Below are 56,765 nucleotides of genomic sequence, written 5' to 3' on the forward strand. Positions count from 1 at the left end.
GGCGTCTATGCGGACACCAGCGGCTGGACGGACGTGACCAAGCTGACCGTCACCGACAAGGAGTCGACGCAGATCACGGCCGGCGCGGCCCAGGACGTCACGATCACCAACACCGACCAGGGCGGCTTCACCTTCATCGCCGACGGCGGCCACGACGTGACCGTATCGATCGCCAACAGCGGCGGCACGGTCCGCGTCGGCACGAACGCCGCCCCGACCGGCGCCCTGGTCTTCACGCGAGCCAGCACCGGCCCGGGCGTGCTCAACATCGTCGCCGGGACCTCGGCCGACATCACCCTGACCGCCACCAATGCGGTGAACAGCACCCTGTCGGGCGGCACGGCGGTCATCGACGGCACGGCCCTGACCACGGCGATCAAGGTCAAGGGCTCGCAAGCCATCACCGCCGACGCCAACACGGCCGGGCATACCGGCGACAATTTCACCATCAACAGCAATGCGGGCGCGATCACGACGCTGGAGGCCGACGGCTTCAACAGCGTCAACTTCTTCGGCAGCGCGGTGACCACGCTGAAGATCGCGCACGGCGCGCTCTTCAGCATCAACAACAGCGCCGGGCCGTCGGCCGCCACGACCCTGACCGCGACGGTCGACGCCTTCATCGGCGACTTCTCGGACCAGGCCGTCTACCAGACTCTGAACATCAACCGGGAAGGCGGCGCCTCGACCCTGGATATGCGCATGAACGCCCTGAAGACGCTGACGATCGGCGGCTCCAGCGCGCTGACGCTGTATATCGAGACGAACGCCACAAACCTGGAGACGATCACCGTGACCGGCGCGGGCGCCTTCGACGCCGGCGATCTCACCAGCTTCTCCAACCTGACCACGCTGAGCGCCGGGACGGCCACCGGCGCGATCACCGCCAAGGTCGATGGCGGCGTCACGGCTGTCAGCACGGGTTCGGCCGCCGACGTGCTCACCGTAACCGGCGCATCGATCAGCAAGTCCATCGCGACCGGCGACGGCGACGACACGGTGACCCTGAGCAACGCCGCCACGATCGGCGCGACGATCGACGGCGGGGCCGGCAGCCACGACGTCCTGAAGCTCTCCGCCGCCGCCGCCGCGTCGGCCTTCGCGACCACCTACGTCACGGGCTTCGAGGTGCTGGATATCGGCTCTCTGGGCAGCCGCGTCATCGACGTTTCGGCCCTGGGCGGCGCCAGCCTGATCAAGGCCAAGGACAGCGGGACCATCACCGGCCTGGCCAGCGGCGCCACTGTGGAGATCGACGGCGAGGCGAACTTCACGCTGGGCGGCGACTTCACCAGCGTGAACGACAGCCTGACCCTGAACTACACCGGCCCCGCGCCCAGCACCGGCGTGTTCCTGGGCGCCGTCTACAGCACAGCCGTCGAGACCATGAACATCCACATGGACCAGACCGGCTGGGTTCCCGGCGCCTATGCGGCGATGGAGTGGCGCGACGCCTCCGCGACCGTGGTGAACCTGACGGGCGCCGGCTACATGTACGTTGAAGCCTTGGTCAGCGACAACCTGAGCAAGGTCGACGCCAGCAGCTTCGACGGCGATGTCTTCTTCTACCAGTGGGGCAATCTGGCCACCACCGCCAACGTCACGGTCACGGGCGCGGCGCACCACGACAACATCTTCTATTTCCGCGGGCGGGGCGCCGTCACCTATACCGGCGGCGACGCCACGGACGTGGTCGCCGTCGGCGGCGGCGCGAACGTGATCGATGTCGGGACGGGCGACGACGTCGTGTTCCTCAGAGCGGTCAACAGCGCCACCCGCTTCACCACGGTCACGGGGCTGGGCGACCCGGGCGATCGCCTAGGCTTGGAGTTCAGCGGCTTCACCGGCGCCGTCACCCAAGTGACCGGCCACACGACCCTGATCGACTATCTGAACGCGAGCTCGGCCAGCACGACCGCCGGGGGGGCGGACGTCGTGCACTGGTTCGAGCTAGGCGCAGACGCCTATGTCGTCTGGGATTTCAGCAACAGCGCCACGTACGACGAAAACAACGGCGCCGTGGTCAAGCTGGTGGGCATGGCCGGCCACTTCAGCGGCCCCCTGAACACGGTCGCGACCTACGAAACCTTTGGCTTACGCAACTACATCGGCCGCATGATCGAGTTCTAACGCCGCGCCCCATCCCCAAAGCACACGAAAGTCGACTACCGAACTTTTCGCCGATTCAGCTACAAGGGCCTCAGTGATGATTCGACACTAGGAGTGTCATAATAGCCTATACGCTGAAGCAGCTCGTCATGGCCTGGACGGCGGCGCACGGCGGGGTCGAACCCGACGCCCAGACCCTCTCCACCTTGCAGATCATGACCAATGCGTCGTTCAGCGACCAGGATCGGATCGGCTTCATCCTGAACAGCGTCGACGGCGGCACGTCGCTGGCGGTGCTCAGCTACCAGTTCTTCACCGGCAAGAGCCCGACCCAGGACGGCCTGGCGTACCTGCTGGGCTCGACCGCCAATCCCAACGGCCTGAACGACGCCTACTACGCCCAGTTCAACACCGAGAACCGCTACATCAACTTCTCCGCCAACCTCGGCGTGGAGGGCGAAGGCGCGGCGGCCTTCGCGGGCAAGTACGGCGCGCTGAGCTTTTCCGACTACGTGGCGTCGATCTACGAGACCATCATCGGCCACGCCTACGCCACGGCCGCCGGCATCGACGCGGCCAAGGCCATCGCCGACATCGTCTCCCGCCAGGACGCCCTGCTGGCCACGGCCAAGAGCGCCGGCATGATCACCGACGGCATGAGCCAGGCCCAGATCGACCTGGCCCTGAAGGCGGCCGCCGCAGGCTACCTGCTGGGCGAGGCCATCAAGGCCGATGTCGGCCTGTACGCCGCCGCGGCCAACAACTTCCTGCTGGGGGTCATCAAGGGCGACGCGGTCTACAACACCGACATCACCACGACCTACAAGCCGGTGGAGGGCTCGGGCTCCAGCGGAACGGGCCAGCCCGTGATCACCCCGCCGCCGCCCGACACCGTCGTCGGCTACGAGCCCCCGCCGCCGCCTCCGCCCGAACCGGAGCCCGAGCCGGATCCCGCCCCGGTCTCCCAGGCCTTCAGCCTGACCACGGGAACGGACGACTTCACCGGCCAGGGCGCGGACGACACCTTCACCGGCACGGTCGGCGCTTCCGGAACGCTGAACGCTGGCGACAAGCTGGACGGCGCGGGCGGCGTCGATACCCTGAGGGCCGTCAGCGGCGCGACGGCGACCTTCGCGATGTCGGGGCCCACGATCAGCAACATCGAGCGCCTGCAGGCGATCGTCGGCTCCGGCACGTTCACCCTGAACATGGCCGGCGCCGCGGCCTTCACCGAGGTCGTCAACAGCGACTCGGCCGGCAACATCGTGTTCCAGAACCTGGAGCACATTGCCAAGATGGCCGTCGCCAATGTCGGGTCCGGCCGGGTCACGACCTTTAACTACGCCGCCGGCGCCCTGACCGGGACGGCCGACGTCGCCGAACTGAGCCTGACCAATGTCACCAGCAACGCCACGATCTTCCTGACCGCCGCGTCGCCCGCCACAAATATGTTCGAGACGCTGAACATCGCCTCGAACGGAACGGCCAACGCCTTTGTCCTGTCGACCGACAGCGCCCAGACCAGCCTGGCGACGATCAACATCACCGGCGCCGCGCCACTGACCCTGAGCGTCGCCAGCTCGACGGAAAAGGTAAGGACCGTCGCCACCATAGACGCCAGCGCGACCACCGGCGGCGTCACGATCGGCAGCACGTCGTTTACGCTCGGCGCGGCCGACCAGACGATCAAGCTGGGGTCAGGCGACGACGTCGTCTATTTCGGCGCCAACCTGACCAGCGCCGACACCGTCGACGGCGGTGCGGGCTACGACGTGCTGAGCGTGTCCGGCTCCGTGACCTCCCGCACCGCCCTGACCAATGTCAGCAACATCGAGGCCCTCCGTTTCAACATGGGCGCCGGCAGCGCCTTGACCCAGAACGCCAGCCTGCTGGCCGGGCACGGGCTGACCGAGTTGCAGATCGACGGCTCCAGCCTGACATCCGTCAGCCTCACCGGTATCGAAATCGGCGAGACGATCACGCTGACGAGCAGCACGACGAAGACCACACTGTCGCTAGGCCTAGTCGGCGGCGGCAGCGGCGCATCCGATAGCCTGACTCTGAACTTCGCCAGCACGAGCGCGACGGCCTCGGTGGTGAACAAGCTCAACGGCATCGCGGGCCTGGAAACCCTCAACATCGTCACGGGCGGCGCCGCGGCCGGATACACGATCAGCACGAACGCCGTCACCGCCAAACAGGTGATCACAGGCGCCAAGCCCCTAGCCATGACCATGGACGCCAGCGCCGCCGCCGATATCGACGCCGGCGCCTTCACCGGCGCGCTGACGGTCACCATGGCCAGCAGCCAGTCCGACACGATCATCCTGGGCGCCGGGAGCGACACTGTGAACGCCAACAATGGGACGGACACCATCTATCTGGGACCGGCGAACGACACCTCCCATGCCTATCGCGGCGCGGACAAGATCTACACCGGCTCGACGAACGCCCGCGCCACGATCGTCTTCACCGACAACACCGAGACCGTCGGCGGCGGCGCCAGCACGTCCCTGGCTGGCGTCGTCGCCATCGCCTCCACCCCGACCGGCAATGGGAATATTGGCGTCACCCCCCTGCGGTTCAGCGCTGGCGACGATCATTTCTCGATCAACGGTGTCCACGGCCTGTCGAAGGGCTCGACCCTGGCGGGCCTGAACAGCGGCGACAGCATGGTGTTGCAGTCGATCAGCTCGACCGACGTCGCCACGGCCGCCACCACCAACGTCTCGTTCATCGGGCTCTCGACCGCCGCGGCCTTCCACACCGATATCAAGACCACCTTCGCCGACGCCATCGGCACGTCCAGCATCACCGGTCTGGCCGCCGGCGGCGCCTATCTGGTCGCGATGTACGACAGCACCAACCTCAGGACACTGGTGGGCCTGGTCCATGTCGGCGACGGCGACACCACGCTGTCGGCCGCCGACTTCACGGACACGGGCGTCGTGCTGATCGGGGTGTTCAACACGGCGTCGCTGATGACCGGCTTCTCCCTCCAGACCGCCATCTGATCCTCGATCAAGACCGGCAGAACACCGGTTGACAAACGCGCGCCTTCAATTTAACGATCTTGTTAATTAGCAAACTTGTTAAATAAATGACCGATCCCCTCTCCGTCACCTTCCAGGCCCTGGCCGACCCGACCCGCCGGGCGATCCTCGCCCGGCTGGCCAGCGGCGAGGCCACGGTCAACCAGCTGGCCGAGCCGTTCGACATCAGCCTGCCCGCCGTCTCGCGCCACTTGAAGGTGCTGGAGGGCGCGGGGCTGATCAGCCGCTCGCGCGAGGCGCAAGCTCGCCCCTGCAAGCTGGAACCGGAGGCCCTGCAACGGGCCTATGGCTGGATCGACTACTACCGCCGCTTCTGGGACCAGAGCTTCGACCGCATGGCCGACTATCTGGCGGAGCTGCAGGCCGAGGAAGCCAACTCAAAGGACACTTCCGAATGACCGACACTGTCGTGATCCAGGACGACGAGCTCCTGATCGAACGCATCTTCGACGCCCCGCGCGAGCTGGTGTTCCGCGTCTGGACCAAGCCCGAACACCTGATGAAATGGTGGGGCCCCAAGAGCTTCACCCCGCTGGCCATCGAGCAGGATTTCCGCGTCGGCGGGACCTATCACTACGGCATGCTCAGCGAGGAGGGCCGCGAGGTCTGGAAGTCGGGGGTCTACAAGGAGATCGTCCCGAACGAGCGCATCGTCATGACCTTCCGCTGGGACGATGGGGCCTTCGACGTCGATAACCTGGTCACCGTCACCTTCGTCACCATGGCCAGCGGCCGCACCCTGTTCCGCTTCCACCAGGCGCCGTTCAAGACGCTCGAGGCCCGCGACGCCCACATCGGCGGCTGGAGCAGCCTGTTCGAGAAAATGGCCGCCTATCTGGAGACCGCCCAATGAACGCGCTCGTTTCCGCCTATGCCTGGGTGCCCGGCATTGCCCGGGGCCATGTCCGCGACCTGCGGGTCCGCTGGGCGCTGGAAGAGGCCGACATGCCCTATGAGGCCGAGCTGATCCGCCTGGACGACAAGACCGCCTACCGCGCCAAGCAGCCGTTCGGCCAGGTCCCGGCCTATGTCGACGACGAGGTCGAGATGTTCGAGAGCGGCGCGATCGTGCTGCACCTGGCCGAGCGCCATGAGGCGCTGATGCCGCGCGACGCGGCGGGCCGGGCAAGGGTCCAGACCTGGATCTTCTGCGCGCTCAACACCATGGAGACCCCGATCGCCATGCTGGCCGAGCTGAACATCTTCTGCGCCGGCCAGGCCTGGACCGAGGAGGCTCGTCCGCGCGTCGAGGGCTGGGTGCGCATGCGGCTGGGCGAGCTGGAGACCCGGCTGGGCGACAAGGCCTATCTGGACGGCGACGCCTTCACGGCCGGCGACATCCTGATGGCCGACGTGCTGCGCATGATCCCCGAGCCGATGCTGGCGGAGTATCCCAAGCTGGCAGCCTATCTGGCGCGCTGCCTGGCGCGTCCGGGCTTCAAGAAGGCCCTGGACGCCCAGATGGCCGACTTCACCGGCTCGCCGCCGGCGGGCTGGACGGGGCCGCAATAACCGGCGGAGCCGCTTCGGGGATCGCCGGCTGCGCCCAGGCGATCTCCATCTCGGCCCGGCGCTTGCCAAGGTCGAACAGGGTCCGGCGGTTGTCGGCGCTGAAGTCCAGGCCCGAGGTGTCGACGGCCGCGTCGTCGGGAATGGCCGCATAGACCAGGCTGCCGCCGTTGCGCCGGGCGAAGGCGGCGCTGGCGGTCAGGTGGGTGCGCATCAGCGCCTTGCTCATGGTCAGCCACGAGCGGCCCACCACCGACAGGGTGCCGCCCTTGGTGAAGCCGAACGCCCCGCCGATCTTGCCGTTGACCAGCACCGTGATGTGGCCCGGCCGCGCCTCGCCGGCCTTGGGCGCGGTCCACAGCAACAGCGACTCCGGGGCCACGAAGAACGGGATCGTCACCCCGCCGTCGACATGCATTTCCGACAGCTTGCGTCCGGCGCCCTCGACCTCGATCAGGGTGGGCGGGAAGACGCCGGGGATGCTGGCCGAGGCCACCAGCACGTCCTGGAACAGCTTGCGCGAGGCCTCGTCGCCACGCGCGGCGATGGCGCCCATGTCCCAGATCACCGTCTCCTCGGTGTCGAGATTGGTGGTGGCGATCAGCAGCCGCCGGCCCTTGGCGTGCTCCATGGCGATCGCATACAGCATCGGCGCGTCGACATATTTGTCGACCAGGGCCCGCAGCGCCTTGGTGTCGTAGAAGCCGGGCCGGAACAGCAGGTCGATGCCGCGCTTCTCCAGGATCTTGTCGGCGGCCTTGCTGGTGTAGGCCTCGGTCAGGCGGCGGTCCCAGTCGGGGCCGAGGAAGGCGAAGGGCGCGGTCAGGGCGCCGGTCGAGACGCCCGTGACGATGTCGAACTCGGGTCGCTGGCCGGTCTTGGTCCAGCCCACCAGCACGCCGGCCCCGTAAGCCCCGTTCGAGCCGCCGCCCGAGATGGCCAGCACGTCGAAGGTCTTCTGGTTGGCGCGTCGGGTGCGAGCGGCCTCGGCGAAGCGGATGCCGGCCTCGGCGTCGCTGGCGTTGAAGCGGATATCGTTCAGCCCCTTGGGCGCCTCGGCCGCCAGGTCGCTGGCCGTGAACGCATCGCGCGGCAGGGAACCGCAGGCGGCCAGCGTGAAGGCGGCGAAGAGGATGGCGAGCAGCCGGGACATGGGGAATGGGAAAGCTGGACGGCGGGGCGGCGTCAAGGGTCGAGCGCTACGCCTTCCTAAAACCCTCTCTCATAGAGAGAGGGAGGGGCCCGCCGCGAAGCGGTGGGAGGGTGAGAGGTTACACCCTCACCGGACAGGACAGTGAGACGGATGACGGGAGTCGGCGGAAAGAACTCGGACTTACCGGCCACCGGCGAAACCTCTCACCCTCCCACGCCTACGGCGCGGGTCCCTCCCTCTCTCTATGAGAGAGGGTTTTCGGCTCAGGCCTCGCTCCAAACGAAAACAGGCCAGCGCGAGCGCTGGCCTGTTCGTAGAACCTGTCGGCTCGCCGCGGGTCGCTTAGACCGCTTGCAGCTGGCCGGCCGAGGTCTTGCCGCTGCGGCGGTCGACTTCCGGCTCGAACGAGATCTTTTGACCTTCGTTCAGCGAGCCGAGGCCAGCGCGTTCAACGGCCGAGATGTGGACGAAGATGTCGTTGCCGCCGTTGTCCGGCTGGATGAAGCCGAAGCCCTTGGTGGAATTGAACCACTTCACGGTGCCAGTAGCCATGGGGGAGTATCCTTAGTCACGGGTGTTCGCCGACCGAAAACGTCCCGATCAGCGATCAAATTTCGTTGGAAGTTCGGAAGGCGCGTCCGGCGCTCCACCACGGGAGCAAGGAATAGCAGGCCGAGCGGCAGCGAATTCGATGGGGCAATATCGCTGATTTTATTCCAAAAATCAAGGAAGGAATATTCGATCTACTTGAGGCGCAAGCCGCGCCTGGTATGGCGTTTCGAGCGTTGCCTTGTCTGGGCGAGATTTTTTCCTGTGATGTGAGACGCTTGATCGAAGAGGCTTGCGAGAGTCGCATTTGCAATTCATTCTCAGGATCATCATCGCGAGGAGACGACGATGGTTCTGCGGATGACCGGCGCCAGCTGGCTGGCCACGATGATGCGATCCGAACGCGAGGACGGCGAACGCCCGGCGCAGCCCCCGGCCTGGCTGCTGGACGGCGCGCCGGATCCGGAACTGGTCGAGGCGCTGGAGCGCCTGACGGCGAACGACGCGGTCTGAGAACGGCAAGCCTCAACTCTCCTCCCCCTCTTGGGGGAGGTGGCGCGCCCGCGAAGCGCGGCGTGACGGAGGGGGCTAGTCATGAGTCGGCCAGCGCTGGCCCCTCCACCGGCGTTCGCCGGTCCCCCTCCCCCAAAGGGGGAGGAGAGACAACATCCTGCGGCGGACTTAACGAGCAAACGGCCACACCCAGGCGATCAGCCACGGCGCGATCAGCAGGATCAGCGCGCTGAGCGGCGCGCCCAGCCTCGCGTAGTCGCCGAAGCGATAACCGCCCGGCCCCAGCACCAGCGTGTTGCACTGGTGGCCGACGGGCGTGAGGAAATCACACCCCGCCCCCACCGCCACGGCCATCAGGAACGGATCCGGCGACAGCCCCAGCCGCTGGGCCAGGCCCATGCCGATCGGGGCCGCGATCAGCACCGTGGCGGCGTTGTTCAGGAATGGCGTGGCGGCCATGGCCACGGCCATCATCGCCGTCAGGGTGGCGATCGGCGGCAGGCCATGGAACGCGCCCGACAGCCAGGCCGAGATCAGGTCGGCGCCGCCGGTCTTCTCGATCGTGTCGCTGACCGGGATCAGGGCCGCGACCAGCACCAGCACGGGCGCCTCCAGCGCCGCATAGGCCTCGCGCATGCGCAGCGCGCCCGTCGCCACGACCAGCACCGCCGCCCCGAAGAAGCCGGCCGCCACCGGGATCACCCCGGTCGCCACCAGGGCCATGGCCACGACCAGGATCGCCACCGGCAGGATGGCGTGGCGCACGCCGCCCAGCCGCACCTCGCGCTCGGCCAGCGGCAGCAGGCCTAAAGCTTGTAGAGCGCCCGGCAGCGACTGCTCGGCGCCTTGCAGCACGATGATGTCGCCGGCCTTCAGGCGGATCGTCGCCAGGCGGCCGGCCATGCGGTGGCCGCTGCGGCTGACGCCCAGCAGGTTGACGCCATGGGTGTCGGACAGGGTGACGCTGCGGGCCGACTTGCCGATCAGGTCGCTCTCGCCGCCGATCACCGCCTCGACCACGCGGACCTCCTCGGTCGGCTCGTTCATGACCAGCGGCCGGTCGGCGTCGCGCAGCTTCAGCTTGGCGGTGACGATCAGCTGGTTCAGCGCCTGCTGCTCGCCCTCCAGCAGGAGGACGTCGCCGGGATGGAGCTTGAGATTGGCGTGCGGCGCTTCCATCCGCTCGCGGCCGCGCAGGATGGCCACCAGCGACACGGCGCCCTCGCCGGCCTTCTTCAGGGCCGCGACGCTGCCGGTCTGGAAGGTCCAGCCCTCGGGGACCTCGACCTCGGTGACATAGGCGTTGGCCGCCAGGGCCGCGTCGACATCGATGGCCGCCTGGCGCTCCTTGGGCAGCAGGCGATAGGCGAAGGTCAGGTAGGTGATGGCGATCACCGTCAGAATGCCGCCGACCGGGAAGAAGTCGAACATCCGGAACGGCTGGCCCAGGGCCTCCTGGCGCACCTCCGAGACGATGATGTTGGGCGAGGTGCCGACCAGCACCGCCAGGCCGCCAACCAGCGAGCCGAATGCCATGGGCATCAGGATGCGGCCGGGCGGCACGCCGGTGCGGCGGGCGATCTGCAAGGCGCTGGGCATCATCAGGGCCAGGGCCCCGACGTTCTTGGTGGCCATCGACAGCACCGCCGTCGTCCCGGCCAGCACCGGCACCTGGGTGCGCTCGTCCTTCAATTTGGGCAGCAGCGGGGCCATCAGCAGGTCGACGACGCCCGAACGGGCGACGGCGGCCGACAGCACCAGGGCGCTGGCGATGATGATGACGATGTCGTTGGCGAAGCCGTCGAACGCGGCCTTCACCGGGATCAGCCCCATGGCCATGCCGGCGGCCAGGGCGCCCAGGGCGATCAGGTCATAGCGCCAACGGCCCCAGACGAAGGCGGCGATGGTCGTGGCGATCAGGCCGAAGGCGAGGCCTTGGTGGAGAGTCAAACGGTGGTTCCCCCGGGAAGCTGTGCTTGGGGGAACGGGGGATGACGCCAGAGGTTCAGAAAACTCTCCTCCCCCTCTTGGGGGAGGTGGCGCGCCCGCGTAGCGTGGCGTGACGGAGGGGGCTGGTCATGAGTCGGCCGGCGCAAGCCCCTCCACCGCCGTTCCGGCGGTCCCCCTCCCCCAAAGGGGGAGGAGAGATCACTGCATCGGCGGGCGGAGTTCTAAGTCAGCGCCTTCCGCGCCGCTTCCCAGTACTGCGCGCCCGTGATCAGCGTCACCAGCGTCGCGATCCACAGCAACGCATGCGCCACGACCGTAAACCCGCCCATCACCGCCGGCTCCGGCGGCAGGTTGAACGCGCCCCACGACGCCAAAATCAGCTCCGCCCCGATCGCCACCAGCTGCAGCGTGGTCTTCCACTTGGCCAGCAGGGTCACCGGCAGCTTGACGCCCTTGCCGGCCCCGACCTCGCGCAGGGCGCTGACGGTGAATTCGCGGAACAGGATCAGGCCCGCCGGCAGCACGACCATCGCATTGGGCCCCAGGGCCATCAGGCCCAGCAGGGCGCCGCAGACCAGGATCTTGTCGCCGATGGGATCCAGGATCGCGCCCCAGACGCTGACGGCGTCCAGCTTGCGCGCCAGCCAGCCGTCGAAGAAGTCGGTCACCGAGGCGACGACGAAGGCGTAGAACGCCCAGCGCTCCAGCCGCAGCTGGCTGTCGACCGAGATGCGGTCGCCGATGAACGGCACCGCGCCAGCGGCCACCGCCAGGGCGACGAACATGAACAGCGCCATCACGAGGCGCGAGCCGGTCAGGATGTTGGGCAGGTTCTTCATGACGAGGTTCATAACGCACAAAACCCCGATGCGGCTACGGCCACGCTCGTTAACCGAGCAACGGGTTTTTTAAGACGCCGGACGCGACTCGCTTCGGTATACAAGTCTGGAGGGCGATACCGCGCCCTCGTCGCAGCGGGCGCGCCACCGCATGGAACGGCTGAACGGGGGAGTCTTCGGCGGACGCCGTCGCATCGGCTCGGTGCGTGGCCGGCTCGTCCTCCTGACCGTCAGCCTGCTGGTGCCCGCCCTGCTGTCGATGGGGTTCCTGCTGGCCGGCGCCGACCGCGAGTCGCGCGGGCAGCTGTATCAGCAGCTGGTGACCACCGCCCGCGCCCTGAACGGCGCCGTCGACCGCCAGGCCGCCGTCGGCATCTCGGTGGCCGAGACCCTGGCCACCGACCAGGCCCTGATCAATGGCGACTGGGCCGCCTTCCACGCCCGCGCCCGCCGCGCCATGGAGCGCCGCCCCGGCTGGATCGTCATCGCCGACGCCGACGGCCAGCAGGTGGTCAATACGCTCAAGCCCTGGGGTGAGCCCCTGCCCCGCATCAAGCGCACGCCCGAGGAGACCAACGCCTTCGCGGCCGGCCGCAGCAAGGTCTCCGACCTGCTGAAAGGCCCGGTGGCGGGCAAGCCGGTGATCACCGTGGGCACGCCGATCGTCGTCAAGGGCAAGGCCTATGTGCTGTCCTATGTCGTGGACTCCGCCTCGTTCACCTCGGTGTTCCGCCAGCAGCGCGTGCCCGACCGCTGGGTCGCCACCTTGCTGGACAACCACCGCCGGGTCATCGCCCGCTCGCGCTTCAACGAGAAATTCACCGGCGCCCTGGCGTCCAGGGACATGGAGGAGAACCTCCGCCACTCCACCGAGGGCGTGAACAAGAGCCTGTCGCTGGAAGGCGTGCCAACCATGGTCGCCTATACCCGCTCGCCCCAGACCGGCTGGACCCTGGTGGTGTCGATCCCGCGCGAGGACCTGGCGAGCACGGTCAACCGCTCGGTCTGGCTGGCCGGCGGCGTGTTCCTGGTGCTGCTGGCCCTGGGGATCGCCCTGTCGCTGGTCTATTCGCGCCGGATCAATGACGAGATGCGCCGCCTGGTGGTCGACGCCGACGCCATCGGCCGCGGCGAGACCCTGTCGCCCGCCGATCCTCACGGGCTGGAAGAGATCGCCGCCGTCCACGCCGCCCTGCGCGAGGCCTCCCGCGAGCTGCAGGCCCGCGAAGAGCGCCAAGGGGTGATGATCAACGAACTGAACCACCGCGTGAAGAACACCCTGGCCACCGTCCAGGCCCTGGCGAGGCAGAGCTTCGCCAAGGTCAAGGATGCGCCGCTGGAGGTCTTCACCGACCGCCTGATCGCGCTCTCGGCCGCTCACGACCTCTTGACCCGCACCGGCTGGCGCGAGGCCGACATGGGGGCCCTGGTCGCCGCCAGCGTCGGCGCTCACGTGGACCGCGTCGACCGCGCCGGCCCCGAGGTCGCCCTGGCCCCGCACACGGCGGTGGGCCTGTCGATGGTGTTCCACGAACTGGCCACCAACAGCGTCAAGTACGGCGCGCTGTCGGCGCCCGAGGGTCGCGTTCAGATCGACTGGCGGCTGGACCCGGTAACCGACACCCTGGCCTTCACCTGGCGCGACGTCGGCGGCCCTCCGGTCACCCCGCCCAAGCAGCAGGGCTTTGGCACCCGCCTGATCGAAAGCTCGATCCGCCGCGAGCAGAAGGGCCAGGCGCGGTTCGATTTCAAGCCGGACGGGCTGGTGTTCGAGGCCAGCCTCCCGCTGCCCGAGCAGGTGCGGTGGAGTAACAGCTTCTGAGGCGTCGCTCCCTCTCTCTTAGAGAGAGGGCTGGGGTGAGAGGTTACGAGGTTCGACGGCGTGCCGGCACTCCGGTAACCGCTGTAACCTCTCACCCTCCCACGCTTCGCGTGGGCCCCTCCCTCTCTCTATGAGAGAGGGGTTAAGCGCTCAGATCCACCACCGACCCAGCCCCCTTGGGCATCTGGACCTCGTCGGTCGCGTCCGGCCCCTCCACCGCCTTGGCGGCTTCGGTCAGGACCTTCTTGCCGTCTTCGATATCGGCCGAGCCATCGTCGTCCTTGCCCTTGCCAGTCAGCTTCTTGAGCTTCGCCTCCTGGACAGCGGCGTCGTACATCTGCTTGGCCGCGCCGGCGAAGGTCTTGATCTCTTCCATGTAGATATCGGCGGCGAAGCGCGGCGCGCCCGTGGCGGCCAGCGGGGTCACGACCGGCGCGGCGACTGGAGCGGTGGCGTCCGGCGTGGGCGCGGCGGCCTGCGGGTCGATCGGCTGGCCGTTCTCGTCGAGCTGTTGGCCGGCGTTCTGGGCCGCGTTCTGGGCGCTGGCCGCCTGCGCCGCCTCACGCCCGCCGGCGGTGGCGTCGGCATAGTCCTTGGCCACCTGCGAGTACTGCTTGTAGAGCCGCGCGGCGGCCTTGGCCCGTTCCAGCGGATCCTGGATCAGGGTCAGGGCGACCAGCGCCTTGCTCATGTCCTTGAGCTTCTTGGCGACGTCCTGGCCGGGCGAGGAGCTCTCTTTGGCCGAGCCGTAGGCCGAGGTCGAGCCCGACTCCTTGGCCTCATCCGTCTTCGCGGCCGGATCGTTCGTGACCGGCGTCAGCGACTTGGCCAGGGACGTGACCATGGCCGGGCTGAGAGACGTGACGTTCATCGCTGCAATCCTACGCGCGGGACGACTACGCCCCATACTGGAGTTGGGTTACAGCATGGTTCCATGACACCGTATACCGCACCTGAAGTCGCGGCCCTGGCCGAGCGCCTGCTGGACCGCACCCTGCCGAAGGAGCAGTGGACCCACGCCGCCCACCTGACGGCCACGCTTCGCCTGATCCGCACCCGCGACGCGGGGCTGGAGCGCGACCTGCCGGGCATCATCCGCGCCTATAACGTGGCGGTCGGCGGGGTGAACGACGACAAGAGCGGCTATCACGAGACCATCACCCAGGCCTACCTGGCCGCCATCCGCGCCTTCGAGGCGGCGCTGCCGCCGGGCCTGGACGACGGCGAGGCCGCCAAGCGCCTGCTGGCGACGCCGCTGGGCGACAAGGAGTGGCCGCTGACCCACTGGTCGCGGGAGGTGCTGTTCACGCCGGCGGCGCGGCTGGGCTGGCGGGATCCGGACCTGAAGCCGTTGGACCATCCGCCGGGGGTTTGAGGGCCGCTATGGGCCGTTAGCGGACGTCGCCCCGCCCTTAAGGGCATTTCTTGAACCGGCTGTACAAAAATCGAAAAGACGCCCGCGGGCGGTCGAGCTAAGAGCCCGACCATGAGCACGCTTCACGCCCTGGTTCGCGGCAAGACGCCTATCCGTCCGATCGACGCCTTGCGGGGTGGAGCCGGGGCGTTGCTGGGCCTGCTGTTCGCCGGAATCCTGGGACGCTTCGCCGTCGGCGGCGGCGACTGGCTGCATCCGCTGCTGGTGGCGCCGATCGGGGCGTCGGCGGTGCTGGTGTTCGCCGTGCCGGCCAGTCCCCTGGCCCAGCCGCGCTCGGTGCTGGGCGGCAACATCGTCTCGGCCCTGATCGGTGTCACGGTGGCGATGCTGATCCCCCAGACCCTGATCGCCGCGCCGCTGGCCGTGGGTCTGGCGATCGGCGTGATGATGCTGCTGGGCTGCCTGCATCCGCCGGGCGGGGCCGTGGCGCTGATCTGCGTGATCGGCGGGCCGAAGGTGGCCGAGGCCGGCTACCTGTTCGCCCTGAACCCCGTACTGGTCGACAGCCTGTTGCTGACCGGCGCTGGCATGATCTGGGGCCGGATCACCGGGCACTCCTATCCGCACCGCCCGCCGGTGACGGCGCCGACGCGCACGGCCGGCTACAACACCGCCGACCTGGACGCGGCTCTCGCCCGCTACGGCGAGCTGCTGGACGTCAGCCGCGAGGACCTGGACGCCCTGTTCCGCGAGGTCGAGCTGTCGGCCGCCCAGCGCTTGCACGCCCAGATCCGCTGCGGCGACGTGATGTCCCGCGAGGTCATCAGCCTGCACCACGACCAGTCGGCCGAAAGCGCCCTGGCCTACCTGGCCGAACACGAACTGCGCGCCGCCCCGGTGGTCGACGCCGAAGGCCGCGTCATCGGCATGGCCCGCCGGGCCGAGCTGCAGACCAACCGCCGCCGCAAGGTCGAGGCGGCGCTGGATCCGTTCGTGCACAAGGTCATGGAAACCACGCCGATCGCGGCCCTGCTGCCGATTTTGTCGAGCGGCCATACGCACGAGGCGATGGTGGTGGATGGCGATCGGCGGCTGATCGGGGTGATCACCCAGACGGATTTGATCGCGGTGCTTTATCGGGCGCACGTGGTGGAGAGCGTGGTGGGGGCGTAACTCCCTCTCTCTTAGAGAGAGGGTTGGGGTGAGAGGTTACGAGGTTCGACGGCGTGCCGGCACTTCGGTTGACGCCGTAACCTCTCACCCTCCCACGCTTCGCGCGGGCCCCTCCCTCTCTCTATGAGAGAGGGGTTTTAGATCACGCCGCGCGGCGGGCCGCCGAACGCCCCAGCCGGAACCGCCCCACCAGCTCCATCAACCGCGCCCCCTGCCCGGCCAGCGCTTCATCCGCCACCCGCGCCTGCTCGACCATCGCCAGGTTCTGCTGGGTAAACCGCTCGATCTCGGCCACCTCGCCGTTCACGGCCGAAAGATCCTGGGCCTGTTCGCGCACCGACGAGGCGATCCTTGTCGCCGCCGCGTCGATCCCCGCCATCCGCCCCGCCACGCCGTTCAGCGCCGCGCCCGTGCGTTCGACCTGGGCCACGCCGGCCTCGACGCGGACATTGGACTCCCCGATCAGGGTCTTGATCTGCTTGGCGGAGTCCGCCGAGCGCTGGGCCAGGGCCCGGACTTCCTGCGCCACCACCGCGAAGCCACGGCCGGCTTCACCAGCCCGCGCGGCTTCCACCCCGGCGTTCAGCGCCAAGAGGTTGGTCTGGAAGGCGATCTCGTCGATCAGGCCGACGATGTCGCCGATCTGGCGCGAGGAGGCGTCGATCTCGCCCATGGTGCGAGCGGACTCGGCCACCAGGGTCCCGCCCTGGTCGGCCTCGCCCCGCGCCGAGGCGACCAGGCGGCGGGTCTCGTCGGCGCCGCCGGCGACCTCGCCCATGGCGCTGGTGACGCCGTTCAGCGAGCCGGCGGCGCGCTCCAGGCCTTGGGCCTGTCGTTCGGTGCGGCGGGCCAGTTCGGTCGAGGATTGGCTCAGCGTGTCGCTGGCCGCGCCGATGGCGTCGGCAGCCTCGGCGATCTCGCCGATGGCCTGCTCCAGGCTCTGGACGGCGGTGTTGAAGTCGGCGCGCAGCGGCTCGTAGACATCCGCGAAGGGACCGGGGATGCGACGGCTGAGGTCGCCCTCGGCCACGGCGGCCAGGGCCTCACCCACCTGGCGGACCACGGCGGTCTGCTCATCGATGGACATGGTCAGGGCGGCGGCGCGGTCGCGGTCGGCGTCGGCGGCGGCGCGCAGGGCTTCCTGCTGCTCGCGCAGGGCCTGGGCCCGTTCCAGCTCGGCGCGCAGGGTCTCCAGCGAGCGGGCGATCGAGCCGATCTCGTCGGCGCGCTCCAGCTCTGCCACCGGCTGGTCATAGCGATGCTCGGCCATCACCCGCACGGTGTCGCGCAGGGAGAGCAGCGGGCGAGCGATCAGTTTGCGCGAGGTCAGGGCCAGCACCGACAGAGCGGCCAGCAGCAAAACGAGGCCGCCGATGGCCAGGCCCAGGGCCAGCTGCCGCGCGGGGGCCAACAGGGCTTCCTCGGTGACGTCGACCACCACCGCCCAGGTCGCGCCCGAGGCCAGGCGCACCGGCGCCACCAGGCGCTCGGCCCGCTTGCCGCCGATCTTGACGCCCGAGATCACGGTCGGCCCGCCGCCGGCGATCACCGCCTTGACCTGGTCGAGGCCCGGATCGGCATAGGCCTTCATGCGCAGGGCCGCGTCGGGGTGGCTGACCCACAGGCCGCCGGGCGAGACCAGCATGGCGCGGCCGCCGTCGAAGGGCTTCAGCGCATTCAGGCGGCTGGCGATATCGTCCAGCGCCAGGTCCGCGCCCATGACGCCGACCGTCTTGCCGTCGGCGATCACCGGATAGGTGATCGAGGTCATCAGGACGTACTTGGTCTGGCCGCCGTCGGTGATGTTGTCGCGATAGGGCTCCAGGATCGCCGGCTTGCCGCTGTCGAAGCTGGTCTTGAAGAAGTCCTCGCCGAACTCGGCATCCTCGCCCTGCTCGGCCGCCAGCGCATCCCCGTTGCGCACCCAGTAGCCGATAAAGCGCCCCTGGGCGGTCGAGCCCAGGTCGGCGCGGTTGGCGAAGGCGGCGTCGTCGCCCAGCACGCCGGGCGCGAACATCAGCCAGCCGCCCAGCATGGTCTTGGACGCGTTCGAGATCGGCTTCAGCTGCGCCAGGTACTGGGCGCGGTCGCGCTGGCCCGAGGCGTACGAGGCGGCGAACAGGCCCGCGGAGGCGCGGACGACGGCGTCGGCGTCATCCAGGTCGTTCTTGATCTCCTGGCCGGTCTGGGCGGTCACCGTGGCGGCATAGCGTTCGGCCAGGCCCCTCATGGCCTTGCCGCTCTGCCAGGTGATCAAGAGTGAGCCCGCGATCAGCAGCGCACCAAGCGCGGCGCCGCCCGCCGTCATCAGCTTTCCCGCCAATGACAACCGTTTAAACGCTCCGGTCATCCACAGCCCCCGACTCTACTAAGTCGGGAACTGAACGCTGGAAACCTTGCCGAACCTTGAACGCGTGATCATCGTTCATGCGACAAGATATCCATATTGAGGAAGCGCCCGTGATCGTCGTCCACCATCTGAACAACTCCCGCAGCCAGCGCGTCCTGTGGCTGCTGGAGGAACTGGGCCTTCCGTACGAGATCAAGCGGTACGAGCGCGACGCCGCCACCATGCTAGCCCCGCCCGAGCTGAAGGCCATCCACCCGCTGGGCAAGTCGCCCGTCATCACCGACGGCGACAAGGTCATCGCCGAGACCGGCGCGATCGTGGAGTACATCCTGGAGACCTATGGCCAAGGCCGGCTGATCCCGGCGGCGGGCAGCCCTGAGCGCCTGCGCTATACCTACTGGCTGCACTATGCCGAGGGCTCGGCCATGACGCCCTTGCTGCTGAAGCTCGTTCTCACGGCTCTGCCGAACCGCGCGCCGGGCCTGATGAAAGGGTTAGTCAAGAGCATTGCTGGCCGCGCCCAGGCCGGCTTCGTCGATCCGCAGATCAAGGCCCATGTCGACTACTGGGAAGCCGAGCTTTCCAAGTCCGAATGGTTCGCCGGCGCCCAGATGACCGGCGCCGACATCATGATGAGCTTCCCGCTGGAGGCCGGCATCGCCCGCGGCGGGGCGGTCTCGCGTCCGCATGTGAAAGCCTTTGTCGACAAGGTCCACGCCCGCCCCGCCTATCAGCGCGCCCTCGAGCGCGGCGGGCCTTACGCCTATGCTTAGTGTGACAAAGTATTGCTCAAGCGTGACACTGGGTTCCTCTTGGGAATGTGCTTAACCTTTATGGCCCAACACCCGGACCATGAAGACATCGCTGCTTGCTTGCGCGGCCCTGGGGCTGTTCGGGATCGGAGAGGCCACGGCCGCCGACGCTACTGTCATCGACGCCATCAAGGCGGGCCATCCGATCCTGGAGGTCCGCTCGCGCTATGAGCACTGGGACCAGACCAAGACCCAGACCCTGACCGAGAACGGCCAGGCCCTGAGCGTCCGCGCCCGCTACGGCTGGGAGACCGGCGAGTACAAGACCCTCAAGGGCCTTGTCGATTTCGAGACCATCCGCTGGCTGGGCCCGCAACGCTTCGCCATCACCAACAATGGCGGCCCGCCGCTGAACGGCGCCGACAAGGTCCGCTATCCGGCGATCAACGACCCGGAAGTCACCGAGTTGAACCGCCTGCAGCTGCAATGGACGCCCAGCAAGGTCGCGCAGCTCACCGTCGGCCGCCAGCGCATCCAGATGGACGAACAGCGCTTCGTCGGCGCCGCGCCCTGGCGCATGGACGAACAGACCTTCGACGCCGTCCGCGCCGACATCTCCAAGGGCCGCCTCAAGGCCACCTACGTCTATGTGACCAAGGTCAACCGCACCCTGGGCGAGATCGCCGACTGGGACAGCGACAGCCACTTCCTCAATGCCGGCTGGACGGTGTCGGACGCCCTACGGGTGCAGGCCCTGGTCTACGCCTTCGACTTCAAACAGGCCCCGGCCAGCAGCAGCATCAGCAAGGGCGTGCGGGTCTCGGGCAAGGGCAAGCTGGGCCCCTACGCCCTGACCTATGCCGCCACCTATGCGCGCCAGAACGACTGGCGCGGCAACACCGCCCCGTTCGAGCTCGACTATCTCGGGCTCGACGCCTCGGCGACGCGCGGCATCTACACCGTGCGGCTGGGCTATGACGCCCTGGAAGGCAACGGCCAGCGCGGCTTTGGCTCAGCGATCGGCGCGGCGCACGGGGTCAATGGCTGGGCCGACGCCTGGTCCAGCGCCGGCGGCATCAAGAACTTCGCCGACGGCCTGCAAGACGCCAACATCACCGTGACCCTCAAGCCCAGGCGCCTCTGGCTGCCGAAGAAGAGCGAGCTGATGGCCCGCTATCACGACTTCGACGACGACCGCACCGGCGCCGACCTGGGCCGCGAGTGGAACCTCAGCTGGATCGCGCCGGTCACGTCAAAGATGACCATGCAGTGGAAGTACGCCGACTTCGACCGCGCGGACACCGTGCCCGTGGGAACGCTGGCCCCGCCAGCCTCGCGGACCAAGTGGTGGCTGATCCTGGAGTACAAGCTCTAGTCCTGAGGGGCCTGCTGACAACTTCGGGCGATCGCGCGTGTGAAAACGTCGCCGATCTCGACTAACGTCGGGGAAACCCAAGGGAGATACGCCCATGAAGATCGTCACCAGCCTCTCGTTCCAGGGCGAGTGCCGCGCCGCGTTCGACTTCTACGCCCAGGTGCTGGGCGGCAAGGTCACCGCCGCCTTCCCGTTCGGCGAAGGCCCGCCCGACATGCCGGTCGATCCCAAGTACAAGGACTGGCTGATGCACGCCTGGCTGGACGTGGGCGACCAGTCGATCATGGGCGCGGACATGCCGCCCGAATTCGCCCCCAACATCGACAAGCCCAAGAACGGCTTCGACGTCACCTACCACACCGACGACCCGGCCGAAGCCAAGCGCGTCTTCGAGGCCCTGTCGGAAGGCGGCAAGGTCGGCATGGCCTTCGCCGAGACCTTCTGGTCGCCGGGGTACGGGAGCTTTACGGACAAGTTCGGGATTCCGTGGATGATCAATACGGTGCCGAAGGCGGGGTGATCGGGCTTTAGAGCGCCCCCTCCGTCACGCTGCGTATCCGCAGCGCGCCACCTCCCCCGTTTCACGGGTGAGGAGAAGAGCGCTCCCTCCTGCCCCGCTTGCGGGGAAGGTGGATCGGCGCGGATACGCGACGAGACGGAGGGGGCGTCCTGCCGCCCCGCCCTGCGGCCAAGCGTCGCCTAGGGGCGATCTTAAGCTTTCGCAAACCACGTTGGCGGCAATCGTCTTCATGCGCCCGCACGTTCTCACGGCGCGATGGAGACCCGCGCCTTGACGACCCCGCCCTCACCGACGCGCCGCATTGCCGCCGTCGCGGGCCCGGTCGCCCTGGGCGCACTAGGCGTCTTTCTCAGCCTGTTCGCCGCCGTGGCCGTCGACGCCCAGCCCCGCACGCCGGGACGGGTGGCGGCGGTGTTTCCGCCGTGGTGGAGCCCGGCCCAGATCATCGGCGCGGCCGGATCGGCCGGCGACATCGCCGGGGCCGGCGGCGCGTCCTTCATCGTCATCCTGCGGGGCGACCCGTCCGATCTTTCGCAGCGCGCCCGCGACGCCGGCGCGCTGATGCTGCTCGACCCCGCCCTCGCCGGCGCCTGCGCCAAGCCGGCGGCCTCGGAGCCTTCCTCATGAAACTGGCCTTCTCGAACCTCGACGCCCAACGCGCGGTCGGCGGCAAGCTGATCGCGGTCCTGACCTGGGCCATGATCCCGGTGGTGCTGGGCGCCGGCGCGCTGGTCCATGACGGCCTGCTGGGGCTGGCCGTCGCCTCGGGCGCGACCGCGATCGGCGCGACCCTGGCCTGGAAGTTCGGCGGCGAAGGCTCTGCCGGGCGTTCGCTGGTCGGCGTGGCGCTGATGGCCCAGGTCTCGCTGCTGGTCGCGGCCATGGGCGGTCACGCCTGGCAGAGCGACATGCACATGGCCTATTTCGCCGCCCTGGCCCTGCTGGTGGTCTATTGCGACTGGGTGGTCATCGCCGCCGCGGCCGCCACGGTCGCCGTGCACCATCTGGGCCTGTCGTACCTGCTGCCCAGCGCGGTGTTCCCCGGCTCGGCCAGCCTGGGCCGGGTGATCGTCCACGCCGTCATCCTGATCGTCGAGGCCGGCGCCCTGATCGCCGTCACCGCCAGCGTCAATGCGATGTTCGCCGTCGCCAACAAGGCCCGCGCCAAGGCCGAGGCCGCCGTCGGCGAGGCCCGCGCCGCCAATGACGCCGCCGAGGACGCCCGTCGCTCCGAGGAAGAGAGCCGCACCGTCAACACCGCCGCGCGCGAACGGGCCGAGGCCCAGCGCGACGCCGCCATCGCCGCCCTCGGCCAGGCCCTGTCGCATCTGGCGCGCGGCGACCTGACCGCGCGCCTCGACCAGCGCTTCGCCGAGGCCTACGAGCCCCTGCGCGGCGACTACAACACCGCGGCCGGCAAGCTGGCCGACGCCCTGGCGGTGATCGAGGGCCGCGTCGACGGCCTGCGCGCCGGCTCGGACCAGATCGCCGACGCCTCGGTCAGCCTCTCGCGCCGCACCGAGCGCCAGGCCGCCACCCTGGAAGAGACCGCCGCGGCCATGGAGGAGATCACCACCACGGTCGCCCAGACCGCCTCGGGCGCCAAGAAGGCCGCCGGCGTGGTGGCCCGCGCCCGTGACGACATCCGCCGCTCGGGCGAGGTGGTGCAGCAGGCCGTCACCGCCATGACCGCCATCGAGGGCTCCTCGCAGCAGATCACCAACATCATCTCGGTGATCGACGAGATCGCCTTCCAGACCAACCTGCTGGCCCTGAACGCCGGGGTCGAGGCCGCCCGCGCCGGTGAGAGCGGCAAGGGCTTCGCCGTCGTCGCCCAGGAAGTTCGCGCGCTGGCCCAGCGCTCGGCCGAGGCGGCCAAGGAGATCAAAACCCTGATCTCGACCTCGTCCGCCCAGGTCGAGGAAGGCGTCGGCCTGGTCGGCCGCACGGGCGAGGCCCTGGAGCGCATCGTCTCGCAGATCGCCGAGATCGACGGCCTGGTCAGCGAGATCGCCGCCTCGGCCCAGAGCCAGGCCCATGGCCTCGGCCAAGTCAACAGCGCGGTGAACCAGATGGATCAGGTGCTGCAGGAGAACGCCGGCATGGTCGAGCAGACCTCGGTCGCCACCCAGACCCTGAACGCCGACGCCGCCCTGCTGGCCGACCTGGTGGGCCAGTTCGAGCTGCCGGGCGCGGTCTCACAGCCCGTTCGCCGCCGGGCCTGATCCCGTAAGGTCTAGCTCGCCCCCTTGCGCATCCGAAACCGGGCGCCTATCCTCCCAGCCCCCGGTTGTGAGCGCCCGCGACTGGAAGTCTTTCCTCCCAAGGCGTCCGAGCTAAAATCCGCAATGGAAAAAGTGCCGATGACCGTCGGTGGGTATCAGACCCTCGACGAAGAACTGAAGCGTTTGAAGACCATCGAACGTCCGTCGGTGATCGCGGCGATCGCCGAAGCGCGTTCGCATGGCGACCTGTCGGAAAACGCCGAGTACCATGCCGCCAAGGAGCGTCAGGGCTGGATCGAAGGCCAGATCGCCGAGATCGAGGACAAGATCGCCCGCGCTCAAGTGATCGACGTGTCGAAACTGTCGGGCAAGCAGATCAAGTTCGGTGCGACCGTCTCGGTGATCGACGAGGACACCGAGGAAGAGGCGCGCTACCAGATCGTGGGCGACCACGAGGCCGACGTGAAGTCGGGCCGCATCTCGCTGTCCTCGCCGCTGTCGCGCGCGATGATCGGCAAGGAAGTCGGCGAGGTGGTCGAGGTCAACACCCCCGGCGGCACCAAGGCCTACGAAATCACCAAGGTGGAGTGGCTGTAAGGCGGCTTGCCGCCTTAGCTGCGCCATGAAGTACGGTTCAATGGAACAGGGCTGCCAATCGGCGGCCTTGTTTCGTTTGCGTATGCGGGGTCGATGACTTGGCCGAAGCTCCGAAACTTCCCTTGAAGATCTGGGCCGTTTCCGACGGCCGCGCCGGCATCGAGGCCCAGGTCGTGGGCCTGTCGGATGCGATCGCGCGGCTGGTCCCCTGCGAGGTGACGGTCAAGCGCGTCGGCTGGCGGGGCCGCATCGGCCGCTTGCCGTGGTGGCTGAACCTGCTGCCCAAGCGCTGGCTGACGCCGGAGAGCGGCATCCCCACCGGCAAAAACGAAGAGTGGCCAGACGTCTGGGTCGCCGCCGGCCGCGCCACCCTGCCCCTGTCGATCCGCGCCAAGCGCTGGTCGGGCGGCAAGACCTATGTGGTCCAGATCCAGGACCCGCGGGTCCCGGCCCACATGTTCGACCTAGTGATCCCGCCCAAGCACGACCGCCTGACCGGCGACAACGTGCTGCCGATCAGCGGCTCGCCGCACCGGGTCACGCCCCAGCGGCTGGCGGCCGAGTACGAGGCCTTCAAGGACGTCATCGACGCCCTGCCCCGCCCGCGCGTGGCGGTGCTGGTCGGCGGCAAGTCCAAGGCCTTCGACCTGTCCAGCGAGCGCGCGGCCCAGATCGCCCACTCGATCCAGATCCCGCTGGAGCAGGACGGCGGCAGTCTGCTGATGACCTTCTCGCGCCGCACCCCCGACCCTGCCCGCGCCCTGATGGCCGCGCGGCTGCGGCACCTGCCGGGCATGGTCTGGAACGGCGAAGGCCCCAATCCGTACTTCGCGTTCCTGGCGGCGGCCGACTACATCCTCGTCACCGAGGACTCGACCAACATGGCCACCGAGGCGGCGTCGACCGGCAAGCCGGTCTTCGTGCTGAAGCTGGACGGCCACAGCCTGAAGTTCCGCCTGTTCCACGAGGAGCTGGAGCGCATGGGCGCGGCTCGGCCCTACGGCGGCGCGTTCCATGGCTGGACCTACGACCCGGTCGACGAGACCGACCGCGCGGCGCGGGAAGTGTTGGCGCGGCTGGGGGTGGAGATCCCCGAACCGGTGGCCGAGGCGCCGGTCGAGGCGGCTCCGAAGCCAAAGCGGAAACCTCGGGCGAAGAAGGTCGAGGAAGCGCCGATCGAGGCTCCCGCGCCGAAGCCGAGAAAGCCTCGCGCGGCCAAGCCGAAAGCCTGATTTTTCTGGTTGTGAACGCGCGAATGTTCGCGTTACGTTCGCGAGATGGTTGGGCCAGACACCACATCCCGGATTGGCAAGGCGGCTCGCAACGAAGGTCGAAAGGCCTTTGCCACGACGTGCAACGCTTTGGCGGTCGCGATCTTCATCGCCGCGATTGTCCAGCCGCTGATGACCGGCCAAGTCGGTTTACTGCGCGCGATCAGCGCGCTGGTCACCTTCATTGTCCTGCAAGGCGTTCTCCACTACATCTTGATGCAAGTGGAGGACTGAAATGGACCCTCTGATCTGGATTAATCTGCTCGCGCTGGTGTTCGCAGCCGCCGCCTACGTGGTGTTTTGGCTCTCCATGCGGAACAACCGCCGCTGATCCTCGCCATCCTCCAAGCCCGCATGAGTTCGACCCGCTTGCCGGGCAAGGTGCTCATGCCGATCGTGCGCCAGCCGATGATCGTTCGGCAGATCGAGCGCGTGGCCCGCGCGCGCCTGGTCGACAAGCTGGTGGTGGCCACCTCCAACCGTCCCGAGGACGACGCCATCGAAGCGGCCGTGCGGCGCGAGGGGATCGCGGTGTTTCGAGGCTCGCTGGACAACGTCCAGCAGCGGTTCATCGGCGCACTGGACGCCCATCCGGCCGACCACGTCGTGCGGCTGACCGCCGACTGCCCGCTGGCCGATCCCGACCTGATCGACGCGACCATCCAGCTTTGCCTGTCCAAGGGCGTCGACTATGTCAGCAACACCCCGAACGGCCACGCCCACCCCAAGGGCACTGACGTCGAGGTGATGACCGCCGCCGCCCTGCGCCAAGCCGCCGCCGAGGCGACGACGCAGGAAGCCCGCGAACACGTCACCTGGGACCTCTACCGGTCGGGTCGGTTCAACTGCGCCTGGCTGCCCTGCTATCCCGACCAGGGCGCGGTGCGGTGGACCGTCGACCGGCCCGACGACTATGCCTTCGTGGCGGCGGTCTATGACGCCCTGTACGAAAAGAACCGCGCCTTCACCTCGGATGACGTGCGGGCCTTCGTGAGAAGCCGCCCCGATCTGGCCGACTACGGCGGCGATCCGCGGGCATGACACGCGCCCTGTTCGTCTGCGCGGCCGGTCCCAGCGTGGGCGGCGGGCACGTGATGCGGTCCCTGACCCTGGCGCGAGCGCTGGAGGCGCGAGGCGCGACCTGCGCCTTCGCGGCCACACCCGAGGTCGCCGTGGTGCTGGACGCCTTCGCCCCCGACATGGCGCGGGCCGACACCGACGAGGGCTTCGACGCCCTGGTGTTCGACAGCTACGCCCTCACCGCGCAGGACCACCGCGCGGTGGCGCGAGGCCGTCCGACCCTGGTCATCGACGACCTGGCCGACCGGCGCCTGGCCGCGGACCTGGTGCTGGACGCCGGTCCGGCGCGGAAGGCGACCGACTATGCCGGCCTCGTCCCCGAGCACGCCCAGCTGCTGCTGGGTCCGAACTACGCCCCCGTGCGTCCCGCCTTCGCCGACCTGCGGGACGAAGCCCTGGCGCGCCGGGCTCAGCGAGGGCCGGTGCGGCGGATCCTGGTCTCGTTGGGCCTGACCGATGTGGGCGGCATCACCGGCCGGGTGACGCGACTGCTGCAGCCAATCCTGGGCGACGCCCGACTGGACCTGGTGGTCGGCGGCGGCGCGCCCAGCCTTCCGGACCTGTGGGCGCTGGCGGGCGACGATCCGCGCATCGAGCTGCATGTCGACACCCAGCACATGCCGCAGCTGGTGTTCGACGCCGACCTGGCCATCGGGGCCGGCGGCTCGACCACCTGGGAGCGCTGTGTTCTCGCCTTGCCCGCCCTGACCCTGATCCTGGCCGAAAACCAGGTTGCCGCCGCGCGGGCGCTGGAGGCGGCGGGGGTGACGCCGTGCCTGGAGGTGGGGGCCGCGGACTTCGAAGCCGCGTTCGTGCGGGAGGTCGAGGGGTTGCTGGGGAGCGAGGACCGGCGAGCGGCGTTGTCGGCGGCCAGTGCGACGGTGTGTGACGGCAAGGGTGCGGACCGGGTGGCCCAAACCTTTCTCACCCTGCTCTAGATCTCTCCTCCCCCTTTGGGGGAGGGGGACCGCCGAAGGCGGTGGAGGGGCCAGCGCCGGCCGGCTCATGACCAGCCCCCTCCGTCACGCCTCGCTGCGCGGGCGCGCCACCTCCCCCAAGAGGGGGAGGAGAAAGTAAGAGCCGCCCCGCCAAGTGCGACAACCTGCCCCGCCCAGCTTCATCATCGTTAACAAGTTGTTCGCTGCTTCGGCCGGATTCTCCCGGCCACCATGCGCGCCCTGTCTGACATCCGTGGCCTCAAGTATCCGGACGAGTTCGTCATCCGGCATTTCTTCAAGCGCGGCCTGCATCGCAAGACCGGCCGGGTCGTCGAGCTGGGCGGAGGCACGGGCAACAACCTGTCGCTCTATGCGACCTATGGCTGGGACCTGACCTGCGTCGACTATTCGGCGGCCGCCCTCGAAGACTGCCGCTGGAACCTGGGCGACGGCGTCACCCTGATCGAGGCCGACCTGTCCAAGGGCCTGCCGGACCTTGGGAGCGCGCCGATCGACGTGCTGCTGATCCCCAACCTGCTGTGCTACCTCACCGACGCCCAGGCGAACGCGGTGCTGACCGCCGCCCGCAAGCGGCTGGCGCCCAATGCCGAGGTCTTCGTCCGCACCCGCCTGACCGACGACTATCGTTGCGGCAAGGGCGTGGAGGAGGAGCCGAACGGATGGCGTCTGGCGACGCCCGAGACCGGCGAGGCGGGGCTGTTCAACCTGTTCTACACGGAAGCTGGCCTGGTCGACCGCCTGGTCGAGGAGCTGGGTCTCACCGACATTACCGCCCTGAAGGTGGCGTTCGACAACATCCAGGACGGCGTCCGCGTCGCTCCCAACAGCGACCTTGTGGTCTGGGGCGCGGTCTCTTGAGCTCGCGCGTCCGCATCGTCGGCGGCGGCCTGACCGGCATCCTGGCGGCCTTCGAGGCCCACCGCCTGGGCTCGCGCGACATCACCATCCAGGAGCGTTTCGAGGCCCTGGGCGGCGTCGCGCGCCCCAAGATCATCCACGGCGCCGAGATGCGCGACGGCTGCGTCTATTTCGGCGGAGCCGGCGACGCCATCGTCGAAACTCTGACCGCCCATGGCGCCCGGTTCGAGACCTTCGACAACCGCTTCGGCTCGCTCAGCACCGGGGCCGACGGCAAGCGGGTCTTCACCTGGGACTTTGGCGGCCCGGCCATCGACGCCCCCGCCGGCAAGGTCGGCAGGCCCGCCGACGACAGCCTGGCCGCGCGCCTGGCCGCCTATCCGCCGCAGATCGCCGCCACGCTGGAATCCTACGTCCGCTGGCACCTGGAGACCGACCCGGCCCTCATCCATGGCGAAGCCGCCATCCCGCTGGCCATCAACCGCGTGTTCCCGGCCGCCGCCGACCTGGCCGCCCTGGCCAGCGCCAAGGCGAACGATCCGTGGGCGGACGAGCTGTACGCCATCCCGCGCGGGCTGTCTGGCCGCACCGCCAATGTCACCGCTGCGCTGCCGGCCGGCGGCTTCGCCAAGCTGTTCGACGGTCTGCACGGCGCGCTCACCCGACTGGGCGTCAAGGTCGAGCTGAACTGCCTGGTCCCGCCGCGCCAGCTGATGGCGCAGGACGATCCGGAAGAGACGATCGTCTGGGCCGCCAACCCCACGCCGCTGTTCAAGCCGATGGGCCTGTCGACCCCGTCGCTCGTGAAGAAGAGCTTCTTCACCTATGTCTACGCGGTCGAGGCCTTCGACGGCCCCTGCCCGGTCTATGTCCAGAACTTCACCGCCCAGGGCGCGACCTTCCGGGCCTATCTGTACGAGAGCGGCGGCCAAACGCTGGTGGTCGCCGAGTGCGTCCGCGAGGCCGACCTCAAGACCCTGCCGACCGAGCTGCGCACCCTGCTGTCGGGCTTCGGCGCCCTGAAGCTTGGGCCCGTGGTCCACAGCGACGCCCAGCCGCGCTGGATCTACCACTCGCGCGCCGCCATCGACGGCCTGGCCGCCCTGCGCGGCAAGCTGACCGAACGCTTCGGCGGACAGTTCATTCCCGGCGCCTGGGAGCCCTACGCCAAAAGCGCCAAGCTGGCTGAGGTCAACGCCGCGCTGGCCATGGCGCGACAAGCGACGCCCGCCCGCGTCGCCAAGGCCGGATGAGCCCGCACCACCGGCTCCGGGCGGCGGCGATCATGCAGCCGACCTACCTGCCCTATCTCGGCTATTTCCAACTGATGACCGCGGCTTCCGTCTTCATCTTCCTCGACGACGTGCAGTTCGCCCGCCGCTCGTGGCAGTCGCGCAACCGCATCCTGACGGCCCAGGGCGAGCTGATGCTGACCGTGCCGGTCAAGAAGCACGACCGCGACACGCCCATCCATCTGATCGAGATCGACGACAGCCAGCCCTGGCGCGACAAGCACCTGGCCGCCATCCGCCACGCCTATGGCAAACGGCCGTTCGTCGCCGAGGGCTGGACCTTCATCTCCGAGCAGCTGGCTCGCGAGCGGGACGGCAAGCTGACCGACCTGACCTGCGGCATGGCCCAGGCGGCGGCCGAGAAACTCGACATCCAGACCCGCTTCGTTCGCGCCTCGACCCTGGCCGCCGGCGGCGCGCGGTCCGAGCACCTCTTGAACCTGTGCCGCGCCGTCGAGGCCGAGGAATACGTCTCGCCGATGGGCTCGGCCGACTACATGGAAGAGGATGGCGTGTTCTCCGGCGCTGGCTTTCCGGCGCGGTTCCAGCCCTTCCGGCTGGAGGAATACCCGCAGGGCAGCCAGCCCTTCACCCCGTACATGGGCTTCGTCGACGCGCTGATGAATGTCGGCTGGGACGGGATGAAGGGGTTGGTGCGGGGGTGAGGTTCAGGTCCCGCCAAAGACGAAATCGGCCTTCCAGTAGCCTTTGGCCGGGTCGAGAATATCGATCGCGAACGGAACGATGCCATCGGCGAGGTCCATGAGCCAAGCCTCGTTGGACTTCACCATGACACCCACGTCCGCCTTCACCGCCTCGGCCAGCAGCCAGCCGACCATCGCCGCCTTGGTCCCGATGCCGTTCGGACCATCGCCGCCATAGGCCGCGAAGTAGTCGACGCGGGTATCGATCATGGCGTGGATCTTAGCGTCGCTCGGGGCCGCGCCGAAGATGGTCTTATAGGCCTCGCGCGTGGCCTCGACGAAGTTCAACGAGCCATATTTGGCCGCGAACGCATCCTTGCCTTCACCCAGCTTGCCCAGGTTGACCGAGAAATTGATGTAACGGTTCTCGAGATTGAAGCTCTGATAGTACTTACTATCGAGGTTGTTGGGGTTCGGCCCAGTCGGCGAGACCAGATAGTCGAGACCTGCCTGGCTGGGGACCTTCCCGGTGAAGAACTCATAGGCCAGAGTCGCGACCGAGGTCGTATCGCGGGTATATTTGAGGATCTGAGCCAGGGCCTTGGCCGATGTCGTGTAGCCGGTGTCGATCATGCGATCCAGTTCGGGGCCGATGCTGTACCAGTTGCTGGGTACGCGCAGCAGTCGGCCGAAAACTTCGGTCATGTTGTCGGCCAGACCCTCAGGTCCGCCATCGACCAGTTTGAGGATCTCGCCATCCGCGAACTGTAGCTGCTCTATGTTCCTGATGACGTCCAATCGATCGGCGGAAGGCAGGTAGCGTTGGTCATTGACCCGCCAGCCGTCGCCGATCCACCTGATCTTGTAGTCCTTCGATAGCCCCGACAGGATCACGGTGTCGAAACCACCTCGGCCGTCGATGAAGTCGTCGCCAGCCCCGCCGGCGAAAACGTTGTCTCCGGCGTCGCCGTAGAGTTTGTCGGCATAGTCGGTGCCGATGACCTTCTCGACGTTCTTCAGGGTCACGAACTGGGACCAGCCCAGATCCTGGCTGGCGGTGATCGCCAGATCGACCTTCACGCCGTAGGTCACGTTGTAGAAGGAGATCGTGTCCAGCCCGGCGCCGCCATCGATGATGTCGTTGATCTCGTCATTATACCCGTCGATGACGATCCGATCGTCGCCATCGTCGCCATACAACAGATCCGTGCCTTCGTCGGAGCCGCCGTAGAGCACGTCGTCGCCCGCGCCGCCATGCAGCTCGTCGCTCCCCGCGTAGCCTTCCAGGAAGTCGTCGCCGCCCCGTCCATACAGGATGTCATTGCCGGCGCGACCGGTGAGGTGGTTCTCGCCATCGTCGCCGTAGAAAACGTCGGCGAAGAACGACCCTTCCAGGTCTTCAATTGAGATGAAAGTGTCGCGCCCCTCGCCGGTGTCCTGGGCGCCGGTAATCGCCAAATCGATGCGGACACCGTTGAGCGCGTGTTCGAAGACCGCGACGTCGGCGCCATCACCCCCGTCATAGAGGTCGTCGCCCGTCCCGCCGATCAGCACATCGGAATCTGAGAAGCCATACATCTTGTCGTTGCCGGCATCGCCCGTGAGCCGGTCCATGCCGCTGCCGCCAATGAGAATGTCATCGCCCGGCGTGCCCTTCAGAACCGTAACGTTAGCCACCAACGCCCCCCCCTACATGATCCGGCGAGACGGTAGGGATCTGGTGAAGCTTCATCAAGCTAAGGTTGCTCGTATCAACCTCCCATCATCATGACATCGCCCCTCTAGCGAACACCGTTCACTTGGCTCATCCTCCCCGCCGAACGGGAGGGCTCACCCCATGGCGCAGAAGAAATCCGTCGTCGTCACCGGCGTCTCCACCGGCATCGGCTGGGGCGCGGTCAAGGTGCTGGTGGGCAAGGGCTTCCATGTCTTCGGCAGCGTCCGCAAGACCGCCGACGGCGAGCGCCTGAAGGCCGAGTTCGGCGAGGCGTTCACGCCGCTGCTGTTCGACGTCACCGACGAAGCGGCGGTCCGGGCGGGCGCCAAACAGGTCGAGGCCGCACTCGGCGGCGCGCCTCTGGCGGGCCTGGTGAACAACGCCGGCATCGCGGTGGCGGGCCCGCTGCTCTACCTGTCGCTGGACGACTGGCGCCAGCAGCTGGAGGTCAACCTGACCGGCGTGGTGATCGCCACCCAGGCCTTCGCGCCGCTGCTCGGCGCGGGCGAGGCGCGGGTCGCCAGTCCCGGCCGGATCGTCAACATCTCGTCGGTCGGCGGCCGCAACGCCAACCCGTTCATGGCCCCCTACTGCACCACCAAGTTCGGGCTGGAAGGGCTGTCGGAGTCCCTGCGGCGCGAGCTCCTGCCGTTCGGGGTCGACGTCGTGGTGGTCGCGCCGGGCGCAGTGGCCACGCCGATCTGGGACAAGGCCGACCAGATCGACACGACCCGCTACGCCAACACCCCCTACGCCACGGCCCTGGACCGGCTGCGCGCCTACATGCTGCAAATCGGCAAGGCCGGCCTGCCGCCCGAGGCGATCGGCGAGGCCATCGCCACCGCGCTGACGGCGGCCAAGCCCAAGGTCCGCTACGTCGTCTCGCCCTCGCCGATGCAGGTGCTGATGACCGAGATCCTGCCCAAGCGCACCCTGGACCGGGCGGTCGGACAACGACTGGGCCTGCTCCCGGAAGGATAGATTTAAGCTTGTAGTTCCACCGCGCCGCCCGCAGCATCACCGCGTGTGGGGCTGAGGGGAATCACATGCAAAAGGATCGCATCGTCCTGCTGGACAGCCTGCGGGGCCTGGCGATCCTGGGCATTCTGATCTGCAACATCCCCGTGGCCTTCGAGCCCGAAAGCGTGGCCGAGAGCGTGCCGTTCTGGCCGCATGGTCAGGCGCCGGCCAGCCTGGCGGTGTGGTGGTTCACCCAGGTGTTCTTCCAGCAGAAGTTCTACACCCTGTTTGGCATGCTGTTCGGGGCCTCGGTTCTGCTGGTCGGGGGCGAAGGCGGCGACCGCGACCGCACGGTGATGATCGTCAAGCGCCTGCTGGCGCTCTTGGCCATCGGCCTCTTCCACGGCCTGGTCATCTGGCAGGGTGACGTGCTGAGCTTCTACGCCATCGTCGGCCTGGTCGCCCTGCTGGCGCGCGGCTGGTCGGCGCGGCGGCTGCTGACGGCGGGCATCGGCCTGCACCTGTTCGAGTACGGCTGGAAGCTGTGGCGCACGCTGGGCCGCGCGGCCCGCTTCGACCAGCCGGTCCCGCCCGACCTCACCACCCGCATCGCCAAGGAGTCGGCCGCCCAGACCGCCGGTTACACGGGCGACGTCATGAGCTCCCTGGCTCAGAATGCTCACGGCTACTGGGACTTCGTTGTCGGCTCCTGGTCGTGGCCGCCGCTGTGGCCGATGACCGTGCTGGCCCTGATGCTGATGGGCATGGGCCTGTTCAAGCTGGGCGTGCTGAAGGGGGAGCTGTCGCCGGCCGCGCACAAGGCGCTGGTCGCCATCGGCCTCTCCGCCATGGTCCTGGTGGCCGCGGCGCTGAGCCTGTACCTGGCCGTGCCGTCCAAGCCGGCGATGATGGGCGGCTTCAGCCGCTGGATGCAGGGCCTGACGGCCCCGGTCGTCAGCCTGGGCTACCTGGCCTTGTTGGCTCTGGCGGCGAACGCCAAGGTCTGGCGCGCCATCCCCGCCGTGCTGGCGCCGGTCGGCCAGATGGCCTTCACCAACTACCTGATGCAGTCGGCGGTCATGACCGTGCTGGCCTATGGCGGCCGGGGCCCGACGCTGTACGGCAAGCTGGACCGCCCGGCCCTGGCCGGGATCGTGGCCCTCACGTGGATCGCCCAGATCCTGTGGTCGCGCTGGTGGCTGGAGCGCTTCACCATGGGGCCGCTGGAGTGGCTCTGGCGCCTGGCCTATCGCGGCCCGGCCCCGCTGCGACGGACCGCCTGATGGAGGACAAGAGCCGCATAGCCCTGCTGGACGCCTTACGCGGCCTGGCCGTGCTGGGCATCTTCCTGTGCAACATCCCGCTGGCGTCCGAGCCGCACGCGGTGGCCACCAGCCTGACCGAATGGCCGCACGGCCTGGAGCCCGCCTCGGTGAGCGTCTGGTGGGTCACCCAGGTGTTCTTCCAGCAGAAGTTCTACACCCTGTTCTCGATGCTGTTTGGCGTCTCGATCCTGCTGGTCGGGGGAGAGGAAAAAGGCGGGCTGCTGCTCAAGCGCCTGCTCAGCCTGCTGGTCATCGGAGCGCTGCACGGGGCGCTGCTGTGGAACGGCGACGTGCTGACCTACTACGCCCTGATCGGCCTGGTCGTGGCCCTGGCCCGGACCTGGCCGGCCTGGCGGCTGCTGGCGGTCGGGATCGCGCTGGACGTCTCCATGTCGCTGGCCACGGGCTTCAAGATCATCGGCGAGACCATCGACCCGCCCGTGCCCCAGCCGCCGGACCTGGCCGCCCAGGCCATCGCCGGCGCGCGCTATGGCGGGACCTTCGCCCAGTCCCTGGCCCAGAACCTGGCCGATTATCGTCAGGTGCTCAGCCATGTCTGGCTGCAATGGCCGTCGAACTGGCCGCTGACCGTGGCGGCCCTGATGCTGATGGGCATGGGCCTGTTCAAGCTGGGGGTGCTGAGCGGCCGCGTCTCGGCCGGCGTCTGGCGCGCCCTGGCGGCGGCGGGCCTGTTCTGCCTGCTGATCGCCGCCCTGCCCTTCGCGCTGTACGTCGCCGCGCCGGACCATCCCGACACCCTGTCGGACCTGGCGAGATGGATCCAGCGCGCCACCGCCCCGATCATCGGCCTGGGCTATGCGGGCCTGTTGGTCCTGGCCGCCCGCTCCAGCCTCTGGAAAGCGATCCCCGCCGCCCTCGCCCCCGTCGGCCAGATGGCCTTCACCAACTACATCGCTCAGTCGGCGGTGATGACGGTGCTGTTCTACGGCGGCCGAGGCCCGGGGCTTTACGGCAAGCTGGACCGGCCGGCCCTGGCGGCGATCGTCGTGGCGACATGGGCCGCGCAGATCCTGTGGTCGCGCTGGTGGATGAGCCGGTTCGCGATGGGACCGCTGGAGTGGCTGTGGCGGTGGGCGTACCGGGGGCGGGTGAGGCTGCGGCGGAAAACCTAGGCTCAGCAAGACAAGCGGGAGGATTCGAACCTCCAGACCGGCGCCGGTCTTACCGGAGTTTTCTCCGGGGCCCACACAAGGCATCCGTGCTCACTGCGACCTAAGCCTTCCACCTGCTGCAAGAGCCTAAGTGCATGAAGCCTCGACGGCAAGCTCGCGCGTCCACTTCTCGCCGCCCCACGACACCCGCCGGGTGGACGTCCATCGCGCTCTTCGCCACTCTTCGCCTGCTTGGTCCAGCCAATGCTCCCGCCTTTTACGGGTGAGCAAGCCGGCGCTTTCCGCCCAGTCGACGATATCCTTCAGTTTCTGGCCCATGCCGTCGCGGATCGCCAGACCCACGGCCAGATCCATCGGCGACTGCACCGCCCGGTCCGAGGCGCCGTCGTGACGTCGCTGTTTGCAATAGACCAACAGCATGTCCACGGCCTCTTGCCCACGCCCCCTTGCCCATAGCGTGAGCGCCGCCACTTCGATATCGCTAGACCTCACCGTCAGGGCCGGACTGCGCGAGGCCGGCGGACCGAATGTCGCCGGCGGCGGTTTGAGCCCTACGCACGTCAGATTGCTGCGCTGAATCCAGGGATTGGCTCCGGGCAGACGCCCGTCGGCTCTCATGAGATAAATCGCGCCGGAGCGCTTGTGTTGATAGAAGCCGGGCTTGAGCTTAGTCCGCGCGAAGAGCGCGCTGCGACGCCGGGCTCTGAAGCGCGGGCGCCTGGGAAACCAGTAGCGCTGCGCTAGGACGCCGGCCTGCTGGCTCAGGACCAGTGCGCCAACGGCCGCCGTGGCGACGCCGAAGAACCGGCGTCGAGCCAAACGAACATCACCCGATCCTTCCGGGACGAGAGCGCGAACGGCGATCATAATCGCAGTGGCGGCCGTCGCCTGGGTTGCCAGTAGAACCGACCAGGCTGCGGCCTTGGCAGCTGGGACCGATGCGCTGCTCGCGGTAAAGGCTGCCAACAGGGATCCGATCCAGGCGATCCGGAACATCACCACGGCAAGAAACAACACGACCACCGCCGTCAGCGCGCCCCGCAGGCCTGGCCGCTCGTTCCAGCCTAGCAGAGCTGCGCCTCGGTCGCCGACCGCTGGAGCCAGCCAGAAGGGCATATCGTAGAGGCGAGGCGGATCAACATCCTCCTCCTTTCGCTTGGCGAAGGCTTGATCGATCAGGGTCCAGAAGGTTCGGCGCGCCAGGCGAAATTGCAGCAGCACGGTCAAGCCGATCAAAAGCCAGGCCAGCGGTGCGAGTACCAAGGCTGCTTTGACAGGCAGCTCTTTGAAGACGTCTAGGTCGATCTCCTCGGAAAGGCGCTCTGTTAGGCGTCCGTAGCTACGTTCGATCGCGGCGGACAATTCATCTACCGGATCGACCCAGGCCCTGACCTCCTTGCCGAGCGAAATAACGAGTGGATCATCCCTATTCTCGCCGAAAATGCCGCCAAGTCGCTGTAATTGCTGGGTGCTTTCCCTTCTTCCTATCGCTTCATACTGCCGTCGAATTCTATGCTGCTCGGTCGTCGCTCCTGCCTTTCTTCGAAAGTAAAGACGGATGCATCGGGCGACATCGAGCGTCTCGGACGGCGCTCGCCCCTCCGCCATTGCGCACCCCGCGCGCTCCTCCAGCATCTTTCTGGACTTCGGAGGTTCCCGCATTTCCTCCGCGGCCAACAGGTCCACAATCCGCGCCGCAGCCATGAGCGGCGTTTCATCCTTGGTCGGCAACGCCTCGTTCGAGACCTTGGCAGCCTCAGCGATCGCTTTGGGATCAACTCCGAACTTCTTCTCGATATTCAGGCCAGCGACCACCAGCACGACCACAAGCGCCGCCACGCGGAGATTGGCCGCGTTCGCGACCTTCTCCGCTTCCTTCAGCAGATCGTCCGATGACTTCGGCACCACCCTTCCCCCGAAAGGTATCGGGGCGAAGCTTAAGGCGAAACGAAATCGTTAACCAGCCAAAGTTGTGAAGAGCCTAGCCCACCATCGACCAGTCCAGCGGCTCGCCGCGCGCGATGTCGCGGGTCGCGGCCTTGCCCAAGACGTTGTCCAGCTCGCCAGGCGGCAGGCCGTTGCCGGGGCGGACCGAGCGGATGTTGGCGCGCGACAGCGTCTCGCCAGCCTTGATGTTAGCCGTGACGTACAGCGAGCGGCGGAACTGCAACGAGGCCTGCTCCGAGCCCAGCACGTCGTAATGCGCCGCGCCCAGCGAGGCCCAGGCGTTCTTGGTGTCGTCGACCAGGGCCTTGAACTCGGCGGGCTCGAGGCTGAAGGCGGCGTCCGGACCGCCGTCGGCGCGGGCCAGGGTGAAGTGCTTCTCGACGCAGCAGGCGCCCAGCGACACCGCCGCCACCGAGGCGGCCGTGCCCGGGGTGTGGTCCGACAGGCCGATCGGGCAGCCGAAGCGGGCGGCCATATCCGGGACATTGCGAACGTTCGCATCAGCGAACGTCGCGGGATAGCTCGACACGCAGTGCAGCAGCAGCACGCCCGGCGCGCCGGCCTCCAGGGCCGTGTCCAGGGCGGTCTGCATTTCGGCCAGGTTGGCCATGCCGGTCGAGATGATCAGCGGCTTGCCCTTGGCGGCGGCGTACTTGATCAGCGGCAGGTCGACGGCCTCGAACGAGGCGATCTTGAAGGCCGGGGCGCCCAGGCTGTCCAAGAGGTCGACGGCGGTCTCGTCGAACGGGCTGGAGAAGATGGTCACGCCGCGCTGGCGGGCGCGCTCGAAGATGGCCGCGTGCCACTCGAACGGGGTGTGAGCCTCTTCGTAGAGTTCGTAGAGCGTGCGCCCGTCCCACAGGCCGCCATGGATCTTGAACTCGGGCCGGTCGACATCCAGCGTAATGGTGTCGGCGGTGTAGGTCTGGATCTTGATCGCATCGCAGCCGGTGTCGGCGGCGGCGTCGACCATCGCCAGGCAACGCTCGAGGCTGCCGTTGTGATTGCCCGACAGCTCGCAGATCACATAGGGCGAGTGCTCGGAACCGATCTTGCGGCCGGCGATCTCGATGAAGGGGGCGGACATGACGGATCACCCAGAAACGTGGTTGCCGTCATCTTAACCCATCAAAGGTGGATGAGGCGTCAATCGCAGCCGCCGCCGTCGCCGCCGTCGCCGCCACCGCCATCCGAGCCGCAGTCGGACGAAGTGCCCGTGTCGCCGATGAACGTTCCGCCGTCTCCGGCCTCCTTGGCCTTCTTGGCGTTCTGGACGCCCACCGAAGCCACGCCCAACCCGCCGCCGATGGCGACGCCCAGGCCGATGCCCAGCGCCAGGTTGTCCAGCGCGATCCCAAGGGCCACCCCGACGGCGATCCCCGCCCCCATGCCGATCGGAAGTCCAGCGGCCTTCATCGTCCCACCTCGATAACCGTCATCGCGAAAACGACGTCAGCCTAGCCGACAATCGCCAAACCTAAACCCCGACTTCCCGGCGAAAGCCGGGACCCAGGTCCATCCTGAACGTTCGAGGTGTGCGCGCCTTCAGCCTGAGCCAAATGAGTGGACGTAAAGGGGCTCGACCTGGGCCCCGGCTTTCGCCGGGGAAACGGATCTAGACCTTAGGACGCATAGGCCAGCGCGGAATGCACGGTCGCCCGCCAAGCTTGCCTGGTTCGATCGTGATGCGTTCCAGTAGCGGGTTCATGGCCACACCATAGCGCCAATGGTGAAGGGTCGTCACCGGAGCGACAGAAGCTCAGAGCGACGTCAGTTTTTCGCCGCTTCCAGCCCATCGCCTCGCGGCGGAATCGACACTATATCTGCGGCCATGTCCACGACCGCTCCCCGCCAGACCCGCTGCCTGATCATTGGTTCGGGCCCCGCCGGCTACACCGCCGCCATCTATGCCGCCCGCGCGCTGCTGAAGCCCGTGCTGATCGCCGGCATCCAGCCCGGCGGCCAGCTGACCATCACGACCGATGTCGAGAACTATCCGGGCTTCGCCGACGTCATCCAGGGTCCCTGGCTGATGGACCAGATGCGCGCCCAGGCCGAGCATGTCGGCACCGAGTTCGTCAGCGATATCGTCACCTCTGTGGATCTCTCCAAGCGTCCGTTCACGGTGAAGACCGACAGCGGCCAGGACTGGATCGCCGAGACCATCATCATCGCCACCGGCGCCCAGGCCAAGTGGCTGGGCCTGGAGAGCGAAGCTAAGTTCCAGGGCTTTGGCGTGTCGGCCTGCGCCACCTGCGACGGCTTCTTCTATCGCAACAAGGACGTCATCGTGGTCGGCGGCGGCAACACCGCCGTCGAGGAAGCGCTGTTCCTGACCAGCTTCGCCAGCAAGGTGACCCTGGTCCACCGCAAGGACGAACTGCGCGCCGAAAGGATCCTGCAGGAGCGCCTGCTGGCCCACCCCAAGATCGAGGTGATCTGGGACAGCGTCATCGACGAGGTCACCGGCCAGACCGATCCGATGGGCGTCACCGGCGCGCGCCTGAAGAACATCAAGACCGGTGAGACCCAGGATGTCGCCGCCGACGGCGTGTTCATCGCCATCGGCCATGCGCCATCGTCGGAGCTGTTCGCGGGCCAGCTGGAGGTGGGTCCGGGCGGCTATCTGAAGGTCAAGCCGGGCACGGCCTCGACGGCGATCGAAGGCGTCTACGCGGCGGGTGACGTGACGGATGACGTCTACCGCCAGGCGGTGACCGCGGCCGGCATGGGCTGCATGGCGGCGCTGGAGGCGGTGCGGTTCCTGGCGGAAGAGGACCACAAGGCGGCGCATCATCCGATTAGTCATGCGGAAGCGAATAAGATCGGGGTTTGGTGATCCAAGCCCGTAGGTGAGTTACCTCTCCTCCCCCTTTGGGGGAGGGGGACCGGCGAAGCCGGTGGAGGGGCTAGCGCCGGCCGACTCATGACCAGCCCCCTCCGTCACGCCGCGCTTCGCGGGCGCGACACCTCCCCCAAGAGGGGGAGGAGAGATTAGGCGCCCCGCTTGGAGCGCCGCCCTAGTTCAACGGATTCAGCAGACTCGGCGGCCGAGGCTTAGGCTTCGGTGGAGGCGGCGGCGGTGCGGCTGGCGCGGCCGGCGCCTCGACAGCCGGCGGCGGAGGCTCGGCAACCGCCTCAAGCGCCTTGTTGATCTTGGCGATCTCTTCGGCCGTCGGGATCCGTCTCCCGGCCACCGTGCCCTGCATGGTGTAGCGCTCACCGGTCGGCGAGTTGGCGTCGGGCACCGCCACCAGCTTGGCCTCGGGCAGGACCAGATTATCGACGCCCAGCATGCGCGCGGCGGCGCTGGTGGCGATCGCAGGAGCGTTCTGGGCGGCCAGCACCTCGGGCGGGGCGGCTTCCAGGGTGCGCGGGTCGGCGGCCATCAGGATCTCGGCGCTGACCGTCTCGTTGCCGGAATAGCGTCCGGTGAAGGCCGCCAGGGTCCCGGCCGGGCCGGTCCAGCGATAGAAGATGTGCTGGCCGAACTGCTTCAGCTTGACCAGGGTCGGCGCCCAATATGGCGAGACGTAGTCGGCGTGATAGTGCGTGGCCACGCCCACCGGCTTGAACACGAAACCATTGAGCGCCCGACGCGCCACGGCCTGGGCGTTGGCCCACAGGGCCGGCGGCGGCACGCGGGCCAGCGAGCCGTCGCAGGCGAAGCTGAACTGGCAGCCGGTGGTCCGCGCCGCACCCTCATAGATCACCCCGCAGATCGACTTCGGATAGCCCGGATGGCGCATCCGGTTGATCACCGTCTGGGCCACGGCCATCTGGCCCTCGCCGGGCTCGAAGCCGGCCTCGTAATAGACCGCCTGGGTCAGGCAGTTCAGCGCCTTGGCGCGGGCGTCGGCCGAGCCGGTGATCACGAACGGCTTGGCGGCCTCAAGCTCTTCCGGGACCGCCGGGCGCAGGGCGTTGATGATCCGCGCCTCGTCGAAGTCGGCGACGCGGTCGCCCAGGCGCGGGATGTCCTTGAGATTGATGACTTCCCAGCCCTGGACGCGACCCCAGTAGTCCTTCTTGGGACGCGGGTCGTGACGCTGCGCCAGGGCCAGCATGGCGGGGTCGAAGTCCGCGACATAGTGGCGCAGCGCGCGCTCGCTGAAGCTGCGCGTGACGCGCATCAGACCCGCCTCGCGCCCCGATCCGGCGGCGACGTAATAGGTCGTGGTCGAGCACGCCGAAAGACCGCCGACGACCAGGACGGTCGCGGCGGTCTTCCAGTTTCCGGCGCGGAGGCCGGTGATGTTCAGGGTCCCCACCCTGCCCCCGGGATCGGCTACTTGCTACCGAGAGTAGAGCGGATCATCCAGGCGTGCTTTTCGTGAGCCTGGAGGCGCTGGGTCAGCAGGTCGGCCGTGGCCTCGTCGCCGGCGTCGTCGGCGATCGGGAAGGCGTCGCGCAGGGTGCGGATAACCGTTTCGTTGTCGGCCTTCAGCTCGCTGAGCATGGCTTCCCACTCATTTTCGGGATTGCCGTCCTTGAGGCTGGAGAGGTTGCCGAAGGCGCCGTAGCCCATCGGCGCCAGCTCGCCCAATGCGCGAATACGCTCGGCGATGTCGTCCAGCGCCGCCCACTCTTCCTGGTACTGGCCTTCCAGCAGAACGTGCAGGGACTGGAAGTTCGGACCCCGGACGTTCCAGTGATAACCATGCGTCTTGAGATAGAGCGCGTAGCTGTCGGCCAAGACCTTGTTCAGCGACGCGGCGATGTCGGCGCGCTGCTTGGCGCTCAGCCCGGTGTTCAAGGTGTCGGCCATCACTGATCTCCTCGGTTGCGTGCTCTAGGTAAGCGTGTCCATGCTCTTGGCAAGACATCTTTGCGGGGAGCAGAGGTGGTAAAAGAAGACGCCCCGAACTTGGCTTCCGACGAGCACCGTCGAATCCATGCTCTAGTTAGCGCGTGGCTTATCCCTCCGGTTCCACCACCGGCGTGGCGATGCGCCGTGGCCGCGTTGATCGGCGTGGCCATGGCCGTGCTGATGCGGGTGGCCCTCTTGGGCCTGCACGGCGGCGTAGGGGCCACCCAGCCGTTCTTCCCGGCCATCATGCTGGTCACGCTGTACGCCGGCTGGCGCTGGGGCCTGGTCCCGCTGAGCGCGGGGGCGGCGTTCGGGTGGTGGCTGTGGACCGACCAGGGCACGACCGCGATCTCGGAAGACGAGCTGGCCACCCTGGTCATCTTCCTGCTGTGCGCGGTGATGATCGTGGCCGCCGCCGAGGGCCTGCGCGGCGCCATGCGGATGCTGGCCCGGGCCCGCGAGGAGCGCGCCGACGCCGAGGCCCGCCTGCGCGTGACCCAGACGGCGGCCGGCGTGGGTCCGTGGGACTACGACATGGTCAGCGGCGACCTCTTCCTGTCGCCTGGCGCGCGGCGGAACATGGGCGCGCCCGACCATGGCCGAGTGCGGATCGAGGACCTGCCGACCTATGTCCATCCCGACGACCGCGAGATGACCCGCGACCGAGTGCGGCGGGCCCTCCAGGGCCTGGAGGAATACGAGGTCGAGTACCGCCTGGCCGACACCAGCCAGGGCGAGCGCTGGGTGCACGGCCGCGGCGAGGTGATCCGCGACGAGGAGGGCAAGCCGATCCGCATGATCGGCCTGAACTTCGACGTCACCAACCGCCGCCGCGCCGAGGAACAGGTGCGCGAGAGCGAGGCCCGCTTCCGGAACCTGGCCGACAGCGCCCCGGCCCTTATGTGGGTCTCGCGCCCCGGCGGCATCCGCGAGTTCGTCAACAAGGCCTATGTCGAGTTCGCGGGCCTGGACTATGACGGCGCCCTGACCATGGACTGGCGCACGCGGCTGTTCCCCGAGGACCTGCCGAACATCCTGAAGGCCCAGGTGGCCGGCGAGGCCTCGCGCAAACCGTTCCACCTGGAGGGCCGCTATCGCCGCAACGACGGCGAGTGGCGCTGGCTGAAGTCGTTCTCGCAGCCGCGCTTCGGACCCGACGGCGGTTTCATCGGCTTCATCGGCATCGCCTTCGACACCACCGACGCCAAGCAGGCCGAGGCCAAGCTGACCGGGGTCAACGAGCTCCTGGAAGAACGCGTCGAGGCCGCCGTGGCCGAGCGCGACGCCGCCCAGGCCGCCCTCCTCCAGTCGCAGAAGCTGGAGGCCATCGGTCAGCTGACCGGCGGCGTGGCCCACGACTTCAACAACCTGCTGACCGTGATCATCGGGGCCCTGGACGTGGTCGAGCGCCACCCGGAAGACGAACGCCGGCGCGAGAAGATGATCGGCGCGGCCCTCGCGGCGGCCAAGCGCGGCGAGAAGCTGACCCAGCACCTGCTGGCCTTCGCCCGCCGCCAGCCGCTGAAGCCCGAGGTCTGCCGCGTCGACCGCCTGATCGCCGAGTGCGAGGGGCTGCTGAAACGCGCCCTGGGCGACGCCTACACCTTCCACCTGCGGCTCGGCGCGGGGGTGCGGGCAGCCCGGATCGATGCCGGCCAGTTCGAGGCGGCGCTCTTGAACCTGGTCGTCAATGCTCGCGACGCCACCCCGCCCGGCGGCGAGGTCACCATCGAGAGCCGGCCGGTCACCATCACCCGCAAGCAGGGCGAGCTGGAGCCCGGCCAGTACCTGCGGGTGGCCGTGCGCGACACCGGCGCCGGCATGGACGCGGCCACCATCGCCCGCGCGGTCGAGCCGTTCTTCACCACCAAGCCCCCCGGCGAGGGCACGGGCCTGGGCCTGTCCCAGGTCTATGGCTTCGCGCGGCAGTCGGGCGGCTCGGTCGACATCGAGAGCAAGCCCGGCCAGGGCGCGACCGTGGCCCTGCTGCTGCCGATCGACGAAGGCGTCGCCGACGCCGAGACCGCCCCGGTCGTCGACCACGTCCAGGCCCAGGTCCCCTCGCGCGTGCTGCTGGTCGAGGACGACCCGCAGGTGGCCGAGCTGGTCGGGGTGATGCTGCACGACCTGGGGCACAGCGTGGTGCGGGCCGGCGGGGTGGACGAGGCGCTCTCTCGGCTGGCCCAGGACGATGGCATCCAGCTGGTGCTCAGCGACGTGATCATGCCGGGCGGCAAGAGCGGCGTCGACTTGGCCGAGCAGCTGGCGGCGACGCGGCCGGGACTGCCGGTGGTGCTGTGCTCGGGCTACACGGGCGGGGACCAGGGGCGAGCGCGGGCGGGGGATTGGCCGTTTATCAGCAAGCCGTTCTCGCTGGAGACCTTGGCGCAGGCGCTAGCGCAGGCGCGGCCGCACTAGGCGCCTCTTCTCTTCCAAATTCTCTCGTCATCCCGGGCGGCGTAGCCGACCCGGGACCCAGGGGCAGCCGCAGTGCCGTGGCCCCTGGGTCCCGGCTCTCCGCTTCGCTGCGGCCGGGATGACGAGTGTGGTTGAATGAAAAATCAACCCATAGTTACATTGCTATATGCCACACCAGTCGTTCGTCTACATCCTCGCCAGCGGACGAAACGGCACGCTCTACACAGGCGTCACAGCGAACCTCTCCCGACGCGTCTGGGAGCACCGCGAGGGCCAAAGGCAGGGCTTCACCGCCAAGTACGATGTGACGAAGCTGGTCTGGTACCAGGAGTTCGCCGAGATCGATCAGGCGATCCTGCACGAGAAGCGTATCAAACGCTGGCGACGCGCCTGGAAGCTCGAACTGATCGAGCGTGAAAACCCGCGGTGGCTGGATCTCTATGAAACGCTGAACTGCTAACCCCCTTGACCAACCCATAACCCCAGAGTTATACGAAAACCCATAGCCGCTCAGTTATAAGCCCCCATGGAAACACCCCACGACACCCTCTTCCGCACCCTCGCCGACCCGACCCGCCGCGCGCTCTTCGAGCGCCTGTGCCGGGACGGCGAACAGACGGTTGGCGCGCTCACCGCTCAGGCGGGGGTCAGCCAGCCGGCGGTGTCCAAGCACCTGGCGGTGCTGAAGACCGCCGGCCTGGTCGCCGACCGGCACGAGGGACGCCAGACGCACTACAGCGCCCAGCTGAACGCCCTGGCCCCGCTGATCGACTGGACGAGCAGGATGGCCGGCTTCTGGGAAGGCCGGTTCGACAAGCTCGAGGACCTTTTGAACAGGATGGACCAATGACCCCCACCCTTAGCGAAAATGCCAAGACCGTCGTCATCGAGCGCGACCTGCGCCATCCGCCGGAGAAGCTCTGGCGCGCCCTGACCCAGCCGCACCTGATGGAGGAATGGCTGATGAAGAACGACTTCCAGCCCCAGGTCGGCCACAGGTTCAACCTGCGCGGCGAATGGGGCGGCGTTCTGGACTGCGAAGTGCTGACGATCCAGCCCCACAGCAGCCTGTCCTACAGCTGGAACTTCAAGCACGAGGACCCGGCCTACGACCTGACCAGCGTCGTGACCTTCACCCTCACCCCGACGCCGACCGGCACGCACCTGCGCGTGGAACAGGCCGGTTTCCGCCCCGACCAGAAGCAGGCCTTCGGCGGCGCCCATGCCGGCTGGAAGACCTTCCTCGAGAAACTCGACACCCTGCTGGATAAGGAAGGCTGAGCGTCATGACCAAGCTGATCCGCCAGACCCACCGCTGGCTGTCGATCGCCTTCACCGCGGGCGTCCTCGGCTACATCATCGTCATGACCCAGGGCCAGCCGCCCTACTGGGTTGGCCTGTTCGCGCTGATCCCGCTGATCCTGCTGCTGGCCTCGGGGCTCTATCTGTTCGTGCTGCCGTACGTGCGGCGCGGGGGAAATCGATGAACGAAACCGACCTTGATCGGCTGAAGGCCCGCATCCAGGGGCTGCGCGCCAAGACCACCGACAACGGCTGCACCGAAGCCGAAGCCCTGTCGGCCGCCGCCAAGGTCGCCGAGCTGCTCGACCGCTACGACCTGTCGCTGACCGACGTCGAAATTCGGCAAGCGCTGTGCGAGCAGCGCGTGTACGAAACGCGCCTCAACAAGAAGATCCCCCTGGGCGACTGCATCGGGGCCATCGCGGCCTTCTGCGATTGCCGCGTCTGGCGCGAGAAGACCCCGGCGGGCGATGCGCGGTACGTCTTCTTCGGCCTCCGCGCGGATATCGAGGCCGCGCACTACCTGTGCGAACTGGTCGACGGCGCCGTCCGGTTCGAGCTTGGCCGCTACAAGACCACCGCCGAGTATCAGCGGTTTCGGCACGATGAGCGGCACATGGCGAACGCCTCGTTCATGCTGGGCATGGTCGCGTCCATCGCCGACAAACTGACCGCGATGAAGGCCGGGCGCGATCAGGCCAACAGCGACGCCGGGCGCGATCTTGTCGTGCTCAAGTCGGCGGTCGTCGAGGCCGAACTCGACAAACTGGATCTGAAGCTAAGGACCGTGAGCCGCCCCACCCGCATGGTCGCGCCTCAGGCTTACGAGGCGGGTGGCGCCGCGGGCGCGGTCCTGTCCCTCGACCTCGCGCGCCGGGATGCCGAATAGCGACCCGCAACCTCCCCACCACAACTGCGCCTTGATTGCGACAGCGCGGCCATAGTAGACCCCCAGGCATCGCGGGGGCGCGATCGCTTACGGAGTCTGTAAGTGTTGTTTCCAGTTCACCGCGCCGGCCAGGCCGCCGCGGGTTGTTCCTGGCTGCCCCGCGTGACGCCGGCAGCCCTCTCCGCCATCGCTCTGGTCCTGGCCGCGCCGCTCGCGGCCCATGCCGAGGATCCGCCCAGGAAGTTCGGCGACACGGTCCTCTCCGACAGCGACGACAACATCACCAACGACAAGACCGTCGACCTGGTCGAGAGCGTCGACTTTGGCGCGGGCTCGGACCTGGTCACCAACTTCGGGACCATCACGGTCGGCGCCAATGCCACCGCGCCAACCCAGGTCACGCTGATCGGCCTGGACCTGCTGAAGAACGGCGGCCTGGTCGACCTGCGCAACGGCCATGTCGGCGACGTGCTGACCCTGCCGGACGACTATAACGGCTCGAGCAAGGCGCGCCTGGGCCTGGACGTCAGCGCCAGCGGCGCCGACCGCCTGGTGGTCGGCGACATCGCCAACGGCAAGACGGCCATCGTGCTGGGCGGCCTGTCGGCCAAGACCGCGACCCTGACCGGCGACAAGGGCCCGGTGCTGGTCCAGGCCGGCGCCGGCTCGGCCAAGGACGCCTTCTCCGTCGAGAACGCCGAGATCGGCTTCATCCGCTACAGCATCGTGCAGGACACCGGAGCCTCGGGCGTCACCTACCGCCTGAAGGGCGTGGCCGGCCAGCGGACCTACGAGATGCTGAAGGTCTCGGAGAGCGTTCGCGACCTCTGGCGCCAGTCGGCGGACGTCTGGAGCAGCCACGTGGCCGGCCTGCGCGACGCCGGCCACGACGCCAGCGGCGCCGGCGTCTGGGGCCAGGCCTATGGCGGCCGCCTGGAGCGCGACGACAAGGTCGGAACGGTGGCGCTGGACTACCAGCAGACCACTTATGGCGGCCAGATGGGCGTTGATCTGATCAATGCCGGCATGGACGATCGCCGCATCCTGCTGGGCCTGACCGGCGGCTATGCCGACGCCCGCCAGCGCTTCAGCGGCCTGGCCGGCCAGGAGGCCAAGCTGCAGGTCGCCAACTTCGGCGGCTATGTGGCCCTGACCCATGGTGGCTTCTTCGTGAACGCCCTGGCCAAGGTCGACCGCCAGTCGATCAAGGTCAGCAATGGCCCGGACGCCCTCAAGACCGACTTCGACGGGACGGCCTACGGCGCCCAGCTGGAAGCCGGCCTGCGCTCGGGCGGCGACGGCGCCGCCTACGAGCAGCTGCTGAGCGTCAACTATGTCAGCGCGCGCCTCGACGACGCGGACGTGTTCTCGCAGAAGCTGGACTTCGACAACGCCACGGGCTTCATCGCCAAGCTGGGCGTGCGCGGTTCGGTGCAGGGCGAAGCGCTGGGCGGGGTGTTCACCACCTATGGCGCGGCGTTCGTCGGGCATGACTTCACGATCAAGAACGGCCTGACCCTGGTCAGCGGCGACCAGAGCGAGCACCTGTCCAAGGACGGCGGCCGCACCTTCGGCCAGCTGACCGCGGGCGTCAGCTACCGCGTCGCCAGTTCGGTGGTCACCTTCGTGGAAGGCACGGGCGAAGGCGGCGGCGGCCGCTCGGGCGGGTCCTTGCGCCTGGGCATGCGGGTCGGCTTCTAGCTGGAAAGCCCTCTCCCCTTGCGGGAGAGGGTGGCCCGCAGGGTCGGGTGAGGGGTTGCGCTCCGCTATCCGGACAGGTCTTTCAACCCCTCATCCGTCAGCTACGCTGACACCTTCTCCCGCAAGGGGAGAAGGAAAAACAGCTCTTCAAGTAAGTAAGTCCTTCACTGAACCGACATGGAAGAGGCCTATAGCGCGGACGCGCCGGTGGCGGGACGAATCGCCTTCGCTCCCGCCAGGTCGCCGGCGCTTCACGAAGACGGCCGCCAACGGCCGCGATGAAAGGTCTCTCCCCATGCGTCTCCAATCCCCCAAGCTGGCTCTGCTGCTGGGCGCGGCTTCCTCGACCCTGGCCTTCGCCGGCGCCGCCCACGCCCAACAAGCTCAGGCTGAAACGACCAGCGCTACCGCCCTGGAAGAAATCGTCGTCACCGCCGAGCGCCGCTCGGTAAACCTGCAGAAGGCGCCGCTGTCGGTGGCCGCCGTCTCGGGCGACCAGCTGCGCGCCGTCACCGCCGACGGCGGCGACATCCTGGCCCTGTCGGGCAAGGTCCCCAGCTTCTACGCCGAGACCACCACGGGCCGGATCTTCCCGCGCTTCTACATCCGCGGCCTCGGCAACATCGACTTCTACCTGGGCGCCTCGCAGCCCGTGTCGATCATCCAGGACGACGTCGTCCTCGAGCACGTGGTGCTGAAGTCGAACCCGGTGTTCGACGTCCAGCAGGTCGAAGTGCTGCGCGGCCCGCAAGGCTCGCTGTTCGGCCGCAACACCACCGCCGGCATCGTCAAGTTCGACACCATCAAGCCCAGCGAAGACCTCAAGGGCCGCTTCTCGGCCTCGTACGGCAGCTACGGCACGACCACCTTTGACGGCGGCGTCGGCGGCCCGATCGCCGACGGCCTGATGTTCCGCGCCTCGGTCCTGTACCAACACCGCGACGACTGGGTGGACAACACCTTCAACGGCGTCAGCGCCGACGGCACCGTCACGCCGAAGAAGAACGCCATGGGCGGCTTCACCGAAAAGGACGCCCGCCTGCAGGTGCTGGCCAAGCCGAACGACAAGCTGTCGGCCCTGGTCTCGGCCCACGTGCGCTCGTACGAGGGCACCTCGACCCTGTTCCTGCGCAACGCCATCACCAAGGGCAGCAACAACGTCAGCGTCCCGCGCGACAAGGTCGCCTTCGACGAGGCGGCCAACAACCCGCAGGCCTATGACACCTACGGCATCTCGGCCCATGTCGACTACGACTTCGGCCCGGTGACCCTGACCTCGATCAGCGCCCTGGAGCACACCAAGGGCTACAGCCGCGGCGACACCGACGGCGGCGCGGCCGCCAACTTCCCGGTCGGCGGCGTGCCGAACGGCTTTGGCCAGTCGCAAGGCCGCGTCCGCGACCTGGACCAGCTGACCCAGGAAATCCGCCTGGCCAGCAACGGCGACGGCAAGCTGAAGTGGCAGGTCGGCGGCCTGTACTTCGACTCGCGCGACACCACCGAGTTCGACCAACGCGGCGTGTTCCTGCTGCCGACCTCGGCCGGCTACAACCCCAACAACTGGGTGCTGCTGAACAACCTCAACACCTCGTGGGCGGTGTTCGGCCAGGCCAGCTACCAGCTGACCGACGCCCTGACGATCACGGCCGGCATTCGCGACACCTACGACGCCAAGAAGACCGTCCTGGTGAAGACCTCGAACAACGCCGCCAACGTCTCGACCTACACCGGCCGTCGCTATGTGCGCCTGGCCGACGAGCAGGTCAGCTGGGACCTGTCGGCCAACTACCAGGTGAACCCGGACGTCAGCCTCTATGCCCGTACGGCCAAGGGCTTCCGCGGCCCGACCATCCAGGGCCGCTCGGCGGTGTTCAACGCCGACTTCACGACCGCCGACTCGGAAACGATCCAGTCGTACGAAGTGGGCTTCAAGAGCTTCCTGCTCGACAACACCCTGCGCTTCAACGCCTCGGCCTTCACCTATGAGGTCAAGGACATCCAGCTGAACGGCAATGACTCGAACGGCAACGGCGTGCTGTTCAACGCCGACAAGGCCCAGGCGTACGGCGTCGAAGCCGACATGGAATGGCGTCCGGTCCAGAACCTGCTGCTGACCGCCGGCGCCAGCTACCTGCACAGCGAGATCAAGGACAAGCGCGTCTACGCCCAGGTCTGCGCGCTGAACGGCGTGGTGGTCTGCACGGTCGAAAACCCGACGATCAAGGTGGGGGCCAACACCTTCGCCCAGATCGACGGCCAGCCGCTGCCGAACGCCCCGAAGTACAACCTGAACTTCACGGCCCGCTACAACATCCCGGTCAGCGACGCCGGCCGCTTCTTCGTGGCCACCGACTGGAACGTCCAGGGCTACACGAACTTCGTGCTCTACAAGACCAAGGAGTTCTACGCCAAGGGCGCCTTCGAAGGCGGCCTGAAGCTGGGCTACGAGAACCTGGACAAGGGTTACGAGATCGCCCTGTTCGGCCGCAACATCACGAACGAGAAGAACCTTAAGGGCGTGATCGAGAACTACATGGCCGCCGTCTACAACGAGCCCCGCATCGTCGGCGTCTCGCTGAGCGCCAAGCTGAAGTAGGCGCTTTCCTTCCCTGCCCGGCCGATCTCTCGGCCGGGCGGCCCCTTTTCGCCCCGGAGCCCACAAGCTCCGGGGCAATTCTTTGTCACAGGTCCAAACTCAACCTAGGGATTGTCAGTACGCGCATTTGGGGATTAGGCTTGGCCGGTAACAGTCAACCGGAGTCCTGCCATGCGCTCAACATGGTCGATCCTCGCCGCCGGCGCCCTCCTGGCCCTGCCGGCCGCCGCGTCCGCTCAACAAGCCGATCTCTTCAGCCAGTTCCAGCAGGCCTGCGTGCAGGGCAACGCCCAGCCCGAGCGCGTGCGCACCGCCGCCAAGGGCTGGCGCACCGTCAAGACGCCGCAAGGTTTCGACCGCGCCAAGGCCTGGTCGCGCGACGGCTACACCCTGACCTCGGCCGTCCAGCGCATGGATCGCGGCGAGCGCCGCACCTGCTCGATCTCGGGCCCGGCCGATCCGCGCGCCGAGGCCGCGGCCGTGGCCTGGGCGGGTGGTCGTTCGACCAGCAGCGGCCCGGTCGGCACCTATCTGCTGCTCGACGCGGCCAAGTCGCCGCGCCCGGCCACGCAGGATGACGCTCGCGATCCCAACAAGCTGGGCCGCGTCTCGGGCGTGGCGGTCTCGCGCGGCGATGCGACGACGACCCTGGGCCTGAGCACCTTCGCCCCGCTCACCTTCGCCCGGGGCAGCCAGGAAGAGTTCCAGGTCAACGTCCCGCACCAGGTCATCACCGCCTGGGACTTCATCCGTCCGGCCAGGTGACCCGCGACGAGCGTTGAAGGCCACAAAAGAAAAGGGGCCGGTTCCTCGCGGAGCCGGCCCCAATCTTTTTGTCCTCAGAGCCTTGGAGCATTTCTCCGATCCTGCGGACCGGGAAATGCTCCGGAGGCTAGAGCGTCTTAGTAGTCGAACTTCACGCCAACCTTGAACGTCCGGCCGATCAGGCCCGGATAGTGGAAGGACGTCAGGAAGTTCGGGGCCGAGGCGTAGGCGCCCGGCGCGATCGGAGCGCGCGAGTCAAACACGTTGCCGACGTGGGCGTACATCGTGAGTTGATCGTTGATCTTCGCCGAACCGTTCATGTCGACGTTGATGAAGCGCTTGATGTTGCAGAACTGCTGACCCAGGGCCGCGTTGCCCGTGGCGTACTGGTTGGCGGTGACGCAGTCGGTGCTGGTGCGCTGGTCAGCGGCCACCGACTTGATCTTGCCAACGTAGTAGGCCGTGGCCGACAGGGTGTAGCGGCCGAACTCGACCGAGTTCTGCCAGTTACCACGCCAGTCCGGCGTACCGTTGCCCGAGGACAGCTGGTAAGGGCCCAGGGTGCCCGCGTACTTCTGCACGCCGCCCGAGGTGTGCAGGTCGTACTTCAGGACGTGGGTCACTTCCACGCGGCTGGTCAGCTTGGCGTCGCCAAGGTTGAACTTGCCGGTGGCCGCGAAGTCGACGCCCGCGGTGGTCGAGAAGTCGGCGTTCACGAACGGCGCGTTGATGATCAGCACGCGCGGCATCGCCGTCGGGAACAGCGGGTCGATCGCGTCGATCAGGTTGCACGAATAGCCCGGACCCACGGCCGCGACGGCGGCGCAGCCTTCGGCGGCGGTCGTCTTGGTGTAGTAGGCGTTGCGGGCGTTAGCCAGCAGCGGGCCGGCCACGATCAGGTCCGACTTCTTGACGTTGTAGTAGTCGACCGTGGCGCTGAACCAGCGGGTCGGCTCGAAGATGCCGCCGAAGGTGTAGCTGCGCGACTTTTCCGGCTTCAGGTCCGGGTTGCCGACATAGCCGCCGCCCAGCGAGTAGGACTGAGCGTACGGGTTGGTGTTGCCGGCCGAGGTCAGGCCGCCGTGGGCGATCTGGAAGGCGGCCGGGGTCGTGAAGGTCGAGAAGCCGGCGTACTGCGACCGGGCGCCGGATTCGGCGAAGGTCGGAGCGCGGAAGCCCTTCGAGTAGGTGCCGCGCAGGGCCAGCTGACGGAACGGCGTGAACTTCGCGCCGAACTTCGGCGAGAAGTGGTGGAAGCCTTCCGAGTAGTCGTCGTAACGGCCCGAGATGTTCAGCTCGAGCTTGTCGTGCACCGGCGCCAGGACTTCGAAGTAACCGGCCGCGACCGTGTGCTCGCCGAAGGCCGACGAGGTGGTCAGGGTGTAGGTGTCCAGGCGGGCGTTCTGGTTGTTGTTGACCAGGGTTTCCTTACGCAGCTGAGCGCCGACGGCCAGCTGCATGTCGCCGCCCGGCAGGCTCCACAGCGCCTTGGTCACCGACGCGTCCAGCGACATGACCGTCGAGTGCGACGGCGTGTTGATGTCCGGCGAGATGAAGCTGCGCTGAGCGGCCGTGTTCGACTTCGGATTGACGAAGTTGTACGCGCCCGTGTTGATCGCCTTCATCATGTTGGCGATGTTGATGAAGCCGTACTGGATGATCTTCAGGTTGTCGCGCGCGGCGACGCCTTCGACACGCCAGTCCCAACCGTCGCCGAACGTGCCCTTCAGGCCCGCCGTGGCGCGGATGACGTCGTTGCTGCGGTCGCTGCCGGCGGGGATGTCGCCGAACAGGTAGTAGATGCGAGCCGCGCCGTTGGTCGGGTCGGCCGCGTAGGCGGCGGCGTACGGGTTGTTCGGGTTCAGGGCGCGGTCGACGGCGGTCGAGCAGTTGACGCCCGACGAGCAGATCCACACCGGCAGGACGACGCCCGGGTTCAGCGACGAGACCGCCGGCGCGCCGCCGAAGGGCTGGGTCGCACGCAGAGCGCGCGGGGCGTTCTTGATGCTGACCATGTCATGCGAGAAGCTGCCGGTCAGGTAGCCCTCGATGTTGTCGTTGAAGCGCATGCTCAGACGCGCGTTGAACGCATAGCGCTCCTGCAGCGGCTGGATCTGGTTGTACAGATCGACCAGGTCGTACTTACAGCCGGTGCCGCGGGCGCCGCCCGTGGTCACGGTGTAGGTGCCGGCGGCGCAGTTGCCCAGGCCCAGCGAGGTGTATTCGCTGTAGGCGGTCGAGCCCGTGCCGATGGTGAACGGCGCCAGGCCGCCCGTCAGCGGGTTGTTCAGGTCGCCCTGGGTGGTGCGCACGACGACGGCCGTCGGGGTGGCCGTGGTCAGGGTGCTGTCGGCGGTGTTCTGGTCCAGACCGCCGATGCGGCTCAGGTCCTGGGTGTTGTACGGGAAGCCGCGGCTGTGGTTGGTGACCCGGCCGTCCTTCTGGTACTCGCCGTTGACGTAGAAGTTCCAGCCGGTCTTCTCGTAGTCGCCGTAGCCCAGGGTCAGGTCGAACTGCTTGTGCTCGGCGTCGCCACGATCGCTTTCGCCGATTTCGGCGCTGCCGGCCACGCCGGTGAAGGTCTTCTTCAGGATCAGGTTCACAACGCCGCCGATGGCGTCGGCGCCGTACGACGACGAAGCGCCGTCCTTCAGGACTTCAATGCGGTCGATCAGGCTGAACGGGATCGAGTTCAGGTCGACATAGGCGTTGTGGCCGTCGTCATTGATCGGGAAGTTGGCCGAACGCAGGCCGTCGACCAGAACCAGGGTCGACGAAACGCCCAGGCCGCGCAGCGACACGGCCGAACCGCCGGCCGAGAAGCCGCTCTGGAAGCCGGTGCCGATCGAGCCGGCGCCGTCGGCCGAGACCGAACGGATGGCGTCGGTGGCCGTGGTGATGCCGGCGCGTTCCAGCGTCTCTTGGGTCATCACGGTGACCGGCGACGGGGTTTCCGTGTCGGTGCGGCGGAAGAGCGAGCCGGTGACGACGATCTCTTCGACTTCGGTTTGTTGCTCGGCGGCCGGAGCCGGAGCGGTCTGGGCGGCGGCTTGGCCAGCGGCCAGCACGGCCATGCCGCAGATCATGGAGGAGGCCAGCAGGCGCTCCCGGATGGACTTCGTAATCAAGGTTAAACTCCCCAGCGTCTTAGCGCGCGCATGCAAACTTGCGCGTTCCGGACCCCTCGTTGAATCCGGCTGGCGGGGAGCTACGGACCTAAACGATCCCAGGTCAACGAACATTGCACCTTTGAAATGAGGCGCAAAATTGCTGTCTCATTAAAGTCACATCGTTACAAGTGTGTAATTCAAATACTCAAAAGTTGCACGAAAATAAATACAAAGACAAAAATGCTACTTCAGGTTCGCATAACGCCGATCGATGGGCGCTTCTCGACGCATGAATTAGTTACGGACTATTTGTACAGCAAATACTGTACATTCAATGTCACGGAATTAACGCCTGTGCTCTCCGCGTAGCAGCGTCTGTGGCGGAATTTTTCTTCCGCATTACGGATGTGTAAGGATAAAAACCAGCGAAGAGAACGCTGTTCTTGGCAAGCAATATCTGCCGCGACGCCTCGTCGCACCCAATCCATTGCACCGATCACCGGGCCGCGCGCCTCAGAAAATGGCGCCCCTGCTTTCAGATTCTCCAGGGTTTGCATTCCGACGCGCAGGCGCTATATGTGACGGGAAGGTTATGCTCATTTTCAGCATAACCTGGACGCCGAGCCCCGCGGAACGCCCCGTACAGCTCCGGCGTTTTTTGAGGCCCTGGAAATGCTCACTTTGAGCATAACGGAGTATCAGATGGCCGACGGGTTTGCTGCGACCCCAGAACCCTTCAAGGGGGAGTTCACCGCTGAGATCGAGGCGGAGACCGCCGGCGTCTGGGACAAGGTCAAGCACCACGTCACCCCGATGGAGTGGCGCGCGCAGGCTCCGCTGATCGCCGAGATCAACCGGCTGAAGCGCGAGAAGAACGCCGCCATCCTGGCCCACAACTACATGACGCCGGACATCTTCCATGGCGTGGGCGACTTCGTGGGCGACAGCTTGGCCCTGGCGAAAGAGGCCGCCAAGAGCGATGCGGCGATCATCGTCCAGGCCGGCGTGCACTTCATGGCCGAGACCAGCAAGGTCCTGAGCCCTGAGAAGAAGATCCTGATCCCCGACCTCAAGGCAGGCTGCAGCCTGGCCAGCTCGATCACCGGCGCCGACGTGCGACTGATCAAGCAGCGCTATCCGGGCGTGCCGGTCGTCACCTACGTCAACACCACGGCCGACGTGAAGGCCGAGACCGACATCTGCTGCACCAGCGCCAACGCCGTGCAGGTGGTCGAGTGGGCCGCCAAGGAATGGGGCGTCGACAAGGTCATCCTGATCCCCGACGAATTCCTGGCCCGCAACGTCGCCCGCCAGACCGATGTGAAGATCATCGCCTGGGCCGGTCACTGCGAGGTGCACAAGCGCTTCACCGCCAGCGACATCGCCGACATGCGCGCGGCCTGGCCGGGCGCGGAAGTCCTGGCCCACCCCGAGTGCCCGGCCGAGATCCTGGAAGCCGCCGACTTCGCCGGCTCGACCGCCGCGATGAACGACTATGTGGCGGCCAAGAAGCCGGCCCAGGTGGTGCTGATCACCGAGTGCTCGATGGCCAGCAACGTCCAGGCCGAAAGCCCGGCGACCCAGTTCATCGGCCCCTGCAACATGTGCCCGCACATGAAGCGCATCACCCTGCAGAACATCTACGACGCCCTGGTCCACGAGCAGTACGAGGTCACGGTCGACGCCGACGTCCTCGACCGCGCGCGACTGGCGGTCCAGCGAATGATCGACCTGCCGCCGCCGGCCGTGCCGGCTCGCTACGACCTGGTGAAGGCGCGGCATCACGTGGATGTCGAGCTGATCTAAAGCCGCCTTTTTCTCCCCTCTCCCCTGGGAGTCGTTTTCAGTGACCGAACGCGTGAACTTCGACGGCCCCGTGATCCTCGGCGCCGGCCTGGCTGGCCTCACCGCTGCCCTGGCGGCCGGCAAGGCGCTGGTGCTGTCGCCCACCCCGCTGGCCACCGGCTGCTCCAGCGCCTGGGCGCAGGGCGGCATGGCGGCCGCCTTGGCCGCCGACGACACGCCCGCGCTGCACGCGGCCGACACCATCGCGGCCGGCGCTGGCCTGTGCGATCCCAACGCCGTCGCGCTGCTAACCACCGAAGGCCCGCAGGCCGTGCGTGA

The 56,765-nt window shown here is 67.7% G+C and carries 52 protein-coding genes and 3 pseudogenes (1 of these 55 running past the window's edge); 38 read left to right on the forward strand and 17 right to left on the reverse strand.

Going from position 1 to position 56,765, the window contains the following annotated elements; genetic code table 11:
• The 5 genes from J7528_RS03315 to J7528_RS03335 form a co-directional block, all read left to right on the forward strand.
• On the forward strand, positions 1 to 2,130 hold a 2,130-nt coding region (locus tag J7528_RS03315; RefSeq protein ID WP_291871330.1), incomplete at its 5' end, for a hypothetical protein.
• 128 nt (positions 2,131 to 2,258) lie between these two features.
• Positions 2,259 to 5,123, forward strand: coding sequence for a hypothetical protein (locus tag J7528_RS03320; protein WP_291871332.1), 2,865 nt, complete (start codon positions 2,259 to 2,261; stop codon positions 5,121 to 5,123).
• An 86-nt stretch (positions 5,124 to 5,209) separates the two neighbouring features.
• A complete protein-coding gene (locus tag J7528_RS03325) occupies positions 5,210 to 5,560 on the forward strand; it encodes a metalloregulator ArsR/SmtB family transcription factor (RefSeq protein WP_291871335.1) in 351 nt (116 codons plus the stop codon).
• Positions 5,557 to 6,015, forward strand: coding sequence for an SRPBCC domain-containing protein (locus tag J7528_RS03330; RefSeq protein ID WP_291871337.1), 459 nt, complete (start codon positions 5,557 to 5,559; stop codon positions 6,013 to 6,015). The genes J7528_RS03325 and J7528_RS03330 overlap by 4 nt, the downstream gene beginning before the upstream one ends.
• Entirely contained in the window at positions 6,012 to 6,674 is a 663-nt protein-coding gene (locus J7528_RS03335) for a glutathione S-transferase family protein (protein ID WP_291871338.1), read from the forward strand. The genes J7528_RS03330 and J7528_RS03335 overlap by 4 nt, the downstream gene beginning before the upstream one ends.
• On the opposite strand, the gene J7528_RS03340 is transcribed toward J7528_RS03335, so the two are convergent.
• The gene (locus J7528_RS03340; RefSeq protein ID WP_291871341.1) at positions 6,634 to 7,824 is read right to left on the reverse strand and encodes a patatin-like phospholipase family protein; all 1,191 of its coding nucleotides are present in this window, start codon (positions 7,822 to 7,824) and stop codon (positions 6,634 to 6,636) included. The genes J7528_RS03335 and J7528_RS03340 overlap by 41 nt on opposite strands.
• Before the next feature lie 342 nt (positions 7,825 to 8,166).
• Positions 8,167 to 8,376, reverse strand: coding sequence for a cold-shock protein (locus tag J7528_RS03345; RefSeq protein ID WP_291871344.1), 210 nt, complete (start codon positions 8,374 to 8,376; stop codon positions 8,167 to 8,169).
• 345 nt (positions 8,377 to 8,721) lie between these two features.
• On the opposite strand from J7528_RS03345, the gene J7528_RS03350 reads away from it, so the two are divergent.
• A complete protein-coding gene (locus tag J7528_RS03350; protein WP_291871346.1) occupies positions 8,722 to 8,886 on the forward strand; it encodes a hypothetical protein in 165 nt (54 codons plus the stop codon).
• A 168-nt stretch (positions 8,887 to 9,054) separates the two neighbouring features.
• Here J7528_RS03350 and J7528_RS03355 read toward each other — a convergent pair whose 3' ends face one another.
• Both J7528_RS03355 and pgsA read right to left on the reverse strand, forming a co-directional pair.
• On the reverse strand, positions 9,055 to 10,836 hold the full coding sequence (locus tag J7528_RS03355; protein ID WP_291871348.1) for an SLC13 family permease: 1,782 nt from the start codon (positions 10,834 to 10,836) through the stop codon (positions 9,055 to 9,057).
• 221 nt (positions 10,837 to 11,057) lie between these two features.
• Positions 11,058 to 11,675 (reverse strand): CDP-diacylglycerol--glycerol-3-phosphate 3-phosphatidyltransferase, encoded by a 618-nt coding sequence (gene pgsA, locus J7528_RS03360; RefSeq protein ID WP_291871350.1) that lies wholly within the window; start codon positions 11,673 to 11,675, stop codon positions 11,058 to 11,060.
• 151 nt (positions 11,676 to 11,826) lie between these two features.
• On the opposite strand from pgsA, the gene J7528_RS03365 reads away from it, so the two are divergent.
• A complete protein-coding gene (locus J7528_RS03365; RefSeq protein ID WP_291871352.1) occupies positions 11,827 to 13,497 on the forward strand; it encodes an HWE histidine kinase domain-containing protein in 1,671 nt (556 codons plus the stop codon).
• A 142-nt stretch (positions 13,498 to 13,639) separates the two neighbouring features.
• Here J7528_RS03365 and J7528_RS03370 read toward each other — a convergent pair whose 3' ends face one another.
• Complete coding sequence (locus J7528_RS03370) at positions 13,640 to 14,368, reverse strand: hypothetical protein (protein WP_291871354.1); 729 nt, start codon at positions 14,366 to 14,368, stop codon at positions 13,640 to 13,642.
• Between the two features lie 63 nt (positions 14,369 to 14,431).
• Between J7528_RS03370 and J7528_RS03375 the strand changes: the two genes are divergently transcribed.
• Positions 14,432 to 14,872, forward strand: coding sequence for a hypothetical protein (locus tag J7528_RS03375; RefSeq protein ID WP_291871356.1), 441 nt, complete (start codon positions 14,432 to 14,434; stop codon positions 14,870 to 14,872).
• Between the two features lie 111 nt (positions 14,873 to 14,983).
• Positions 14,984 to 16,045 (forward strand): HPP family protein, encoded by a 1,062-nt coding sequence (locus J7528_RS03380; protein ID WP_291871358.1) that lies wholly within the window; start codon positions 14,984 to 14,986, stop codon positions 16,043 to 16,045.
• A gap of 34 nt (positions 16,046 to 16,079) precedes the next feature.
• On the opposite strand, the pseudogene J7528_RS03385 reads toward J7528_RS03380, so the two are convergent.
• A pseudogene (locus tag J7528_RS03385) lies at positions 16,080 to 16,163 on the reverse strand (hypothetical protein); the annotation flags it as partial.
• A gap of 24 nt (positions 16,164 to 16,187) precedes the next feature.
• Positions 16,188 to 18,401, reverse strand: coding sequence for a methyl-accepting chemotaxis protein (locus J7528_RS03390; protein WP_291871854.1), 2,214 nt, complete (start codon positions 18,399 to 18,401; stop codon positions 16,188 to 16,190).
• A 104-nt stretch (positions 18,402 to 18,505) separates the two neighbouring features.
• Here J7528_RS03390 and J7528_RS03395 point away from each other — a divergent pair, with 104 nt between their 5' ends.
• The 3 genes from J7528_RS03395 (at position 18,506) to J7528_RS03405 (ending at position 21,042) form a co-directional block, all read left to right on the forward strand.
• Positions 18,506 to 19,168, forward strand: coding sequence for a glutathione S-transferase (locus J7528_RS03395; RefSeq protein WP_291871855.1), 663 nt, complete (start codon positions 18,506 to 18,508; stop codon positions 19,166 to 19,168).
• A gap of 79 nt (positions 19,169 to 19,247) precedes the next feature.
• On the forward strand, positions 19,248 to 20,522 hold the full coding sequence (locus J7528_RS03400; protein WP_291871360.1) for an alginate export family protein: 1,275 nt from the start codon (positions 19,248 to 19,250) through the stop codon (positions 20,520 to 20,522).
• Positions 20,523 to 20,616: 94 nt separating this feature from the next.
• On the forward strand, positions 20,617 to 21,042 hold the full coding sequence (locus J7528_RS03405) for a VOC family protein (protein ID WP_291871362.1): 426 nt from the start codon (positions 20,617 to 20,619) through the stop codon (positions 21,040 to 21,042).
• A 24-nt stretch (positions 21,043 to 21,066) separates the two neighbouring features.
• Here J7528_RS03405 and J7528_RS03410 read toward each other — a convergent pair.
• Positions 21,067 to 21,200: pseudogene (locus tag J7528_RS03410) on the reverse strand (hypothetical protein); the annotation flags it as partial.
• Positions 21,201 to 21,297: 97 nt separating this feature from the next.
• On the opposite strand from J7528_RS03410, the gene J7528_RS03415 reads away from it, so the two are divergent.
• The 11 genes from J7528_RS03415 to J7528_RS03465 all read left to right on the forward strand — a co-directional run bounded on the left by J7528_RS03415 (position 21,298) and on the right by J7528_RS03465 (position 29,989).
• A complete protein-coding gene (locus tag J7528_RS03415) occupies positions 21,298 to 21,669 on the forward strand; it encodes a hypothetical protein (protein ID WP_291871364.1) in 372 nt (123 codons plus the stop codon).
• The gene (locus J7528_RS03420; RefSeq protein ID WP_291871366.1) at positions 21,666 to 23,267 is read left to right on the forward strand and encodes a methyl-accepting chemotaxis protein; all 1,602 of its coding nucleotides are present in this window, start codon (positions 21,666 to 21,668) and stop codon (positions 23,265 to 23,267) included. The genes J7528_RS03415 and J7528_RS03420 overlap by 4 nt, the downstream gene beginning before the upstream one ends.
• A 123-nt stretch (positions 23,268 to 23,390) precedes the next feature.
• Positions 23,391 to 23,864 carry a transcription elongation factor GreA gene (gene greA / locus J7528_RS03425; protein ID WP_291871368.1) on the forward strand — a complete coding sequence of 158 codons (474 nt, stop codon included), beginning with the start codon at positions 23,391 to 23,393 and terminating at the stop codon, positions 23,862 to 23,864.
• Between the two features lie 98 nt (positions 23,865 to 23,962).
• Positions 23,963 to 25,096: a mitochondrial fission ELM1 family protein gene (locus tag J7528_RS03430; RefSeq protein WP_291871370.1), complete on the forward strand. Its 1,134-nt coding sequence runs from the start codon at positions 23,963 to 23,965 to the stop codon at positions 25,094 to 25,096.
• A 129-nt stretch (positions 25,097 to 25,225) separates the two neighbouring features.
• The gene (locus J7528_RS03435; RefSeq protein WP_291871372.1) at positions 25,226 to 25,369 is read left to right on the forward strand and encodes a hypothetical protein; all 144 of its coding nucleotides are present in this window, start codon (positions 25,226 to 25,228) and stop codon (positions 25,367 to 25,369) included.
• 1 nt (position 25,370) lies between these two features.
• The gene (locus tag J7528_RS03440) at positions 25,371 to 25,466 is read left to right on the forward strand and encodes a hypothetical protein (protein WP_291871374.1); all 96 of its coding nucleotides are present in this window, start codon (positions 25,371 to 25,373) and stop codon (positions 25,464 to 25,466) included.
• Complete coding sequence (locus J7528_RS03445; RefSeq protein WP_291871856.1) at positions 25,463 to 26,176, forward strand: NTP transferase domain-containing protein; 714 nt, start codon at positions 25,463 to 25,465, stop codon at positions 26,174 to 26,176. The genes J7528_RS03440 and J7528_RS03445 overlap by 4 nt, the downstream gene beginning before the upstream one ends.
• Positions 26,173 to 27,153, forward strand: a complete 981-nt coding sequence (pseG, locus tag J7528_RS03450; RefSeq protein WP_291871376.1) for a UDP-2,4-diacetamido-2,4,6-trideoxy-beta-L-altropyranose hydrolase — start codon at positions 26,173 to 26,175, stop codon at positions 27,151 to 27,153. Before J7528_RS03445 ends, pseG begins: the two co-directional genes overlap by 4 nt.
• A 231-nt stretch (positions 27,154 to 27,384) precedes the next feature.
• Complete coding sequence (locus J7528_RS03455; protein ID WP_291871378.1) at positions 27,385 to 28,032, forward strand: class I SAM-dependent methyltransferase; 648 nt, start codon at positions 27,385 to 27,387, stop codon at positions 28,030 to 28,032.
• Positions 28,029 to 29,285 carry a flagellin modification protein FlmF gene (locus J7528_RS03460; protein ID WP_291871379.1) on the forward strand — a complete coding sequence of 419 codons (1,257 nt, stop codon included), beginning with the start codon at positions 28,029 to 28,031 and terminating at the stop codon, positions 29,283 to 29,285. The genes J7528_RS03455 and J7528_RS03460 overlap by 4 nt, the downstream gene beginning before the upstream one ends.
• A complete protein-coding gene (locus J7528_RS03465; protein WP_291871381.1) occupies positions 29,282 to 29,989 on the forward strand; it encodes a WbqC family protein in 708 nt (235 codons plus the stop codon). The genes J7528_RS03460 and J7528_RS03465 overlap by 4 nt, the downstream gene beginning before the upstream one ends.
• 3 nt (positions 29,990 to 29,992) lie before the next feature.
• Here J7528_RS03465 and J7528_RS03470 read toward each other — a convergent pair whose 3' ends face one another.
• On the reverse strand, positions 29,993 to 31,645 hold the full coding sequence (locus J7528_RS03470) for a hypothetical protein (protein ID WP_291871383.1): 1,653 nt from the start codon (positions 31,643 to 31,645) through the stop codon (positions 29,993 to 29,995).
• A 160-nt stretch (positions 31,646 to 31,805) separates the two neighbouring features.
• Here J7528_RS03470 and J7528_RS03475 point away from each other — a divergent pair, with 160 nt between their 5' ends.
• From J7528_RS03475 to J7528_RS03485, 3 genes are all read left to right on the forward strand, one after another.
• On the forward strand, positions 31,806 to 32,666 hold the full coding sequence (locus tag J7528_RS03475; protein ID WP_291871385.1) for an SDR family NAD(P)-dependent oxidoreductase: 861 nt from the start codon (positions 31,806 to 31,808) through the stop codon (positions 32,664 to 32,666).
• 65 nt (positions 32,667 to 32,731) lie between these two features.
• Entirely contained in the window at positions 32,732 to 33,928 is a 1,197-nt protein-coding gene (locus tag J7528_RS03480) for a DUF418 domain-containing protein (RefSeq protein WP_291871387.1), read from the forward strand.
• Positions 33,928 to 35,103: a DUF418 domain-containing protein gene (locus J7528_RS03485; RefSeq protein WP_291871389.1), complete on the forward strand. Its 1,176-nt coding sequence runs from the start codon at positions 33,928 to 33,930 to the stop codon at positions 35,101 to 35,103. Before J7528_RS03480 ends, J7528_RS03485 begins: the two co-directional genes overlap by 1 nt.
• Before the next feature lie 126 nt (positions 35,104 to 35,229).
• On the opposite strand, the gene J7528_RS03490 is transcribed toward J7528_RS03485, so the two are convergent.
• From J7528_RS03490 to J7528_RS03500, 3 genes are all read right to left on the reverse strand, one after another.
• Positions 35,230 to 37,008, reverse strand: a complete 1,779-nt coding sequence (locus J7528_RS03490) for a hypothetical protein (RefSeq protein ID WP_291871391.1) — start codon at positions 37,006 to 37,008, stop codon at positions 35,230 to 35,232.
• A 76-nt stretch (positions 37,009 to 37,084) separates the two neighbouring features.
• Positions 37,085 to 38,137 (reverse strand): pseudaminic acid synthase, encoded by a 1,053-nt coding sequence (gene pseI / locus J7528_RS03495; RefSeq protein WP_291871393.1) that lies wholly within the window; start codon positions 38,135 to 38,137, stop codon positions 37,085 to 37,087.
• A 59-nt stretch (positions 38,138 to 38,196) separates the two neighbouring features.
• Complete coding sequence (locus J7528_RS03500; protein ID WP_291871395.1) at positions 38,197 to 38,466, reverse strand: hypothetical protein; 270 nt, start codon at positions 38,464 to 38,466, stop codon at positions 38,197 to 38,199.
• Positions 38,467 to 38,881: 415 nt separating this feature from the next.
• Here J7528_RS03500 and trxB point away from each other — a divergent pair, with 415 nt between their 5' ends.
• Positions 38,882 to 39,889, forward strand: a complete 1,008-nt coding sequence (gene trxB, locus J7528_RS03505) for a thioredoxin-disulfide reductase (RefSeq protein WP_291871397.1) — start codon at positions 38,882 to 38,884, stop codon at positions 39,887 to 39,889.
• Between the two features lie 181 nt (positions 39,890 to 40,070).
• Here trxB and J7528_RS03510 read toward each other — a convergent pair whose 3' ends face one another.
• Complete coding sequence (locus J7528_RS03510; RefSeq protein ID WP_291871857.1) at positions 40,071 to 41,312, reverse strand: cell wall hydrolase; 1,242 nt, start codon at positions 41,310 to 41,312, stop codon at positions 40,071 to 40,073.
• Between the two features lie 26 nt (positions 41,313 to 41,338).
• Positions 41,339 to 41,818: a Dps family protein gene (locus tag J7528_RS03515; RefSeq protein ID WP_291871399.1), complete on the reverse strand. Its 480-nt coding sequence runs from the start codon at positions 41,816 to 41,818 to the stop codon at positions 41,339 to 41,341.
• A 60-nt stretch (positions 41,819 to 41,878) separates the two neighbouring features.
• Between J7528_RS03515 and J7528_RS03520 the strand changes: the two genes are divergently transcribed.
• Entirely contained in the window at positions 41,879 to 44,278 is a 2,400-nt protein-coding gene (locus tag J7528_RS03520; RefSeq protein ID WP_291871401.1) for a PAS domain-containing protein, read from the forward strand.
• On the opposite strand, the pseudogene J7528_RS03525 reads toward J7528_RS03520, so the two are convergent.
• A pseudogene (locus tag J7528_RS03525) lies at positions 44,275 to 44,399 on the reverse strand (hypothetical protein); the annotation flags it as partial. The gene J7528_RS03520 and the pseudogene J7528_RS03525 sit on opposite strands and share 4 nt — an antisense overlap.
• A 45-nt stretch (positions 44,400 to 44,444) precedes the next feature.
• Between J7528_RS03525 and J7528_RS03530 the strand changes: the two are divergent.
• The 8 genes from J7528_RS03530 (at position 44,445) to J7528_RS03565 (ending at position 51,531) form a co-directional block, all read left to right on the forward strand.
• Positions 44,445 to 44,738, forward strand: a complete 294-nt coding sequence (locus J7528_RS03530) for a GIY-YIG nuclease family protein (RefSeq protein ID WP_291871403.1) — start codon at positions 44,445 to 44,447, stop codon at positions 44,736 to 44,738.
• A 66-nt stretch (positions 44,739 to 44,804) separates the two neighbouring features.
• A complete protein-coding gene (locus J7528_RS03535; protein WP_291871405.1) occupies positions 44,805 to 45,128 on the forward strand; it encodes a metalloregulator ArsR/SmtB family transcription factor in 324 nt (107 codons plus the stop codon).
• Positions 45,125 to 45,559 carry an SRPBCC domain-containing protein gene (locus tag J7528_RS03540; RefSeq protein WP_291871407.1) on the forward strand — a complete coding sequence of 145 codons (435 nt, stop codon included), beginning with the start codon at positions 45,125 to 45,127 and terminating at the stop codon, positions 45,557 to 45,559. The genes J7528_RS03535 and J7528_RS03540 overlap by 4 nt, the downstream gene beginning before the upstream one ends.
• 5 nt (positions 45,560 to 45,564) lie before the next feature.
• Positions 45,565 to 45,765, forward strand: coding sequence for a hypothetical protein (locus tag J7528_RS03545; protein WP_291871409.1), 201 nt, complete (start codon positions 45,565 to 45,567; stop codon positions 45,763 to 45,765).
• Complete coding sequence (locus tag J7528_RS03550; protein WP_291871412.1) at positions 45,762 to 46,469, forward strand: DUF2786 domain-containing protein; 708 nt, start codon at positions 45,762 to 45,764, stop codon at positions 46,467 to 46,469. The genes J7528_RS03545 and J7528_RS03550 overlap by 4 nt, the downstream gene beginning before the upstream one ends.
• A 162-nt stretch (positions 46,470 to 46,631) precedes the next feature.
• Entirely contained in the window at positions 46,632 to 48,170 is a 1,539-nt protein-coding gene (locus J7528_RS03555; RefSeq protein ID WP_291871413.1) for an autotransporter outer membrane beta-barrel domain-containing protein, read from the forward strand.
• Between the two features lie 295 nt (positions 48,171 to 48,465).
• Positions 48,466 to 50,766, forward strand: a complete 2,301-nt coding sequence (locus tag J7528_RS03560) for a TonB-dependent receptor (protein ID WP_291871415.1) — start codon at positions 48,466 to 48,468, stop codon at positions 50,764 to 50,766.
• 171 nt (positions 50,767 to 50,937) lie between these two features.
• Complete coding sequence (locus tag J7528_RS03565; protein WP_291871417.1) at positions 50,938 to 51,531, forward strand: hypothetical protein; 594 nt, start codon at positions 50,938 to 50,940, stop codon at positions 51,529 to 51,531.
• Between the two features lie 137 nt (positions 51,532 to 51,668).
• Here the strand turns inward: J7528_RS03565 and J7528_RS03570 are convergent, their stop codons facing one another.
• Entirely contained in the window at positions 51,669 to 54,659 is a 2,991-nt protein-coding gene (locus tag J7528_RS03570; protein ID WP_291871419.1) for a TonB-dependent receptor, read from the reverse strand.
• A 287-nt stretch (positions 54,660 to 54,946) separates the two neighbouring features.
• The gene (locus tag J7528_RS03575) at positions 54,947 to 55,198 is read right to left on the reverse strand and encodes a hypothetical protein (protein WP_291871421.1); all 252 of its coding nucleotides are present in this window, start codon (positions 55,196 to 55,198) and stop codon (positions 54,947 to 54,949) included.
• Positions 55,199 to 55,343: 145 nt separating this feature from the next.
• Between J7528_RS03575 and nadA the strand changes: the two genes are divergently transcribed.
• Positions 55,344 to 56,447 carry a quinolinate synthase NadA gene (nadA, locus tag J7528_RS03580; RefSeq protein WP_291871423.1) on the forward strand — a complete coding sequence of 368 codons (1,104 nt, stop codon included), beginning with the start codon at positions 55,344 to 55,346 and terminating at the stop codon, positions 56,445 to 56,447.
• Between the two features lie 40 nt (positions 56,448 to 56,487).
• On the forward strand, positions 56,488 to 56,765 hold the start of the coding sequence (locus J7528_RS03585; protein ID WP_291871425.1) for an L-aspartate oxidase. It continues 1,237 nt past the right edge of the window; 278 of the gene's 1,515 nt are visible here — the first part of the coding sequence; the start codon lies at positions 56,488 to 56,490; its stop codon lies off the right edge, out of view.

The sequence above is a fragment of the Caulobacter sp. genome (assembly GCF_017744445.1).
In the GTDB taxonomy this organism is placed as follows: Bacteria; Pseudomonadota; Alphaproteobacteria; order Caulobacterales; family Caulobacteraceae; genus Caulobacter.

Excerpts from the sequence above, each read along its gene's own strand:
- J7528_RS03320 (WP_291871332.1), top strand. The coding sequence starts at position 2,259 with ATGGCCTGGACGGCGGCGCACGGCGGGGTCGAACCCGACGCCCAGACC.
- J7528_RS03325 (WP_291871335.1), top strand. The coding sequence starts at position 5,210 with ATGACCGATCCCCTCTCCGTCACCTTCCAGGCCCTGGCCGACCCGACC.
- J7528_RS03330 (WP_291871337.1), top strand. The coding sequence starts at position 5,557 with ATGACCGACACTGTCGTGATCCAGGACGACGAGCTCCTGATCGAACGC.
- J7528_RS03335 (WP_291871338.1), top strand. The coding sequence starts at position 6,012 with ATGAACGCGCTCGTTTCCGCCTATGCCTGGGTGCCCGGCATTGCCCGG.
- J7528_RS03340 (WP_291871341.1), bottom strand. The coding sequence starts at position 7,824 with ATGTCCCGGCTGCTCGCCATCCTCTTCGCCGCCTTCACGCTGGCCGCC.
- J7528_RS03345 (WP_291871344.1), bottom strand. The coding sequence starts at position 8,376 with ATGGCTACTGGCACCGTGAAGTGGTTCAATTCCACCAAGGGCTTCGGC.
- J7528_RS03350 (WP_291871346.1), top strand. The coding sequence starts at position 8,722 with ATGGTTCTGCGGATGACCGGCGCCAGCTGGCTGGCCACGATGATGCGA.
- pgsA (WP_291871350.1), bottom strand. The coding sequence starts at position 11,675 with ATGAAGAACCTGCCCAACATCCTGACCGGCTCGCGCCTCGTGATGGCG.
- J7528_RS03365 (WP_291871352.1), top strand. The coding sequence starts at position 11,827 with ATGGAACGGCTGAACGGGGGAGTCTTCGGCGGACGCCGTCGCATCGGC.
- J7528_RS03370 (WP_291871354.1), bottom strand. The coding sequence starts at position 14,368 with ATGAACGTCACGTCTCTCAGCCCGGCCATGGTCACGTCCCTGGCCAAG.
- J7528_RS03375 (WP_291871356.1), top strand. The coding sequence starts at position 14,432 with ATGACACCGTATACCGCACCTGAAGTCGCGGCCCTGGCCGAGCGCCTG.
- J7528_RS03380 (WP_291871358.1), top strand. The coding sequence starts at position 14,984 with ATGAGCACGCTTCACGCCCTGGTTCGCGGCAAGACGCCTATCCGTCCG.
- J7528_RS03400 (WP_291871360.1), top strand. The coding sequence starts at position 19,248 with ATGAAGACATCGCTGCTTGCTTGCGCGGCCCTGGGGCTGTTCGGGATC.
- J7528_RS03405 (WP_291871362.1), top strand. The coding sequence starts at position 20,617 with ATGAAGATCGTCACCAGCCTCTCGTTCCAGGGCGAGTGCCGCGCCGCG.
- J7528_RS03415 (WP_291871364.1), top strand. The coding sequence starts at position 21,298 with ATGGAGACCCGCGCCTTGACGACCCCGCCCTCACCGACGCGCCGCATT.
- J7528_RS03420 (WP_291871366.1), top strand. The coding sequence starts at position 21,666 with ATGAAACTGGCCTTCTCGAACCTCGACGCCCAACGCGCGGTCGGCGGC.
- greA (WP_291871368.1), top strand. The coding sequence starts at position 23,391 with ATGGAAAAAGTGCCGATGACCGTCGGTGGGTATCAGACCCTCGACGAA.
- J7528_RS03440 (WP_291871374.1), top strand. The coding sequence starts at position 25,371 with ATGGACCCTCTGATCTGGATTAATCTGCTCGCGCTGGTGTTCGCAGCC.
- pseG (WP_291871376.1), top strand. The coding sequence starts at position 26,173 with ATGACACGCGCCCTGTTCGTCTGCGCGGCCGGTCCCAGCGTGGGCGGC.
- J7528_RS03455 (WP_291871378.1), top strand. The coding sequence starts at position 27,385 with ATGCGCGCCCTGTCTGACATCCGTGGCCTCAAGTATCCGGACGAGTTC.
- J7528_RS03465 (WP_291871381.1), top strand. The coding sequence starts at position 29,282 with ATGAGCCCGCACCACCGGCTCCGGGCGGCGGCGATCATGCAGCCGACC.
- J7528_RS03475 (WP_291871385.1), top strand. The coding sequence starts at position 31,806 with ATGGCGCAGAAGAAATCCGTCGTCGTCACCGGCGTCTCCACCGGCATC.
- J7528_RS03480 (WP_291871387.1), top strand. The coding sequence starts at position 32,732 with ATGCAAAAGGATCGCATCGTCCTGCTGGACAGCCTGCGGGGCCTGGCG.
- J7528_RS03485 (WP_291871389.1), top strand. The coding sequence starts at position 33,928 with ATGGAGGACAAGAGCCGCATAGCCCTGCTGGACGCCTTACGCGGCCTG.
- pseI (WP_291871393.1), bottom strand. The coding sequence starts at position 38,137 with ATGTCCGCCCCCTTCATCGAGATCGCCGGCCGCAAGATCGGTTCCGAG.
- J7528_RS03500 (WP_291871395.1), bottom strand. The coding sequence starts at position 38,466 with ATGAAGGCCGCTGGACTTCCGATCGGCATGGGGGCGGGGATCGCCGTC.
- trxB (WP_291871397.1), top strand. The coding sequence starts at position 38,882 with ATGTCCACGACCGCTCCCCGCCAGACCCGCTGCCTGATCATTGGTTCG.
- J7528_RS03515 (WP_291871399.1), bottom strand. The coding sequence starts at position 41,818 with ATGGCCGACACCTTGAACACCGGGCTGAGCGCCAAGCAGCGCGCCGAC.
- J7528_RS03530 (WP_291871403.1), top strand. The coding sequence starts at position 44,445 with ATGCCACACCAGTCGTTCGTCTACATCCTCGCCAGCGGACGAAACGGC.
- J7528_RS03535 (WP_291871405.1), top strand. The coding sequence starts at position 44,805 with ATGGAAACACCCCACGACACCCTCTTCCGCACCCTCGCCGACCCGACC.
- J7528_RS03540 (WP_291871407.1), top strand. The coding sequence starts at position 45,125 with ATGACCCCCACCCTTAGCGAAAATGCCAAGACCGTCGTCATCGAGCGC.
- J7528_RS03545 (WP_291871409.1), top strand. The coding sequence starts at position 45,565 with ATGACCAAGCTGATCCGCCAGACCCACCGCTGGCTGTCGATCGCCTTC.
- J7528_RS03550 (WP_291871412.1), top strand. The coding sequence starts at position 45,762 with ATGAACGAAACCGACCTTGATCGGCTGAAGGCCCGCATCCAGGGGCTG.
- J7528_RS03560 (WP_291871415.1), top strand. The coding sequence starts at position 48,466 with ATGCGTCTCCAATCCCCCAAGCTGGCTCTGCTGCTGGGCGCGGCTTCC.
- J7528_RS03565 (WP_291871417.1), top strand. The coding sequence starts at position 50,938 with ATGCGCTCAACATGGTCGATCCTCGCCGCCGGCGCCCTCCTGGCCCTG.
- J7528_RS03575 (WP_291871421.1), bottom strand. The coding sequence starts at position 55,198 with ATGCAAACCCTGGAGAATCTGAAAGCAGGGGCGCCATTTTCTGAGGCG.
- nadA (WP_291871423.1), top strand. The coding sequence starts at position 55,344 with ATGGCCGACGGGTTTGCTGCGACCCCAGAACCCTTCAAGGGGGAGTTC.